The 57,671-nt window shown below is 30.9% G+C and carries 68 protein-coding genes, 2 pseudogenes and 1 riboswitch (2 of these 71 cut by a window edge); of the genes and pseudogenes, 32 read left to right on the forward strand and 38 right to left on the reverse strand.

Annotation, left to right across the window (positions count from 1 at the left end; genetic code table 11):
• The 12 genes from CAB05_RS19395 to fdhF all read right to left on the reverse strand — a co-directional run.
• On the reverse strand, nucleotides 1-377 hold the 5' portion of the coding sequence (locus tag CAB05_RS19395) for a molybdenum cofactor guanylyltransferase (RefSeq protein WP_088003224.1). It extends 205 nt beyond the left edge of the window; 377 of the gene's 582 nt are visible here — the first part of the coding sequence; it begins with the start codon at nucleotides 375-377; its stop codon lies off the left edge, out of view.
• On the reverse strand, nucleotides 374-868 hold the full coding sequence (locus CAB05_RS19400; RefSeq protein WP_088003227.1) for a MogA/MoaB family molybdenum cofactor biosynthesis protein: 495 nt from the start codon (nucleotides 866-868) through the stop codon (nucleotides 374-376). The genes CAB05_RS19395 and CAB05_RS19400 overlap by 4 nt, the downstream gene beginning before the upstream one ends.
• Nucleotides 869-901: 33 nt before the next feature.
• Nucleotides 902-1,138 carry a molybdopterin converting factor subunit 1 gene (moaD, locus tag CAB05_RS19405; RefSeq protein WP_088003230.1) on the reverse strand — a complete coding sequence of 79 codons (237 nt, stop codon included), beginning with the start codon at nucleotides 1,136-1,138 and terminating at the stop codon, nucleotides 902-904.
• A 1-nt stretch (nucleotide 1,139) separates the two neighbouring features.
• Nucleotides 1,140-1,607: a molybdenum cofactor biosynthesis protein MoaE gene (locus CAB05_RS19410; protein ID WP_088003233.1), complete on the reverse strand. Its 468-nt coding sequence runs from the start codon at nucleotides 1,605-1,607 to the stop codon at nucleotides 1,140-1,142.
• A 63-nt stretch (nucleotides 1,608-1,670) separates the two neighbouring features.
• Complete coding sequence (locus tag CAB05_RS19415; protein ID WP_088003237.1) at nucleotides 1,671-2,960, reverse strand: molybdopterin molybdotransferase MoeA; 1,290 nt, start codon at nucleotides 2,958-2,960, stop codon at nucleotides 1,671-1,673.
• Between the two features lie 17 nt (nucleotides 2,961-2,977).
• Nucleotides 2,978-3,994: a molybdopterin-synthase adenylyltransferase MoeB gene (locus CAB05_RS19420; RefSeq protein ID WP_088003240.1), complete on the reverse strand. Its 1,017-nt coding sequence runs from the start codon at nucleotides 3,992-3,994 to the stop codon at nucleotides 2,978-2,980.
• Between the two features lie 36 nt (nucleotides 3,995-4,030).
• Complete coding sequence (locus CAB05_RS19425) at nucleotides 4,031-4,849, reverse strand: formate channel (RefSeq protein WP_088003243.1); 819 nt, start codon at nucleotides 4,847-4,849, stop codon at nucleotides 4,031-4,033.
• A 213-nt stretch (nucleotides 4,850-5,062) separates the two neighbouring features.
• Entirely contained in the window at nucleotides 5,063-6,082 is a 1,020-nt protein-coding gene (moaA, locus tag CAB05_RS19430; RefSeq protein ID WP_088003246.1) for a GTP 3',8-cyclase MoaA, read from the reverse strand.
• A 56-nt stretch (nucleotides 6,083-6,138) separates the two neighbouring features.
• A complete protein-coding gene (gene fdhD, locus CAB05_RS19435) occupies nucleotides 6,139-6,945 on the reverse strand; it encodes a formate dehydrogenase accessory sulfurtransferase FdhD (RefSeq protein WP_088003249.1) in 807 nt (268 codons plus the stop codon).
• A gap of 16 nt (nucleotides 6,946-6,961) precedes the next feature.
• Complete coding sequence (locus tag CAB05_RS19440; RefSeq protein WP_088003253.1) at nucleotides 6,962-7,306, reverse strand: Na-translocating system protein MpsC family protein; 345 nt, start codon at nucleotides 7,304-7,306, stop codon at nucleotides 6,962-6,964.
• A gap of 150 nt (nucleotides 7,307-7,456) precedes the next feature.
• Nucleotides 7,457-7,939, reverse strand: coding sequence for a helical membrane plugin domain-containing protein (locus CAB05_RS19445; RefSeq protein WP_088003256.1), 483 nt, complete (start codon nucleotides 7,937-7,939; stop codon nucleotides 7,457-7,459).
• A 15-nt stretch (nucleotides 7,940-7,954) separates the two neighbouring features.
• Nucleotides 7,955-10,894, reverse strand: coding sequence for a formate dehydrogenase subunit alpha (gene fdhF / locus CAB05_RS19450; RefSeq protein WP_088003259.1), 2,940 nt, complete (start codon nucleotides 10,892-10,894; stop codon nucleotides 7,955-7,957).
• 495 nt (nucleotides 10,895-11,389) lie between these two features.
• Here fdhF and CAB05_RS19455 point away from each other — a divergent pair, with 495 nt between their 5' ends.
• Complete coding sequence (locus CAB05_RS19455; RefSeq protein WP_088003263.1) at nucleotides 11,390-12,814, forward strand: hypothetical protein; 1,425 nt, start codon at nucleotides 11,390-11,392, stop codon at nucleotides 12,812-12,814.
• Between the two features lie 671 nt (nucleotides 12,815-13,485).
• A complete protein-coding gene (locus tag CAB05_RS19460) occupies nucleotides 13,486-14,979 on the forward strand; it encodes a hypothetical protein (RefSeq protein ID WP_088003266.1) in 1,494 nt (497 codons plus the stop codon).
• A 911-nt stretch (nucleotides 14,980-15,890) separates the two neighbouring features.
• On the opposite strand, the gene CAB05_RS19465 is transcribed toward CAB05_RS19460, so the two are convergent.
• From CAB05_RS19465 to CAB05_RS19545, 17 genes are all read right to left on the reverse strand, one after another.
• Entirely contained in the window at nucleotides 15,891-16,685 is a 795-nt protein-coding gene (locus CAB05_RS19465) for a DUF6612 family protein (RefSeq protein WP_088003269.1), read from the reverse strand.
• Between the two features lie 233 nt (nucleotides 16,686-16,918).
• Entirely contained in the window at nucleotides 16,919-17,743 is an 825-nt protein-coding gene (locus CAB05_RS19470; RefSeq protein WP_088003479.1) for a nucleotidyltransferase domain-containing protein, read from the reverse strand.
• A 160-nt stretch (nucleotides 17,744-17,903) separates the two neighbouring features.
• Complete coding sequence (locus CAB05_RS19475; RefSeq protein WP_088003290.1) at nucleotides 17,904-18,443, reverse strand: hypothetical protein; 540 nt, start codon at nucleotides 18,441-18,443, stop codon at nucleotides 17,904-17,906.
• A 285-nt stretch (nucleotides 18,444-18,728) separates the two neighbouring features.
• Nucleotides 18,729-19,115 carry a hypothetical protein gene (locus tag CAB05_RS19480; RefSeq protein ID WP_088003294.1) on the reverse strand — a complete coding sequence of 129 codons (387 nt, stop codon included), beginning with the start codon at nucleotides 19,113-19,115 and terminating at the stop codon, nucleotides 18,729-18,731.
• 227 nt (nucleotides 19,116-19,342) lie between these two features.
• Nucleotides 19,343-19,537 (reverse strand): hypothetical protein, encoded by a 195-nt coding sequence (locus CAB05_RS19485; protein ID WP_088003297.1) that lies wholly within the window; start codon nucleotides 19,535-19,537, stop codon nucleotides 19,343-19,345.
• A 213-nt stretch (nucleotides 19,538-19,750) separates the two neighbouring features.
• Entirely contained in the window at nucleotides 19,751-20,227 is a 477-nt protein-coding gene (locus tag CAB05_RS19490; RefSeq protein ID WP_088003300.1) for an outer membrane protein assembly factor BamD, read from the reverse strand.
• A 371-nt stretch (nucleotides 20,228-20,598) separates the two neighbouring features.
• On the reverse strand, nucleotides 20,599-20,997 hold the full coding sequence (locus CAB05_RS19495; protein ID WP_088003303.1) for a hypothetical protein: 399 nt from the start codon (nucleotides 20,995-20,997) through the stop codon (nucleotides 20,599-20,601).
• A 109-nt stretch (nucleotides 20,998-21,106) separates the two neighbouring features.
• Nucleotides 21,107-21,625, reverse strand: coding sequence for a hypothetical protein (locus CAB05_RS19500; RefSeq protein ID WP_167374481.1), 519 nt, complete (start codon nucleotides 21,623-21,625; stop codon nucleotides 21,107-21,109).
• A 60-nt stretch (nucleotides 21,626-21,685) separates the two neighbouring features.
• Nucleotides 21,686-22,057 carry a hypothetical protein gene (locus tag CAB05_RS19505; RefSeq protein WP_088003305.1) on the reverse strand — a complete coding sequence of 124 codons (372 nt, stop codon included), beginning with the start codon at nucleotides 22,055-22,057 and terminating at the stop codon, nucleotides 21,686-21,688.
• 138 nt (nucleotides 22,058-22,195) lie between these two features.
• Nucleotides 22,196-22,813, reverse strand: a complete 618-nt coding sequence (locus CAB05_RS19510; RefSeq protein WP_142283136.1) for a hypothetical protein — start codon at nucleotides 22,811-22,813, stop codon at nucleotides 22,196-22,198.
• Nucleotides 22,814-22,987: 174 nt separating this feature from the next.
• Nucleotides 22,988-23,329 (reverse strand): hypothetical protein, encoded by a 342-nt coding sequence (locus CAB05_RS19515; protein WP_088003311.1) that lies wholly within the window; start codon nucleotides 23,327-23,329, stop codon nucleotides 22,988-22,990.
• Nucleotides 23,330-23,593: 264 nt separating this feature from the next.
• Nucleotides 23,594-24,070 (reverse strand): hypothetical protein, encoded by a 477-nt coding sequence (locus tag CAB05_RS19520; protein WP_088003314.1) that lies wholly within the window; start codon nucleotides 24,068-24,070, stop codon nucleotides 23,594-23,596.
• A 139-nt stretch (nucleotides 24,071-24,209) separates the two neighbouring features.
• On the reverse strand, nucleotides 24,210-24,500 hold the full coding sequence (locus tag CAB05_RS19525; protein ID WP_088003317.1) for a DUF5316 domain-containing protein: 291 nt from the start codon (nucleotides 24,498-24,500) through the stop codon (nucleotides 24,210-24,212).
• 149 nt (nucleotides 24,501-24,649) lie between these two features.
• Complete coding sequence (locus CAB05_RS19530) at nucleotides 24,650-25,219, reverse strand: hypothetical protein (RefSeq protein ID WP_088003320.1); 570 nt, start codon at nucleotides 25,217-25,219, stop codon at nucleotides 24,650-24,652.
• A gap of 190 nt (nucleotides 25,220-25,409) precedes the next feature.
• Complete coding sequence (locus tag CAB05_RS19535) at nucleotides 25,410-26,165, reverse strand: GNAT family N-acetyltransferase (RefSeq protein WP_235821566.1); 756 nt, start codon at nucleotides 26,163-26,165, stop codon at nucleotides 25,410-25,412.
• Nucleotides 26,166-26,301: 136 nt separating this feature from the next.
• Entirely contained in the window at nucleotides 26,302-26,619 is a 318-nt protein-coding gene (locus tag CAB05_RS19540; RefSeq protein WP_088003323.1) for a hypothetical protein, read from the reverse strand.
• A 72-nt stretch (nucleotides 26,620-26,691) separates the two neighbouring features.
• Complete coding sequence (locus CAB05_RS19545) at nucleotides 26,692-27,432, reverse strand: class I SAM-dependent methyltransferase (protein ID WP_088003325.1); 741 nt, start codon at nucleotides 27,430-27,432, stop codon at nucleotides 26,692-26,694.
• 218 nt (nucleotides 27,433-27,650) lie between these two features.
• Here CAB05_RS19545 and CAB05_RS19550 point away from each other — a divergent pair, with 218 nt between their 5' ends.
• Nucleotides 27,651-28,490, forward strand: coding sequence for a tyrosine-type recombinase/integrase (locus CAB05_RS19550; RefSeq protein ID WP_088003328.1), 840 nt, complete (start codon nucleotides 27,651-27,653; stop codon nucleotides 28,488-28,490).
• Nucleotides 28,491-28,749: 259 nt separating this feature from the next.
• Here the strand turns inward: CAB05_RS19550 and CAB05_RS22235 are convergent, their stop codons facing one another.
• The gene (locus CAB05_RS22235) at nucleotides 28,750-28,902 is read right to left on the reverse strand and encodes a hypothetical protein (RefSeq protein WP_158093313.1); all 153 of its coding nucleotides are present in this window, start codon (nucleotides 28,900-28,902) and stop codon (nucleotides 28,750-28,752) included.
• 243 nt (nucleotides 28,903-29,145) lie between these two features.
• A pseudogene (locus CAB05_RS19555) lies at nucleotides 29,146-29,469 on the reverse strand (DJ-1/PfpI family protein); the annotation flags it as partial.
• Nucleotides 29,470-29,523: 54 nt separating this feature from the next.
• Here CAB05_RS19555 and CAB05_RS19560 point away from each other — a divergent pair.
• From CAB05_RS19560 to CAB05_RS19565, 3 genes are all read left to right on the forward strand, one after another.
• Nucleotides 29,524-29,901 carry a winged helix-turn-helix transcriptional regulator gene (locus CAB05_RS19560; RefSeq protein ID WP_088003334.1) on the forward strand — a complete coding sequence of 126 codons (378 nt, stop codon included), beginning with the start codon at nucleotides 29,524-29,526 and terminating at the stop codon, nucleotides 29,899-29,901.
• Nucleotides 29,902-30,193: 292 nt separating this feature from the next.
• Nucleotides 30,194-30,370, forward strand: coding sequence for a hypothetical protein (locus tag CAB05_RS22240; RefSeq protein ID WP_158093314.1), 177 nt, complete (start codon nucleotides 30,194-30,196; stop codon nucleotides 30,368-30,370).
• A 1,300-nt stretch (nucleotides 30,371-31,670) separates the two neighbouring features.
• Nucleotides 31,671-32,507, forward strand: coding sequence for a hypothetical protein (locus CAB05_RS19565; protein WP_088003337.1), 837 nt, complete (start codon nucleotides 31,671-31,673; stop codon nucleotides 32,505-32,507).
• Between the two features lie 31 nt (nucleotides 32,508-32,538).
• On the opposite strand, the gene CAB05_RS19570 is transcribed toward CAB05_RS19565, so the two are convergent.
• Both CAB05_RS19570 and CAB05_RS19575 read right to left on the reverse strand, forming a co-directional pair.
• The gene (locus CAB05_RS19570; protein ID WP_088003340.1) at nucleotides 32,539-33,915 is read right to left on the reverse strand and encodes an FtsZ/tubulin family protein; all 1,377 of its coding nucleotides are present in this window, start codon (nucleotides 33,913-33,915) and stop codon (nucleotides 32,539-32,541) included.
• Nucleotides 33,908-34,252, reverse strand: coding sequence for a hypothetical protein (locus CAB05_RS19575; RefSeq protein WP_088003343.1), 345 nt, complete (start codon nucleotides 34,250-34,252; stop codon nucleotides 33,908-33,910). The genes CAB05_RS19570 and CAB05_RS19575 overlap by 8 nt, the downstream gene beginning before the upstream one ends.
• Before the next feature lie 621 nt (nucleotides 34,253-34,873).
• On the opposite strand from CAB05_RS19575, the gene CAB05_RS19580 reads away from it, so the two are divergent.
• Nucleotides 34,874-35,527: an MOSC domain-containing protein gene (locus CAB05_RS19580; RefSeq protein WP_088003346.1), complete on the forward strand. Its 654-nt coding sequence runs from the start codon at nucleotides 34,874-34,876 to the stop codon at nucleotides 35,525-35,527.
• A gap of 87 nt (nucleotides 35,528-35,614) precedes the next feature.
• Here the strand turns inward: CAB05_RS19580 and CAB05_RS19585 are convergent, their stop codons facing one another.
• A complete protein-coding gene (locus CAB05_RS19585) occupies nucleotides 35,615-36,034 on the reverse strand; it encodes an organic hydroperoxide resistance protein (protein WP_088003349.1) in 420 nt (139 codons plus the stop codon).
• An 832-nt stretch (nucleotides 36,035-36,866) separates the two neighbouring features.
• Between CAB05_RS19585 and CAB05_RS19590 the strand changes: the two genes are divergently transcribed.
• The 6 genes from CAB05_RS19590 to CAB05_RS19615 all read left to right on the forward strand — a co-directional run bounded on the left by CAB05_RS19590 (nucleotide 36,867) and on the right by CAB05_RS19615 (nucleotide 40,058).
• The gene (locus CAB05_RS19590) at nucleotides 36,867-37,256 is read left to right on the forward strand and encodes a helix-turn-helix transcriptional regulator (RefSeq protein WP_088003352.1); all 390 of its coding nucleotides are present in this window, start codon (nucleotides 36,867-36,869) and stop codon (nucleotides 37,254-37,256) included.
• 299 nt (nucleotides 37,257-37,555) lie between these two features.
• On the forward strand, nucleotides 37,556-37,921 hold the full coding sequence (locus tag CAB05_RS19595) for a hypothetical protein (protein WP_088003356.1): 366 nt from the start codon (nucleotides 37,556-37,558) through the stop codon (nucleotides 37,919-37,921).
• Nucleotides 37,921-38,502 carry a hypothetical protein gene (locus CAB05_RS19600; protein ID WP_088003359.1) on the forward strand — a complete coding sequence of 194 codons (582 nt, stop codon included), beginning with the start codon at nucleotides 37,921-37,923 and terminating at the stop codon, nucleotides 38,500-38,502. The genes CAB05_RS19595 and CAB05_RS19600 overlap by 1 nt, the downstream gene beginning before the upstream one ends.
• Entirely contained in the window at nucleotides 38,499-39,341 is an 843-nt protein-coding gene (locus CAB05_RS19605) for a ParM/StbA family protein (protein WP_088003362.1), read from the forward strand. Before CAB05_RS19600 ends, CAB05_RS19605 begins: the two co-directional genes overlap by 4 nt.
• Before the next feature lie 3 nt (nucleotides 39,342-39,344).
• A complete protein-coding gene (locus CAB05_RS19610; protein ID WP_088003365.1) occupies nucleotides 39,345-39,626 on the forward strand; it encodes a hypothetical protein in 282 nt (93 codons plus the stop codon).
• 120 nt (nucleotides 39,627-39,746) lie between these two features.
• Nucleotides 39,747-40,058, forward strand: coding sequence for an iron-sulfur cluster biosynthesis family protein (locus CAB05_RS19615; protein ID WP_088003368.1), 312 nt, complete (start codon nucleotides 39,747-39,749; stop codon nucleotides 40,056-40,058).
• Nucleotides 40,059-40,198: 140 nt separating this feature from the next.
• Here the strand turns inward: CAB05_RS19615 and CAB05_RS19620 are convergent, their stop codons facing one another.
• The gene (locus CAB05_RS19620) at nucleotides 40,199-41,056 is read right to left on the reverse strand and encodes a helix-turn-helix transcriptional regulator (RefSeq protein WP_088003372.1); all 858 of its coding nucleotides are present in this window, start codon (nucleotides 41,054-41,056) and stop codon (nucleotides 40,199-40,201) included.
• Nucleotides 41,057-41,349: 293 nt separating this feature from the next.
• On the opposite strand from CAB05_RS19620, the gene spx reads away from it, so the two are divergent.
• From spx to deoC, 7 genes are all read left to right on the forward strand, one after another.
• A complete protein-coding gene (gene spx / locus CAB05_RS19625) occupies nucleotides 41,350-41,751 on the forward strand; it encodes a transcriptional regulator Spx (RefSeq protein ID WP_088003376.1) in 402 nt (133 codons plus the stop codon).
• Between the two features lie 269 nt (nucleotides 41,752-42,020).
• Entirely contained in the window at nucleotides 42,021-44,090 is a 2,070-nt protein-coding gene (locus CAB05_RS19630) for a BglG family transcription antiterminator (RefSeq protein ID WP_088003379.1), read from the forward strand.
• Nucleotides 44,087-44,356, forward strand: a complete 270-nt coding sequence (locus CAB05_RS19635; protein ID WP_088003382.1) for a PTS sugar transporter subunit IIB — start codon at nucleotides 44,087-44,089, stop codon at nucleotides 44,354-44,356. The genes CAB05_RS19630 and CAB05_RS19635 overlap by 4 nt, the downstream gene beginning before the upstream one ends.
• A gap of 32 nt (nucleotides 44,357-44,388) precedes the next feature.
• On the forward strand, nucleotides 44,389-45,657 hold the full coding sequence (ulaA, locus tag CAB05_RS19640; RefSeq protein WP_088003386.1) for a PTS ascorbate transporter subunit IIC: 1,269 nt from the start codon (nucleotides 44,389-44,391) through the stop codon (nucleotides 45,655-45,657).
• 113 nt (nucleotides 45,658-45,770) lie between these two features.
• Nucleotides 45,771-46,058, forward strand: coding sequence for an AbrB/MazE/SpoVT family DNA-binding domain-containing protein (locus CAB05_RS19645; protein WP_088003389.1), 288 nt, complete (start codon nucleotides 45,771-45,773; stop codon nucleotides 46,056-46,058).
• 326 nt (nucleotides 46,059-46,384) lie between these two features.
• Nucleotides 46,385-46,558: a hypothetical protein gene (locus tag CAB05_RS22245; protein WP_158093315.1), complete on the forward strand. Its 174-nt coding sequence runs from the start codon at nucleotides 46,385-46,387 to the stop codon at nucleotides 46,556-46,558.
• A gap of 324 nt (nucleotides 46,559-46,882) precedes the next feature.
• On the forward strand, nucleotides 46,883-47,554 hold the full coding sequence (gene deoC / locus CAB05_RS19650) for a deoxyribose-phosphate aldolase (protein WP_088003392.1): 672 nt from the start codon (nucleotides 46,883-46,885) through the stop codon (nucleotides 47,552-47,554).
• A 221-nt stretch (nucleotides 47,555-47,775) separates the two neighbouring features.
• Here the strand turns inward: deoC and CAB05_RS22710 are convergent, their stop codons facing one another.
• On the reverse strand, nucleotides 47,776-47,883 hold the full coding sequence (locus CAB05_RS22710; RefSeq protein WP_328588944.1) for a putative holin-like toxin: 108 nt from the start codon (nucleotides 47,881-47,883) through the stop codon (nucleotides 47,776-47,778).
• Between the two features lie 203 nt (nucleotides 47,884-48,086).
• Between CAB05_RS22710 and CAB05_RS19655 the strand changes: the two genes are divergently transcribed.
• The 5 genes from CAB05_RS19655 to CAB05_RS19675 all read left to right on the forward strand — a co-directional run bounded on the left by CAB05_RS19655 (nucleotide 48,087) and on the right by CAB05_RS19675 (nucleotide 50,986).
• Entirely contained in the window at nucleotides 48,087-48,650 is a 564-nt protein-coding gene (locus CAB05_RS19655) for a TetR/AcrR family transcriptional regulator (RefSeq protein WP_088003395.1), read from the forward strand.
• A 235-nt stretch (nucleotides 48,651-48,885) separates the two neighbouring features.
• Nucleotides 48,886-49,200, forward strand: coding sequence for an iron-sulfur cluster biosynthesis family protein (locus tag CAB05_RS19660; protein WP_235821567.1), 315 nt, complete (start codon nucleotides 48,886-48,888; stop codon nucleotides 49,198-49,200).
• Between the two features lie 156 nt (nucleotides 49,201-49,356).
• On the forward strand, nucleotides 49,357-50,034 hold the full coding sequence (gene rpiA, locus CAB05_RS19665) for a ribose-5-phosphate isomerase RpiA (protein ID WP_088003401.1): 678 nt from the start codon (nucleotides 49,357-49,359) through the stop codon (nucleotides 50,032-50,034).
• A 138-nt stretch (nucleotides 50,035-50,172) separates the two neighbouring features.
• Nucleotides 50,173-50,430: a hypothetical protein gene (locus tag CAB05_RS19670; protein ID WP_088003404.1), complete on the forward strand. Its 258-nt coding sequence runs from the start codon at nucleotides 50,173-50,175 to the stop codon at nucleotides 50,428-50,430.
• Complete coding sequence (locus tag CAB05_RS19675) at nucleotides 50,420-50,986, forward strand: nucleotidyltransferase family protein (RefSeq protein ID WP_088003407.1); 567 nt, start codon at nucleotides 50,420-50,422, stop codon at nucleotides 50,984-50,986. The genes CAB05_RS19670 and CAB05_RS19675 overlap by 11 nt, the downstream gene beginning before the upstream one ends.
• 138 nt (nucleotides 50,987-51,124) lie before the next feature.
• Here the strand turns inward: CAB05_RS19675 and CAB05_RS19680 are convergent, their stop codons facing one another.
• The gene (locus CAB05_RS19680; RefSeq protein WP_088003411.1) at nucleotides 51,125-51,826 is read right to left on the reverse strand and encodes a hypothetical protein; all 702 of its coding nucleotides are present in this window, start codon (nucleotides 51,824-51,826) and stop codon (nucleotides 51,125-51,127) included.
• Nucleotides 51,827-52,402: 576 nt separating this feature from the next.
• Nucleotides 52,403-52,870 (reverse strand): annotated as a pseudogene (locus CAB05_RS19685) (tyrosine-type recombinase/integrase); the annotation flags it as partial.
• A 124-nt stretch (nucleotides 52,871-52,994) separates the two neighbouring features.
• A riboswitch (cyclic di-GMP riboswitch) is annotated at nucleotides 52,995-53,082 on the forward strand.
• A gap of 423 nt (nucleotides 53,083-53,505) precedes the next feature.
• On the opposite strand from CAB05_RS19685, the gene CAB05_RS19690 reads away from it, so the two are divergent.
• The 7 genes from CAB05_RS19690 to CAB05_RS19720 form a co-directional block, all read left to right on the forward strand.
• The gene (locus tag CAB05_RS19690; RefSeq protein WP_088003414.1) at nucleotides 53,506-54,054 is read left to right on the forward strand and encodes a hypothetical protein; all 549 of its coding nucleotides are present in this window, start codon (nucleotides 53,506-53,508) and stop codon (nucleotides 54,052-54,054) included.
• Nucleotides 54,055-54,375: 321 nt separating this feature from the next.
• Nucleotides 54,376-54,957: a YcxB family protein gene (locus CAB05_RS19695; RefSeq protein ID WP_158093316.1), complete on the forward strand. Its 582-nt coding sequence runs from the start codon at nucleotides 54,376-54,378 to the stop codon at nucleotides 54,955-54,957.
• A gap of 240 nt (nucleotides 54,958-55,197) precedes the next feature.
• On the forward strand, nucleotides 55,198-55,755 hold the full coding sequence (locus CAB05_RS19700; protein ID WP_088003420.1) for a hypothetical protein: 558 nt from the start codon (nucleotides 55,198-55,200) through the stop codon (nucleotides 55,753-55,755).
• 225 nt (nucleotides 55,756-55,980) lie between these two features.
• Nucleotides 55,981-56,391, forward strand: a complete 411-nt coding sequence (locus tag CAB05_RS19705; protein WP_328588945.1) for an NUDIX domain-containing protein — start codon at nucleotides 55,981-55,983, stop codon at nucleotides 56,389-56,391.
• 163 nt (nucleotides 56,392-56,554) lie between these two features.
• The gene (locus tag CAB05_RS19710) at nucleotides 56,555-56,770 is read left to right on the forward strand and encodes a hypothetical protein (RefSeq protein WP_142283137.1); all 216 of its coding nucleotides are present in this window, start codon (nucleotides 56,555-56,557) and stop codon (nucleotides 56,768-56,770) included.
• A gap of 241 nt (nucleotides 56,771-57,011) precedes the next feature.
• On the forward strand, nucleotides 57,012-57,329 hold the full coding sequence (locus CAB05_RS19715; protein WP_142283138.1) for a hypothetical protein: 318 nt from the start codon (nucleotides 57,012-57,014) through the stop codon (nucleotides 57,327-57,329).
• Between the two features lie 73 nt (nucleotides 57,330-57,402).
• Nucleotides 57,403-57,671 carry the 5' portion of a hypothetical protein gene (locus CAB05_RS19720; protein ID WP_088003429.1) on the forward strand. The gene runs 34 nt beyond the window's last position, so 269 of the gene's 303 nt are visible here — the first part of the coding sequence; the start codon lies at nucleotides 57,403-57,405; its stop codon lies off the right edge, out of view.

Raw genomic sequence — 57,671 nt, forward strand, 5'->3', positions numbered from 1 at the left:
GGAACAATAGCATCGGAATGACTTCTCTCAGCTTTATCAATCATCTTTTTTACAAATTCAGTTGAAACAAAAGGAATATCACTAGCTAAAACGAAAAACCATTCAGCATCAGTAATTTTTGAAAATGCATTATACATTGCAAATAATGGCCCCTGATATTCATCCGATTCTTCTTCAATAATGAATTCAACATTACCTTGCTCAAAATATTGAATCAATTTTTCATTGGTCGCGATCACTATGGGACTGATTGAATTTTGCTTCAATGCTTCTACGCTATATTGATAAAAATATTTATCTTCATAAGTTTCAAACATTTTCGGCTTTCCATAACGAGAAGATCTACCACCTGCCAAAACTACTCCAGCTATGTTCATTGTCTATTTAGCTCTTCTACAAAATGTTGGCAAGTTGGTAAGATTAGTTTAGACATAGCCAAATTTACAGCATTCTTTGAACCCGGGATTACATATATTGCTTTATCATTAAAACTACCTGCAATGGCTCTACTAAACATTGATTTAGGACCAATTTCCGCATAACTTAACGAACGAAACAACTCACCAAATCCTTGCATTTCTTTATCTAACAGTTGAGTAATTGCTTCATACGTTACGTCTCTTTTCGTGAAACCCGTTCCACCAGTTACAATAATGACCTGAATGTCTGGAACTTTACACCATGATTTCACAGTTGAAACGATCGCTGAGATTTCATCTTTTACGATTTTATAATCCTGAACTATATGGTTTTGTTCTGTTAACATCGTATTAATTAACTTTCCACTTTCATCAGTCTCAACATTTCTAGTATCACTAACTGTTAAAACTGCAGCGAAAACAGTAGCTAATTCATTATGTTTATGCAAATCACGTACCCCCTAAAATGTGAAACTATATCCTTAACCACCGCTTACAGGCGGTATGAAAGCAACAATATCTCCGGCATTTACAATATCTTCATCCGTTACAAATTCTTCATTAACAGCAGTCATAACTTGATTAAGAGATTGTAAATCATAATTTTTAGTAAGCCACGACTTTAAGTCTTTGACCTTTATTCCTTCATTTTCAATTAAGGTCAATTCTTCTACTCCAACTTTCTCTCGTAAATGAGCAAATAAAAGTACTTTTATCATCCTAACATTTCTCCTTATTTGGTTTACCATCCGGGTATGGCGTATTTTCTAGCTGATCACCAATCCACATTGTTCCATCTTCCCAAAATTCTTTTTTCCAAATAGGAACGATTTGTTTAATACGTTCGATTGCATATTCATTTGCTTCATATGCAGCTTTACGGTGAGGAGATGACACTGCAATTACAACAGCTATATCACTAATCTCCAATTTGCCTATTCTATGAGTAATCGCCGTTTTAGCATTTGGCCATTTTTGCTCAATTTCTTCACCAATTTGCGATAGCATTTTTACAGCCATTGGCACATATGCTTGGTACTCCAAATATAAAGTTCTCTTTTCTTTTGTTAGTTCTCTGACTGTACCGATAAAAATTGTAATCGCACCAGCATTTCTACTTTTTACTTTATCCGACACTTCTTCAACTACTATAGGAGTATCCACAACATTGAATAATGATTGTCCCAAAAGAAGCCACCTCACTTTTCACTTTAGAATGAATCTTTTATTTTTGTTATTTTTACTAATATGTCATCTATACGAAGGGACAAAATCGTACCACGGCCATTGACTTCCTTCTCTATCTTCTAATAGTAGTACGTCTACAGTCATACCTTTTTCATATCCTCTTGTCCCACCTGGAAGTACAATTAGGGCATCTGTACTAGCTAAAGACGATACTGCGCTTGACTTATCAAATCCTGAAGGCGTCGCAATTAAATTCTCTTCTTCATAGAGAAGCTTACCTCTTATAAATCTTGTAAATGGATTAGGCTTTGGGAAATTCTCTCCTAATCGTGCTCTTACTCGTTTTAAATGAGGCGTTTCATTAAATAGATAGGTCTTAATACAAGGTCTAACAAATAATTCAAAACCAACATAGCAAGCTGATGGATTTCCTGATAGACCAAATAACAATTTATGATTTAGTTGGGCAACAGTTGTTACACTGCCTGGTCGCATCGCAATCTTGTTAAATAAAACTGATGCGCCTAATTTTTGATAGATTGCTGGTAAATAATCATAATCACCAACAGAAACTCCTCCAGTAGTGATCAATATATCAACCTGTTCTAACGCTTTTTTAACTTCAGTATAACAAGTCTCAAAATCATCACTAAACTTCCCTAAATATTTTGGGATTCCCCCTGCTTTTTGGATTTGAGCAAGGACCATATATGAATTACTATTTCGAATTTTCCCAGGCTCTAGTGCTTCATTTACCTCAAGAAGCTCACTTCCAGTAGCGATTACGCCGACTATTGGTTTTTTGGCTACCGGAACTTGGCTATAACCAAATGTAGCAAGAAGTGCTACGATTCCTGGATTGATATACATACCCTTTTTGGCAAGTACCATCCCTTTATGTGTTTCCTCTGCACGAAAGGAAATATTTTCACCATCTTTATAAGAACGTTTTATTTCTATATAGTTTTTACCCTCATTCTGAAATTCTTTTGCTAATTCCAACATAATAACTGCTGAACACTTTTCTGGAATTTGAGCCCCTGTCATAATACGAACAGCTTGAAATGGCTCTACTTCCTTTGGATATACTGAACCAGCACCTATTTCACCAACAACTTCAAAGATAGTCGGATTTTCAGTGCTCGTATGAATGGAATCCTCCGATCTAATTGCAAAACCGTCATAAGGAGATCGGTCAAATGCTGGAACATCTTGATCAGCAACTATATCTTCTGCTAGCATTCTTCCATACGCTAATTCTATTGGTACCATCTCTTTTAAACCATTTTTAGCAAAATTCATGACTTTTCGAACTGCTTCTTCGATTGCGAGTGGGGTTCGTTTTTCTACCATCGTTTTCATCCTTTCTACTAACCTAACAAACTGTAAAATAGTTTTTTTGCAATTTGAATATCATTTGTACCATGGATGAATACTCTTCCATCTAGAAACATTACAAATCTATATTCTTGTAATTGGCAAGATAGCAAATATGGATTACGTTCTACTTTTCCATGTTGCATCAATTGCTTCTCAAGTGTGTCAAAATCGTAATTATTAGCTTTAGATGGTCTTATTTGAACAGTATTTCTCCCGCAAAGAGTTTCTGTTTTTGTCTGGTTTTCATAAGATAAATAAGGATAAGTCTTATTTGTTCCACATGAAGGACATTCTTCTGATTTAAGTCTATCAACTTTTATTGAAAGATGTTGATTATTCCATAAGTCAAACGTTACAAAGTTTTTATTAATAGATGAATAATCTTCTACTAAAATTTTCATTGCTTCAACAACTTGGTGAGCTGCTACTAACTGTACAGTTGGACTAATGATTCCGACCGTATCACATGTTGCTCCAGAAATTGGGACACTTTTTAAAATACAATTTAAACAAGGTGTATCTTCAGGCAAAATTGTACAACACATACCATAACTACCTACACAAGAACCATATATCCAAGGAATATTATATTTTTGGGATAAATCATTTATAATAAATCGAATATCAAAATTATCTGTGGCGTCAATAATGACGTCTATTCCATCTAAAAGAATATCCATATTTTCTGCTCTAGCATCCATCACCAAGGCATCAATCATCACATCAGCATTAATGCTTTTAAGGCGTTGCTTGGCAGCAATCGCTTTTGGTAATTTTTTTGAAGCATCCTCTTCAGTGTAGAGTTGTTGTCTCTGCAAATTACTCCATTCAACATAGTCTCGATCTATTAAAGTTAACTTACCAATTCCTGCGCGTACTAGCGATTCTGCACTTGAGCTCCCTAATGCTCCCGCTCCTATGATTAATACATGTTTCTTTCCAATCTTCTCTTGACCATTTTCACCTATTGGTGCGAACAGCTGTTGACGTGAATAACGATCTAACAAAGTACATCCTCCTCTCTAACTTTTTATAAAAATACTTCACTTTAAAAACTCTGTTTTATATAAGGAGACCTTATTTATATCCTCACTATTTTGTTTTTTGTAGCAAGTAAAATAAGTAAAACCAACGAATCCTGACCCACCAATTACATTACCAATAAAAACTGGAATAATATTTGATGAGAAATCGATCCACGAAAGTTCTCCTGCAAATATACCTGCTGAAATGATGAACATGTTTGCTACTACTTGCTGAAATCCCATTATCACTATAGCCATAATTGGAAACCAGATGCCCAAAACTTTCCCGATAAAATCCTCTACTCCATATGCTAGCCAAATCGCAAGGCATACTAACCAGTTACAACCAATTGCGGAAATTAATGATTGAATAAATGAATCATGTAATTTTTCTTGAGCGATCCATATCGTTTTCGTTAAATATGGTCCACTTTCAGTTAATCCTACAATATGTCCGAAGAAATATGCTACAAAAAGTGCACCACCAAAATTGGCTAACGTTATCCAAAACCAATTACTGGCAACATGTTTCAACGATATTTTTTTTGCATAAAGTGCCATAGATACAGATAACATATTCCCTGTAACTAATTCTCCACCTGCTAAAACAACTAAAATAAGTCCAATTGGAAAAACTGAACCACCTATTATGCTGACAAGACTTCCCCAATTTTGCGGTAAATTTCCTATCACCCTAATATATAATAAAAATCCTAAGGATATAAATGCTCCTCCCAAAAAGCCAAGCATTAGCATCTTAGATAAAGGGAGTCTTACTTTTTGAATGCCATCCTCCACCACAAGTCTAGCAATTTTTTCTGGCTTATGAAACGCCATATTAACTCCTCCATTTTTCAAATAAAAAAGCAGCATTAAGAATTCCTTACGTAACAAAGGAATTTTTAATGCTGCTTAATTTCTCTGCAAATCTTACAGAGATATCAATCATCACTTTTGTTTATCATATGAAAAGATACACAGAACTTGTATATCCTCCATTTAGCATATAAATTTATTTCGTCACTACACTTTGGTGGACTCTATTATATTTTAACCGCCAATATGGGACATTTCAATTTTTTGAGTTAATTTATGATTTTTTGTATGACTTAATCGCTCGTCTGAATATCGATCTGTACGATTACTCCATATAGATTGTATATATGTTTCAATTTCTTTATCTGTCTGATCTGAACGAATCAATTCTCTAAGATCATATCCTTTTGTCGCAAATAAACATGTATATAAACTTCCTTCAGCAGAAATACGTGCTCTAGTACAAGTTGAGCAAAATGAATCTGTCACAGAAGAGATTATTCCAACTTCATCATCACTATCTTTATAACTATATCGAGTTGCTACTTCTCCAAGATAATTAGCTTCTTTAGATTCCAAGGGCATAATTTCATTAATCATATCTATAATAGTTTGTTTTGAAATTACCTCGTCTAGTCTCCAACCATTGTAGTTTCCTACATCCATAAATTCAATAAATCGAAGGATATGCTTTTTCTCTTTAAAATATTGAGCCATCGGAATAATATCTTGTTCATTCTTGCCTTTTTGAACGACCATGTTTATTTTTACCTTGAGCCCAACATCTGCAGCAGCTTGTATTCCTTCTAGTACAGTTTTCACATTACTTCTATTTCCATTTAAATAAGCAAATCTTTCTTCTTCTAATGAATCTAAACTAACTGTTACTCGTGTTAGACCAGCTTTATATAAATCTTTTGCAAACTTCTTGAGTAAAGAACCATTAGTAGTTAAACCAATATCCTCTACACCTTCAATTTTGTTAAGTCTTTCGATCAGTACAGGAAGATCTCGACGTAATAATGGTTCACCACCAGTAATACGTAATTTTCTTACTCCTAATGATACAAAAATTCTTGTTAGTCTTTCAATTTCTTCAAAAGATAAGATTTTATCTTTTGGTAAAAATGTGTAATCAGGACCGAATACTTCTTCCGGCATACAATAACGGCAACGAAAATTGCAGCGATCGGTAACAGAAATACGTAAATCCTGTAATGGCCGTTGATGTTTGTCCAATGCAACATTTTTCATATTCATTGCCTCACTTTTTTATTTTGTTATTCAAGAAAGAAAGTAAATCCACATTATCATTTTTTATTCTCAATATCTAGTATTCTATTCGGATGGGTATAAACATTTAACGATTGATTTCTAATAAAACCAACAGTTGTAATGCCCAATTCTTCTGCTAATTGTAGAGCCAGTTCAGTAGGAGCTGACTTTGTTAATATTACTTCACAGCCAATTTTGGCAACCTTTAGTAATATTTCAGAAGATAAACGGCCACTAAACACAATGATTTTATCTGATATACGAATATTATGTTTCAAACAATGTCCATAAATTTTATCCAATGCATTGTGTCTGCCTATATCCATTCTATTCAGTACGATTCCATTTACATCACATAGTGCTGCATTGTGGACACCGCCAGTATGATGAAAAGTAACTGCAGACTGTTGCATCTCGCTCATCAATCGAAAACAATCGTCAAAAGTGAGTTGAACATTCACTTCATTCATTTTTTTTGCATTCATCGCATCATTTACAAAAACAAAACCTTGTCTACTCATCCCACAACATGATGTAATGTATCTTTTACTTTGAAAATCCTTATAGAATGGATTTATTTTCTCTGTCTTAACGTGTACAAAACCTTCTTTTTCTTGTACCCATATACTTTCTAAATCCGCATACTTTCGTATGACACCCTCAGATGCCAAAAATCCAACAACCATATCTTCAATGTACTCTGGAGTACATACCATCGTAACAAATTCCTGTCCATTAATTTTAACAGTTACTGGATATTCGGTTACAATGCTGTCATCTGTATACTTTACCTTACCATTTTCATAACGGAGAATCTCTCTTCTTAACTCTATAGGTAGCACCGGACTGATTCCCCTTTCATGTGATATTTTTATCAAAAACAAAAACTGAAATGGCTATATTCTCTTCTATTTTCATATCTGAAAACAAATGCACCAGTTTTGCCCCAACAAGTTCTTCTAAACCCTCGGGAGGATTGGTTGAATATACTTCTTGAATCATTCTTGTACGTGCAGTGTGGACCATTTCCGCCCCGTCCAATGTTCCCGCAATAAATTTTTCAGTTGGCGTTAAATTCCCATACAAAGTAGAAATAGCCATATTTTCAATAAACACCGTATTGATTCGTTCTGGTCCTTTACCAAACAAATCTTTACGAAGTTTTCTCATCATGTCATTGAACTCATGTACCATTTTCGACATCTTGTTTCCACCTCAAATTCAAAAAATAATGCTTCTAAATTATATAAAAAAGAAGAACCTTTCAGTTAATCAATTGTTTTAATCAAATGAAAGGCTCACCTTGAATCATATTTTCTAACTTGTAATACAAAAATGAGACAGTAGTAAGCTTTACTCTTCTTTTAATCCTTTTCCCATACCCTTTAAAAAGTGAAGACCAAATCCGATCGCACGATTGATGTCTGGATCTTTTAAAACTTTTACTAAATCCAGTACTCCAACTTTCTCATCTTTTTCTAAGTGCTTACTTCCCTCATCCATTCCTATTGTTACACTATTTAATAGCTTTTTAGTCAACTCTGGGTCGATACTAGTTAAAGCTCCCGCAGCACCCATCAAATTATTTATTAAATTTGTTACTGGTTCACGTGTTACTTGTCCTAATGCAATTTTCGCAATCTTTTCTTTTGCCTGAAGCATTGAATTTGCTGCCTCAAGTACACCGATGTCATTTAAATCCGAAATTAGATTAAATATTTGATTTAGTGCTTCTTCGTTATCTGTTAATAGTAGCTTTAAATCTTTTAGCTTTTGTTCATTTTGTTCTTCTTTAGTTGGTATATTCTTTTGAATAGTAGAGATAGGTTGTGCCATATATTTATCCCCCTTCTAGTTATTAGTTAAGTGGACATAACCTGGACGATCCCACTTACGCTGTACCTCAACACCATTTTGAGGATGGCGTTTTTTGTTGCGCGGGTTCGACTTAGGCATTGGACTCTCACCATCTACTCGAATTACTTCCATTCTTACCCGTGTTTGTTTGTATGCAGGTGTATTTGTACGACGGTCTACTGCTGGACCTGTTAAGAAATTTATTGCCGAATCTTTGCTTGTTGAGTTCATTGGTAAAAAGAGCTCATTCGCTTTTACTCTATCAGTTACGAGTGCAGGTAATTTTAATGCTCCAAATGGTGAAACTAAACGAACAAGTGAGCCGTCTTTAATTCCACGTTCCCTCGCAAGCTCAGGCGAAACTTCTACAAATATTTCAGGTACTTTTAATTGAATACCAGTTGATTTATTTGTCATGTTTCCTTCATGGAAATGTTCTAGTAGACGACCATTATTTATATAAAGATCATATTCTTCAGGGAATTCAGCAGGTAACACCCAGTCTGATAAAGCAAAACGAGCTTTTTTATCTGGAAAATTAAATCCATCCACAAAAAGAAGTGGTGTATTTGCTCCATCTAAACTTCCCCAATGAAAACTGTTCCAATCTTCAATTACGTCATAACTTGCTTGAGCGAAGATAGGTGACAGACTTGCCATTTCTGTAAAAATATCACTTGGGTGACTATAGTTCCAATTAGCGCCTAAACGATTTGCAATTTCTTGAACAATCCACCAGTCAGGTTTAGATTCACCAAGTGTTGGAAGAGCTTGATACAATCTTTGTACACGACGTTCTGTATTAGTAAATGTACCTTCTTTTTCAAGTGATGGTGCTGCAGGCAAGATGACATCTGCATATTGCGCCGTCTTAGAAAGGAATATATCTTGAACTACGAAGAAATCTAAGCTAGATAAAACCTCATGCACGTGGTTTGCGTTCGAATCTACAAGTGCCATATCTTCACCAACTAGATACATAGCCTTCATGTCACCTTTTTCTATCGCATGAAGCATTTGTATATTATCAAGACCAGGCTTTCCTTCGATTTCCACCCCATATGCATTTTCAAATTTTTTACGGGCTGCGTCATCAGTGACGTGTTGATATCCTGGAAGCCATCCTGGAAGAGACCCCATATCACATGCACCTTGAACATTATTATGACCTCTTAGTGGATATGCACCTGCACCTGGACGTCGATAATTTCCTGTTGCAAGTAATAAGTTCGAAATGGCTGCAGAAGTGTCCGAACCACCAGTATTTTGTGTAACTCCCATCCCCCACAAAATACAAGTACCGTCTGCTTCATGAATCATTTCAGCTATTTGAATTAACGTATCTTTAGAAATGTTAGTTACATTTTCAGCATATTCGAGAGTATATTTCTCAAGGACTTCTCTAAAATCGTTAAAGAAGTTAACATTTTCGTCAATGAAGTCTTGATCATGCCAACCTTTGTCGATCATATATTTCGTGACTGCCATCAGCCAAACTTGGTCAGTTCCTTGCTTCGGACTAATAAATATATCTGAGCGCTCTGCCATTTCGTTTTTACGAAGATCTGCAACCACAAGTTTTTGTCCATGAAGTTTGTGTGCTCTCTTAACACGTGTAGCTAATACGGGATGTCCCTCTGCCGGATTCGCTCCGACGATAATAACTAGACCAGCTTTGGCAATATCTTTAATTGTACCTGCATCACCGCCCATACCAACTGTTCGGAATAATCCATCAGTTGCAGGTGATTGGCAATAACGTGAACAATTATCAACATTATTAGTTTCAAATACTTGTCTTGCTAACTTCTGTATTACATAGTTTTCTTCATTTGTAATTTTAGATGATGAGATAAACCCTACAGAACCTTTACCATATTGCTCTTTAATAGATCCCAATTTACTTGCGACTAAATCTAGTGCTTCATCCCAGCTTGATTCAACGAAGATACCATCTTTTCGAATTAAAGGTTTTGTTATACGTTCTTCAGAATTTACGAAATCCCAACCAAACTTTCCTTTTACACAGGTTGAAATAGCATTTACTGGAGCATCAGAACTTGGTTGTACTTTAAGAATTTTACGATCTTTTGTCCAAACTTCGAAAGTACATCCAACACCACAAAAAGTACAAACTGTTTTTGTCTTTTTCGTTCTAGTTTCACGCATAGCTGCTTCTACTTCTGAAACTGCAAAAATGCCACTATACCCTGGTTCTACTTCCTTCACTAAATCAATCATTGGATTTAGTACATCTTCTTTCAATCCAGTCATAAATCCAGCTTCACCCAGCATTGATTTTTCCATTAATGCGTTACACGGACAGATTGTTACACACTGACCACAGCTTACACATGAGGAATCATTTATTGAAGTGCGGTCGTCCCAAATTACACGTGGACGTTCAGCCTCCCAATCAATTGATAATGTTTCATTTACTTGGAGATTTTGACATACTTCTACGCACTGACCGCATGCGATACATTGATTTGGATCATAACGGTAGAATGGATGAGACATATCCACTTCACTCGCATCAACTTTCGGTTCATATGGATATTTTTGATGTTCAATTCCCATTTGCTCGACTGTATTATGCAATTTACAATTTCCATTGTTGTTGTCACATACTGTGCAATAAAGCAAATGATTTTCCAATAAGCGGTCCATCGCTTCGGTTTGAGCTTCCCTTGCTTTAGGTGATGCCAATTGAATGTTCATTCCACTAGTAGCTATTGTGGAACAAGAACGAGTTAGTTTTCCATCAATCTCAACAATACAAGTATCACAAGTTTGAATTGGATCCACTTCAGGAACATAACAAATTTGAGGATGCTCAATGCTATTTTTATTAATAATTTGCAAGATCGTTGAACCTTGCTCGGCAATGTACTCTTTGCCATCGATTGTAATATTAACCATGTTTTCGTTCATGGTTCTCCCCCTTTTTGGACATAAAAAAATCCACCATGACGACATTTACCTAGCAAATAGGTATTTTGTCTTCATGGTGGAATAGTTCATTAGCACATCTTACTAATATACCAATCCAATTATAAGTTAATTAATATGGATAGAGTCATAACAATCGTATTATGATTCCATCTAAATCATTTATATTATAACTATAATTGTGAAAGTATACAATAAAAACTAGTTTTTTAACAAAGTAAAAAATTATGGAAACCATGAAGAATAAACAACTTTAGTGAATTAAAACTTCATTTTAATCAATCATAAAAGTAAATCTTTTTAAATGTATATGTTGTCTTATTAATTTATTTACTTTTTTCTTTCAACATCAATATCGTCATAAAATTGCGGATCAAAATTCTACTAGTTTAATAGTAAATTTTTTTTGTATCAAATTCTTCCAACCATTGATTTGCTATGTACTAATGGTAAAATTAATGAAACGGGGTGAAAATAATGAATAAAGAGTTAGTTTCTAATGAATTTATCAAAAAAGTTGTAGAGCGCCTTCCGGATAATGCTAAAAGGTACATTATCGAAAACTCTTATACAATTGAAGACTATATAAATGATGTCTATTATGAAAAATATAAAAAAGCCGTTAAGATGAACGAACAATTACGGTATGAGAAAAAACGTTTACGACAAACTAAAAATAGTTGGGCAAATGGCTCGTTAAAAGAGATAAAAAATTATGCGATGAAAAAATCAAAAAGAGGTATTTGCTCAATTATACAAGCAGCTGAATTATTATTTTTAAGCGAACCTAAAGAGTTTCATAAAGTATTTGGTTGTGATTCAATAGTTGATTATGGTGTTAAACTTGAATTGAGTATAAATGATTGGTGTGAAGAGGAAAGTCTCATGCTTACAGATTTCCCTTACTTTAATACAAGAACCAAATTGCAGCAACAAAAAGCATTAGAAATTGATGTTGCAGTTATTGTAGGTACAATTGCTTTAAATGACTCTAGTTTATTAGATGAAAAATTTAGCATGAAGTTAGACTATTTAATTGATAACCCGTATGTTTCCGATGGAATAGGAAGCTTTAAAAATCTTAAAGGTCAAACTGAATTACCATATTATGTACACACATATAAAATGGAAAATAAAGAGATTGTTACTTACATTGATAAAGCATATGTGGACGATCTTAAATTAAATAATAAACGTGTCCCCCTATATGATACTAAGGATGACCATATAATCGCTACTGCTCTCATGAAAAGAGATATTATGTTTTATACACATAAAAGGTTAACTGTAAATATAGGTGAAGTTACGAAAGCCATATATAAATCTGATAATGCCAAAAACTATAAAGCTATTGTAGATCGATTGATTAAAATGGCAGCTTTAAAATTTAGTTTTATAGAAGACGGAAAAGGACTAGAAATCCGATCCCTATTCGATATCAAGTTTCCTGATGACGATGATATCGTGAACCAAGGGAATGTATTCCTATATTTCTCAGAAAAATTTTATGAGAAAATCGTATCTGAACAAGTGACACATATCTATACAAAAGAACTTCAAAAACTAGAATCACCTGATGCTGTTAGTCTCGCATTCATGTTACAGAAAGAAAGATTAGGAATTACAAACGATACTGGCACTGTAATGTATTCTTACTCCTATTTTTCTGAAAAGATCTCATTCAGAAAGGGAACCATAAAAGAAAATTGTAAATTTATTGAACGTGCCCTAGAAGAACTTAAAGATAAAAATACTATTGTAAAGTCTTTTGAACGTGTAGGCGTTAATTTCTATATTACTTTTTATCCTGTTAGCCAACAAGAATTACAAGCCTTACTAAAATATAAAGAGGAAACAAAAAAACTATTATCAGATATTCAACCACAAGGACTTCTAAATTAGAAGTTCTTTTTTTGTGCACAAAAAAATTATGGATAAATCATTTTTTGTGTCCATATTTCCGCTCTACTTGTGCTGAATGACTAATTTGTTAAAAAAACATCACATTTTCATGCGATTTTCCTGCAAAATCTTTTTATCTATTAGTATATAAGTAACATTTGTGTCCACTTTTCCGCTCTACTTATATTTTGTGTCCATTTTTCCGCTCTATTTTATCTGTTTTTCTTAAAATCCATAGAATATTTGAATTTTTTATGTACTGCATTAGTATTTGAAGAGATTATCTGAAAAATTAGCTATTTTTAAACACGATTTTATGTCCATTTTTCCGCTCTACTTTATATTTTGAGAACCTTTTTTTAGATTTTATGTCCACTTTTCCGCTCTAAATGCGTTTTGTGTCCATTTTTCCGCTCTACTTTAGAAAATTTTTTACCTTATTTTAGTAATTTTCTATGTAAATCCTGTATCAGATAAAGGTTTAAGTAATTTTATGTCCATTTTTCCGCTCTACTTATTGCTATTTACATGAATTATTTACAAATTATATACTTACGTTGATAATTCGATAAATATTGACAGAATCATCAAATCTAGAAAAATATCAAGCAATAATAGTTATATTAGAAGACTTATTATCACGTCATAAACGAAAGGAGATAAAGATTAATATGTTGAAAGTTTCTAGTTTTAAATCAAATACATATACAAATTTAAGTACTAAGGCAAAACGTCTTATGCTATTTTTGTATCCTTATTTCGATCTTGATCATAGTTTAACTATTTCAAAGGAACAATTGAAACTAGAGTTTCAGCAATCTAATTCTTTGTTTACTTTCAGTTTATTTGATGCCGCTTGGGACGAGTTAATGAATAACTCTTATCTACGCGTACAGGATGGCACAATTTATTCTACATATATATATTCTGGTAATAAAATGCCATCTTCTTATGAATATATCCCCCAACTACAACTATTCCAAGATGAAACGTTTTGTAAAGAATCAAAGCGTAATTTAAACCTGTTCTTTTACTTAACTAGCTCAAGATTACCTGGTCAAGAACATATTATTAATATTGAACGTTTATATTATAATCGTATGTTTGCAAATAAAAAAAATAAAAATGAGAAGATCCTTTTTGAAAATTATAAAGGCTACTATGATATTAAAAAACATTTATTACATATGGTTAAGCAAGGTTATATTGAGATTAGTTTGATCAGTGAGACATCAAAGAATATTAAGCGCTCAATCATTTTAAATAAACATAGAGAAGATGCTGAACAATTATTAGACGCACATTGTGAAAAATTTGATACACGTAAACGTCGTTTTTCAAATAAACGTACACATACAATAAGTTTACGCTTAGCGCCAGAAGTAGTTGCTGCTAAGTTTACTAAGTATGAAATCGATGCTTCTATTCTTGATCTACGCCAAATTGCTAGTGAATATGGATGGAGATTACCATTTTTATACAAAGGTGAAGATGAAAAAAATAAAGCTGTTGAACAAATCTATATGTTTAAAAAGCAACTGATTGATCAGTTTGGGCCAGCAGGAATAAAATACTATCGCAAGGCATTACATAACTATTTTAAGGATAAGTCTGCAGATTTTGAGAAACACTTTAATGAACTTTACGAAAGAAATGAAACAAAAGAATGGACAAACTATATTACAAACTACTACGTTATCCCCCTTTTAAAGAAGGATGTATTAACGTTTACTTCGTCATGGGAAAAAATCTTGGATGAGAAGGCTCGTTTAGACTCATTGGAGTTTCATCTTGATTCAAGTTTAACAAAAGAATACATGATACATAGAGATGCAGAATTAACTAAGTATGAAGAAGAGGTTAATGTAATTAATGAATCTTTAAAACCATATATTGAATATTACTCAAACCACTCTACCGATGTAGCTAAGTTTGATTTATTACGAGAATTTAATCAATCCCTGCAAAACGAAATTGATCAGCGACCAGAGTGGAAAGAAATCTTTATAGGTGCCAGAAAACATTATCGTGAGCTTCTAAGTGAGCAGAAATTAGAAGATATGTATCGTCATAAAGTACCTTTTGTTGCCAAAGATATTGATAAAACTGAACATACAAATAAGGAAACATTCGATATACCATTCTATAACTGGCTAGAAAAATAAAAACTTTACTGAAAATACATAAAAAAACAGCTCTTTTTAAAGCCTGGGCTACTGTACCCACTCTAAAAAGGGCTATTTGTCATGCAGTTTTATTTTATTGATATATTTAATAGAAAACATACGTTGATAATAAAGGCAGCAACCTAATATTCCACTCTAAATTCACCTATATTTTATAAGAAATCATCCATTTTCTTATAAAAAAAATCGGCTATCGTTATTAATTAATAGATTAATTACTAATAAAAACTTTTATATAGTTTAATAAATCGGTTAATTTTGCAAAAAAGTGATTAATAGATATTTTGTTAGTGAATAAAGTAATTTTTAATATCAAGCTTTTGCCTACTAACCTTTCAAACTACTTGCTAGATATAGCTTTTTTGGGCGTTTAAAAAAACAATCTATTAGACTATATGTTCTTTATTATTATGTTTATTACTTTATTTGTTATTACCTTTGTAATAAACATTATTAATATATTTTAAGATCCAATAAAAACTAACTTGTAAATATTTTTATAATTAAAAATAAACGCACTTCAAAACCAATAATAATAAATTGATATAATACAATATTTTACTTAGGTAAGAAAACTCAAGTTTTTTTAAAAATAATATATTACTGATGAGTCATATATTAATAATCGTAAAATCAGATCCAATTGTTCCTTTACATCATAGGAATGTTAGAATCCTGTACTTAGTTCCCTGGCTTTTTCTTTATAAAATTTAGCTCTTTTTGAAACAAGTGGATTAAGAGGTTATACAATCCCATCCCCTTTTTTATAGGTTGTAGTTTACTCAATAACAGCATCCGTTACTGCCACTTATTGCAATAAAAAAGAACAGCCAAAGGCTGCTCACACTCTTCAATTAACGCGCCAGTTAGTTCATTAACTACTTCAGAATTTATTGAATATCTGGTACTTTAATCTTATTTACATTGTTATATTCAAAATCTGTTGATTTTTCAACAAGTTTAATCTTAACTTCTTCACTACCTTTCTTAGCGACAAGATTCATTGATGAATTAATTCCGAGGATATGATATGACTTTTTATCAATAATGACTTTGTATTTTAATTTGGACACATCATATTCGTACTCTTCTGATTTATTTAGAAGTAATTGTGTCCCAATGGTATCTTCTATTACATCTATTAACTCCTTATTGTCCTTTTCCATACGGATAATATATGATTCATCATTTTCCATTACAATCGCATCATTTAGATACTGCTTATCAATAAGCCTCAGAAATCTTTTTTCCTCAACCATCTCATGCAATTGATTGATTGCGTCAATACCAGAAATGTCAGTATTCCATTCTCCGTCTACATTAAAAAAAAATTGATCATCTACAATCGTTTTTTCTATTATTGTTTCACATGTTTCATCACATGAGATATCCGAAAATAAAAACGTTTCATATAGCGCTACTTCAGGAGATATCGTCATTTGTGAATTCAATTCAGTTACTTGTATCAAACCACCATTATTGTTTTCTTCAGTAATCTTTTTAAACGAAACGCTCGTTATTTTCTTCATTGTCTCTGTTGTTTGATCATAAATCTGTTCGACCGAGAATTTACTTTTCGTTTCTTTATTATTTTTCTGATGTTGAATCGGTTTTCCGCAAGCTACAGTTGATAATGTCAGAATCGAAGTTAATGCGATTAAGATAAAAATCTTCAATTTTTTCATTTTTTCTCCTTTAATTCAATAAGTAAAAAGTTTTTCAGTGGAACAAGTGAAATGTTTGTGAAAATAATAAACCTCAGTTTTTACCACCTATTACTCTATCGGTTTTTTGTTGTTTTTTTGAATATAACTTTTTATTTACTATAAAAGTTATATTCAAAAAAAATAGACTGCCATTGCAGCCTATTTTTTTTCAACTAACGCGCCAGTTAGTTGAATATGGAAATATTTATAAATTAAACCATATTAAGTATTGTATCTACCCATTCAGGGTCCTCTTCTAAACCTAGTTTATTACATAAACTTTTATGAACTCTTTTAAATTCTGGAAGCATTCTTTTGATTGCACTCATTATTTCAACCGGTTCCCTGTTACTAGACCATTGTTCTAGTAGTGCTAATTGCCAATCGCTTAGTTTACTTCTTTTACCTTCTAATTTAGCCCAGTCTCCGAAAGTATTAGGGTGAATTCCTGCTTCCATATACCAGGCTGTTGTCATTGATAAACGAAGGTTATCTAAACAATGGAGTGCGTAATATGTTTCTTTTCTCATTATTCTTCTATATGCTTCGTGAACGTAAGCAAAGAATTTTGCTCTCCATATTTCTACTTCTTCGATAGTTGGCTTATAAGATAAACTCATTGATTTTTCTAATACTGTTTTCATCAATCCAGTAATATCGTGCACAATTTTTATATTTTGAAGCCATACTGATGGTTGAATATGTTTTGTTTTATAGTAAAAGCTATCAACTTTTATAAATGAATCATAGTGAGCAATACTGTAAGTTGCCCATGGAAAGTCTTCAAAAAACAGAACATTTCCCCATTTTTTTGCTCTCTGTTTTTTATTTAATCTATATTCTTCAAACAATTCATCTTTAACCACTATACGAAGATCTATATCCGAATATAAATCAGTGTTTTGGTTTGCTATTGACCCTCCGTAAAAAACAGCTAATACATTATTATCATTTATCAAATCTAGTTCAAGTTCCTTTATTATGTTTTGACGATGTTTTGGAATATCTAGATCTCTTTGTTTAGTTTCTAATCCCACACACAATTAACCACTCCTTAATTTAAAAATGCCTTCAAATATTAAAATTCGTAAAAAAAGAACAATTTCCTTCTTCACCTATACTGCCAGTACCCCAATAAAAAAGAACAGCCAAAGGCTGCTCACACTATACAACTAACGCGCCAGTTAGTTGCATAAGTTAAGGAAGAACATTGCCTTTTTTATCATATAAAATTAAATCCGCAGGAAATGTATCTTTTAATTTTCGGGGTAATTTTTTATATTTAATAAAGTATTCTTCGTTTGAAACATTTACATTATATGTATATTTTTCATACATTAACTTTGTAGTAATATGATCTATATTTAACCCTTTATTAATACCGATAATAGCAATATATTTACCATTGTTTGTTTTTATATCAGAATAAGAAACTTTATTATCGTCGCCATAAGTAGTTGTTAATATCTTCATTTTATTATTTAACCCTTTTTCAAGATGAGCAAATCCCATACTACTATTATTTAATTGAAATAAGGCGATGAAAGAATTAGATTCTCCAATTTGTTCAATATCTATTATATGAGGATTCAGTTTTCGCACTTCACCTCTATTTATAAACATTTTTACATTAGTTTGAATTGAACTTTTATTATTTTCGACAGTAAATTGGCTAATGTTGTAAATCCCGTAACCTACCAAAATTATAAATATAAAAAAAATTATAGTTTTTTTCATCTATTTTGACCTCAATTTAAAGTTGGCTTAATTACAAGCCACTTTTATTTTTAAAACACTCCATTTTGTTTTATTTAAACTGCTATTCATGTTCAACTAACGCGCCAGTTAGTTGAATAAGAATAAAATTTTATTTATTTATTTATTTATTTATTTATTTATTTATTTATTTAAATCCACATCTAAATTACCAATGTTACCTATAATCGTAGGGTTAGCTTTAAATGCTCCCCTCCATGATAAAAGGTTAGTCCCTTGTCTGAATTTACAATCAACTATTTCTGATTATCCATTGAAAAAAGTATCGAAAAAATCAACATATTGATTAAAGGTTGTTTTTAATAAAGTAAACGAGGAATAGATCTCACCACAACTAAAATCTGTTTCTTTTTCAAAAATACAGTTTTCGATAATTAAATCACCTTTAAAATGCACTGAATGAAAAAATCCATTTTTAATCACACAATGCTTAAATGTTAGGCTATTTTCGAAGGTCACAAATCCTAAATCAAGATAATCAAATCGACAATTTTCAAATATAATTCTATTTAATATCCTTTCTTCATTTGAAAATCCATTTTTTCGAAAATCTATTGTTTTAAATTTTTTATCAAATATCGGAAGTTCTTTGTCAATTAATGCAAACAATATTTCCTCTGACAGAAATTCCATACAAATCACCCTTTAAATCTAATTATTTAGACCAAAGCTAACCCTTTATTAAGTTATATTTTATATCAATTATTCGGTTAGTAGAGACTATAATCCTTCTTCAATTATGCTGTCATTAAATACAACAAAAAAAGACCACCGAAGTAGTCTATCTTTGTTCGACTAAAGCGGTCGTTAGTTTAACAACCTTTAATAAATACTTTCATCTAATCTCCCTTATGAGAGTATTAGATTTTATCCGTTGTATCTTGCTTAAATAAATTTAATTGTATCAGTGTTATGGTAATTAAAATAACAGTTATTAGTGAGGCAATCCAAAAATTTAGCTTCCAATAAAAAACTCCAATACCAAGAATGTACAATGGCCAAATTTTTTTTACTCTATTATATTTTTCTTTTTTAGATAATTTATGAAAAAGCAAAGGCTCCCCCCCATAATTACTTCTAATACTATAAGTTATTCATTTTCAATTTGTGTATTACTTTTATTCTTTAAAGCCGTCTATTCGTCAGGTAGTGCAAAAAAATAGACTACCGAAGTAGTCAATTAATGTTCAACTAACGCGCCAGTTAGTTGTTCAAGGTATTGTAATAGTGTTATAACTTTCATTGTTTTAATTTTATATTTTTGGTGACTAATGAATTTCTACAACAAATGTATAGGAAATTGTTCCGTTAGTCCATTCTGCTAAGACTTCATAGATGTACTTTCCTTTACTTGATGGAACGATTATTTGATTAGCATCTTGTTTGATTTCTTTTTCTCTTCCTTTTTCATTCCATAAATAAACTTTAAAATTTGGATTTTCTTCAATCTTAATTTCAACTTTTTGATTTGGATTTACAATAATTGAGTCTATATTCTCTGCCATTTGAAACGGAGATGCGTGATCTGTAAGCACAACTTCAGTCCCCAAACCTTTTTTTCTTTCCCATTTATAATTGCCATCTTCCATTTGATGCTCAATCCCGTTAATAAGAATTAGTCCTGTCATAGATGGAGGAAATTCACTGTCTTTGTTTTTAGTTTCTTTAGCTACTTTATTTGAACAACCTGTTATTAAAAGGATAGAGAATGCTAATATCACTATAAAAAACGGTTTTAGTCTCAAAATATCCCTCCTTTTTTGATTTTACGATAGATATCTTTTATATCTAATAAAATAACATTTTGCACCAGTCATAATTAGGAGAACTTTTCTTAAATCCATAATATAATTCATAAATTATCTTCTAAAAATGATATTATTAATTAATTCTAAGGATTACTTACGTTTTCCTTCTTATTGAAGACAACTGTAATCTACTTAAATAAAAAAGAGTCGCTAATGCGACTCTCGCTATGCAACTAACGTGCTCTTTACTGCCATAAAAAAACGAGCTGCAAGCAACTCGTTTTGTTGAACTAACGCGCCAGTTAGTTCAATAAAGAATACGTTTCATTTCACTTTAAGGCTATATACTAAAAATTCCATAATTACTTTTAAACGAATCTTCCAATGCTTGAGAATTTTTGAATCCAACCATCCTCATCATCAAACGCAATTTCACTACCCATTTTTTCACTAATTTTACATAAATCATGATCAATTCCATCTATACACACCAGAAGTTTCATTTTTTCATTATTTACTTCAATCATGTCCAGAAAATTAAAAATTGTGGATGTAATTGTTTCCGATAAAAGGTCACAAACTGCTTCCTTTTGTTCTTCATTCAAAGTTGACAATGCCTTGTATTGTTCTTTCTTTATTGGATTAACAGTTGTTCCGTTCGCGATTTCCATTGAAATACTTAAATCTCTATCTCTAACATTTTCAATAACTAATTTGCCGAAAAAATCCAAAATCGCCTCTTTTTCCTCATAATTTAAATTCCCCATAATTATTCCCCCTTTAATTCTTTCCCAAATGAAACCTACTACTTAATCCTTAGTTTTATTAAGCTAACGCGCCAGTTAGTTGTAGAAGATTACGATTAGCGAGTGCGAATCAATTATAGATTCCCCACTCAAACAAAAAGTAATGGTTTTCGGATTGTCCGAATATGTAATCATAAATATACCCTTTTTTCACTTGTATTGTTTCAAAATGTTCTAATCTTTTTAAAAGTTCTCTTATAGCTGTTTTTGGGGCATTAACCGCAACTAAATCATTTTTAAACCTACGTATAAAATCATCTTTCTTTATTGTCTCTATGCAAATACTTGCACTCGGATAATATGTATTAATCCATACATTTTTAAGTGCCGTTTTCCATTCTTCATCTGAAGGCCTTGGCTCATCATTAATATCCCATTCCTCTACATCGAACAATTCCTTTTTAAATAATGCAGAAAATGCCGTTTGAACATTATCAAATTTACCTTTTTCTGTGAAAATCAAGTTTACTTGCATTGCGTTTTCTTTAAATTCATATACATCAAACAATAAATTTGTCATGCTTACATTTGCGATTTGTTCTGCAAATAAATTGAGATCATCAAACAATTCATGAATTTCTTTTTTCATAATTTCCAACCTCTTACTATTTGGTCATTTCTCGAATAAGCTAAAGTAGATTAAATTCCTTCACTCATCCATTACATCTAACTCTGGAATTTGTTTTAATATGAATTTCATATGTTCTCTAAAGCCATTATTAATAAAATCATAGTTTAAAATATCTTTACCTACCATTCTTGGACTGGATAGATAAAGGGAAAAATCTAAACAATAGTGTTCTTCTCGAAATCCATACAAAATGACTTGGAATCCCAGTATAGATTCATCTATATAAATTGCAGGTATCTCTTCACAAATGTGATCGTCTAATCCACCAAAATGAAGCCCACCAAAGATCCTATTTGATATTAATTCTCCCAATTCCAAAAGTTCTAATTCAGATTTAAAACAAACTGCAGTACCCAAAAGAATATTATTAATTTCCCTCTCTTGATCCAACATTTCCACACCTGTTTCTTCAATTTTTTTAAAATTCTTAAGTAGTATATATTCTAACTTTGAAAAGCCTACTGGGCTTCAACTCTATATCCAGAAAAAAAATTATTCAACTAACGCGCCAGTTAGTTGAATAAGCTATTATTTTAATCCTTCTTTAAAGAGAATCTCATCACCTGACATATCTACGGTAAACCATGTAGAGACATCGTTTTCGTCAATAGTATTATTCCAGGCAACTACAAAATGTATTTGAGATATTTCATTTTTATCAAGCTCATCAAGTGACACAGAAAGTCCTGTGTATCCATCTATATATTCAATAATGCCATCTGGAAATTCATGATTAAATGAACTAAATTGATTTGCCATTAAATCCTTCTTTTTTGATCGATTTATTAATGTTAATCCATCTTCAGTACCTAATGTCATTCGAATTTCTTCATATTCAAAGGTTATAGCATCAAGTCCTTCGCCACTATTAGGTCCACTAACTAAACCATTTGTATACTTTGGTGTTAATTTAGTTTCAAAAATACATTTTAAATTGTTAATTAAAGGTTTGATTCTCCAAACTCCAGCGTAAACTTTATCAACAGCCATGTGATTAGGAATATTATAGGCAGGTTCACAAATAACTAATTCAGCAATAAATTTATTATGACAATAACTAAGTAAAGTGCCACCTTTAGACAACCTTAAGCATTCTGGTTTTGTATTAGTATTAGCAAAATTGTAGTCACCGACATGTAATTCCATCAAAATATTACCAAAAGGGGTATCTATAATTGGGCTACTTTTGTGTGTCGGAAAATAGTTATGACTACTCTTAAAAAGTTTCATAGTTTGACTACCTTTCTTTCAGCTATTCTAGTGTTCAACTAACGTGCATGTTAGTTGATCAATACTTGAAGTAAATTTATGTTTATGTAATTAATCACCAACTGCTATTATTAATAAATTTTGTTCTAGGGCTTCTAAGCATAATTTTTTAAATTCCATAGTAAACTCTCTTATTCTTATTTCCATACTGTCATTTTCATTTTTGTACACATTCAAAATACCTTCACATATATTTACTAATTCTTTAATTTCTTTTTCTGAAAAAAGTTTATCAGCGTACTGGTCTAAATCAATAAGTAAACTGAATCTTTTACTATTCCTTTCCTTATTAACTAAATACCCTTGTATATTTTCATCAAATTTCACATGTTTACTTGTTATAACATCTATAGATCTTTTGCTTTTAGTAATAAAAAAATCAATACCTACCATTTTACGTTCTCCTTTGTAAGCGGTGTATGTAACAATTTAACTATAGCATAGGTGTTTCCTGTAGTAGCCATAAAAAAAGAAGTTACCTAATCACTGGTGACTTCTCTTTTTTGTGATTCTTTTGAATATTAGCAGTATCGCTTATTCAACTAACGCGCCAGTTAGTTCAATAAGAATAACAAAGTAATTATTTTTCAACTCATAATTTTCTGTACAACTACAAACTCAAACTCATCATTGTTATTTTATTAATTTGAGAAGAATCTATTTTATTGATAGCTTTTTTTCAATGTATGGATAATCAAGCAATTTTATAAGGTTTTTAGAAAGGTATTTACTCTGATATTCATTCAGTTCAGAATTAATTACCAAAATATCTTTTTCCTTTCTAATTAATTGATCCGATCCATTTTCTAATAAAAGTAAGTTTCCTTTCACAACTTTTATTAATTTTCCAATCACTTCAAACAAGTAATTTAATCCCAATTTAAATGAATTACCAAATACTAATATTCTAATCGTCTTATTTACATATAATTCATAATGACTTCCTACAAAGCTTAAGTCTGAAATATCTTCGATTTCAATATCCATAGAGAAATATTTACAAGCTATATGTATCTCATCTACATTATCTGTTACGAAAATTTCTTCGTTTAGCATAGACTTCACAATACTTTCTAACACTTCCCCTAAAGCTTTATGACTTAATTTAGATGAAAGAAATAATTCACATTCCATAATTTCCTCTCCGATTACTCTAGTAATAACTCCATCTCTTATTATGAGTAATTCTTTTGCAACTTCTAGATTCTGGACATTAAATAAGAAATCAGGTCTGAACGACCGGTTCCCAAGAGTTGTATAACTAACGCGCCAGTTAGTTGTATAGCCAGTAAAATAACAATGAAACAATTATATTTGGTAATCCAATTAAAGCTAACCGTTTAGTTGAAACTAAGCGTTCACGTCTATCTTCTTTTGATTCAGTTGAAAAATTTGCCCGCATTTGGTCACCACTCACCATAGAACCTGAGAATAGCATTGATAATCCAATAAAAACAACTCCGATCACTCCAGTAATTAGAGAAGCATTATTAATTCCTACTATGAATAAAGAGATCAGGACACCAATTATTGAAAGTATAATTCCCAAATAGAAATATTTCATAAATTTCTCCACTTCTAATTAAATTTTTACTTATTTTATTCAATTTATTATTAATAAAGTCCTTTTCTTGTTCAACTATTTTGCCAGTAGACACAATAAAAAATGGACTACCAAGTAGCCCATCGTTGCTGAACTAACGCTCTCGTTAGTTATTTAATTAGTTTTCCATTTTTATCAAAATATTTATATTCCAAACTAAATGCTTCAGATGCTTTATACATTGTAAGAATACTTGCACTTGGTGTACTCACATTAATTTCACTCTTCTCTGTGCTACCAGTAGCATTCACAACACGTACACCCAATTTAGCGACGGTATTTTCGTAATTTGTTATTACAAGTAGATTCAAAGGCAAAGGCTTTCCATCTTTATATCCCCTAAATAAAGGGAAAACTTGAAGGTTTTCTTCTGTTTTATTTTCGAGGCCAGTGTATCCATAATCAGCATCTATAAATTTATAATTTCCAACAGTGTTTTTTTCAAAGTGTATATATGCAGGAATATTATCATGCAAATACGCTACATATCGATCTTTTTTAAAATCATATATTTTTACTATTTCAATTGATTGGTTAGCATCGTTTAATGATTGAATAGTTTCTACTATATTTTTTTTATTATTTCCATTCATTAGAAAAGTAGGTTTATAGAATATGTACCAGATAATAGCTACACACAACAAAAACATACCGACGATCCTTTTTTTATGATGTATCATTGATTTACCTCCCATGATGAGCACTTCTAAGTATGTTAATTCTAGGATTTATCAAAATTACCTTCAAAATAGTTCTGATTTATTTCCATACAATTAGTAAATAACATCTTACTTATTTAATCTAATTTCAGTTTTTGCACAATTAAAAATCGACTAAAAAGTGGAGCATGATGTACAACTATCGCGCCAGTTAGAAATATTTATAATATGATTCAGTATGTGACTTAATTGAACAATTGTTTTTATAAAACACATTTTGCATTTTTATATTTGTCTCATGAGTACTTCCTTTATAAAAAGTCGCTCCCATTTGTTTTAAAATACACAATGCTTGATAGTGTAATTGAGCACTTCTACCTTTACCACGCTCATCAGGTAATAGTCCAAAAAAGAATAGCCTTCCTTCCTCTTTTGTTCCAGGCTCTAAATGAGGAATAGTGATTCCAATTGGTTTGCACCCTTCATATATGACTATACAAGATTTGTACCAGTTTGATCCCAATAGAGTTTTCACAGAATTTAGTTGTTCCTCTATCGAAAGAGATGACTTTCTATTTAGAGAACCTTCCATACATCGTTTCCAAAGCACTTTGAATTCAACTTCTGAAAGAAGTTTATCTCCAATAGAATGCCACTCATAATCAACACATGTACCACAGATATCATTTAATGATCTATACACTTCAACTTTGGATGTATATAAATCAAATCCAAGTTCAATTAACATTCTTGAACAACTTAAATATTGATTTGAAGCTTTGTTAATGAATACACCGATTCGTTTAACTTGAGTATTAATACTTTGATTAATTAAAGTTTTCAATTCATTTACCAAGTTTTCTTCATTAATTGAATCTTTCTCTTCAATATTTACATATTCAGTTGCACATTTTACTATCTTAAACGAGTGACTATTTAGTATATCTACTTTTAATAATTCATCCATATGTTCAACTCCATATAATCTCAAATTAATTCCATAGCTTTTTTCTTATTCTACTATCCCACAAATTGGCATTTAAAAAAGGCTGAAATACAGCCTTTTTTGATGTTCACATAATTTGAATTAAAATATTATTTAATTAGTCACTTAGGAGTACTACTAGAATAATAGCTATATTTACAAAGATTAAAATAAGATGAAATAATATTCCTACTTCTAATAATCTTAATTTTCCTTTTCTCTTAAATGTCATTAATAGTAAATACGTTATTATTGCTAGAAATATAGCAATAAATGGTCCAAATACAATGGCAGTCATTGATGCTGGACCGCCGGCTAACTGTTCGTTTACATCATATAAAATGGCAATTAAAATAATCATAAAATAATAATTAATAAAGGATATAATGGAGTAAAAACTAATTTGCAATTCAGTATATACTTCTTTTTCTTTCAATCTAATCATCCTATCTCAGGAGATATTACTTTTTGCAATAAACAAACTAAGTTAGTATTTCGTGCTGTTTAATTAGATGCTGCACTCATAAACGTTAAAGGAAGTTCCTGTTCCATATCCATTTGCGACCTCATGGATAACAATCTTTTGAAGTCCATTAATTTTTAATGTACTTTCAAATTCACCTTTTTCATACAGACGCATTGGAAAATCCATTATTTCAGTCTTAATAACTAAATCTTTTTGTATCAGTTCATATTTCAGCTTCGTATGTAACATTTTTTTTACTGGATCATACTGGACTTTTTTATATTCAACGATTGTTTCTTCATGAAACTTTACACAATTCGTTTGAATCCAATTAAGAATTTCTTCAGGTTCACTCTTCTTGGTTATTATTGTTAAAAGTAATTTTCCATCATTCTTTAACATCGACTTCATATTATCTAAACTCTGATCTACCAAGATATCTGGCAGTAGAGAAAATGAGCCGAATGGAATCATGATTAAGTCATATTTTCTATTGCTTTTGTATTCCTCTATTTTTTTATTAGAAATAACGGGGATAAGATCTAATTCCCTACATTTTTCCTTACATAATTTCAGCATATCCTCTGAGATATCAAATCCTTCAATATCTATCCCCTCTTGCATAAATGGAATCAACATTCGTCCATTTCCACACATTGGTTCTAACACTTTCATGTTTTTGTCTTTTACAAAAGAAAGGAAAAAATCGAGTTCCTTCCCCTCAGCAATTGACTTATTACTTTCATATACTCTTGTACATAGTTCCCCGTAGTATTCAACCATTCTTTTATCACCTTTTGCCCTTACTTATAAACTAATAATTCTTAATTATCTTACCATTCAATGAAATATTTTCCAATTCATCTTTTTAATTCCTCTTATTCAATTAAGCCCCCATATACTTAAATAAAAAAAGTAACCTTTGGCTGTTGATACATGCTTTTAATCAAGATTTTCGTCAATAATATTAGTAAGAATGAATTATTGGAGGGAATTTCCAAATGCTATTATCCACTACTTGGCAAAGTTACTATAATGATAAATTAATTGAAGGATATTCATTAATTACACTACAAGCATATCAGCTACAGTCGAATCTATTAATTAAACATTTTGGTGATATCACAATTGACCAAATTACTACTGATGGATTGAAACAGTATCTAGCAAAGGTCGGTGCAACCTTAAAGCCTGCAAGTCTGGCACATCGCGTGCGCTTTATTAAATCTTTTTTCCGTTGGGCGCATGAAGAAGGTAAAATCCAAAGAAATCCTACTTCAAAACTAAAAGAACCGAAATCAGGAACTCGTATCCCTAAATTTTTAACTGAAAAAGAAATTGAACATCTTCGTGAAGCATGTCAAACTGCAAAAGAACATGCATTAATTGAATTTATGTATTCATCGGGATGTAGGATTGGTGAAATTGTATTAATTAATAGAAGAGATATAAATTGGTCTAACAACTCGGTTGTTGTACGAGGAAAAGGTGATAAGGAAAGAGAAGTTTACTTCAATATTCGATCTGAAATTTGGTTAAATAGATATTTAAATGAGCGAAAAGACAAAGATGCCGCATTATTTGTAACAGATAGAGCCCCACATAGATTAAGTATCGCCCAAACACGATATATCATAAAAAATGTTTCATTACGTTCAGAATTCAATAAGGAAATTTCACCACATCAACTTAGACATAGTTATGCAACTCATTTAATGGATAATGGTGCTCCTCTTGAAGTAATCCAAAGTTTATTAGGTCATGAAAAAAGTGAAACAACACGTATTTATGCTGAACTAAGTGGAAAACAACGTCATGAGCATTATAGTAAATTCTTTTAAAATAGGACCTAAAATTCTTTTATAAATTACTCCCCTTCTTTATAATCGCAAAAAACGTGGATGAATTTAGGATTTGCAATATTAAACTATACACTTATTTGTGAATCTTTTCACTTAAACTATACTGCCATTTAGTTTAATAGGAAACCTCGTTTTCTATGCTAAATTAATTCTTTTGTAATGTTGCGTAAAAAATTCAATTGATTCATTTTAATAAAAGCAACCTTATTCGTAAACCAAATAATAAAGCTGTAAGAGTCTACATTCTCTCTGGGAATCCTGAAAGATAGTTATACCCTACCCAAATTTCTCGTGATGGCTTGTTATTTATCATTTTAGTATATTGAAATCCCCCTAAAAATAATGCAAGAACTGAAATAACAATTAATAATAAATAATATGGTTTTTTCAAACTAATTACCCCCGAGTCCAAATAAATCTAAATGCATACCATGTTTTTCAATTGATTATTAAAAGTTCCCCTTATCTGTTTTTCTCAATATAATCCGAATCTTATAGTATTTGATATTTTGAGATATGCCGAGATGCATTTTTTTTTATACGTTTAATACTTACTAGTGCTTGTTGAACACATTTCCAAAAAAACAAAAAAAATAAGCCAAGATTCATCGCTTGGCTTATTTTTTTGTTTAAGTTAACTTAAAGCTCTTACTAAACTTTTACCAAAAGCTCTTGCACCTTCTGGTCCATTACTTGTAATTATATCTTTATGCTCAACCACGTCGGTTACTACATATTCAACATTATTTGCTTTTAATTGGTCTATCATAGTATCTACTGGATAGCAGGTTGCTTTTCTACCTTCAAGTAAACCAGTTTCTACTACAGAAACTGATCCTGCGCAGATTCCAGTAACTAAAACTTTATTTTTATAAGCATCTTTTAGAAAAGTTTGTAACGATTCGTTTCCCCAAAGGTGATCAATCGTTCCTGATCCACCTATTACTGCAATTACGTCATTTGTGCGGTAGTTACCATTTGGTTACTTTTATAAATAAAAGGAGAAAAAACAATGCCCGATTCACTAAGAGAAGAAATTAAAAATAAAATACAGAATGGTGATTATCATTGCGAAAAAGAACTAACTTTATCGATAATAAGTGGAAAATGGAAAGTTGTCATATTGTGGCATTTAGGAGTTGAAGGTCCTCATCGCTTTAGTGATTTACAAAGGCTTTTTCCAAAAATTTCTCATAAAATATTAACCAGCCAATTACGCGAGTTAATTGAAGATGGGATTGTAAATAGAAAGGTTTACCCAGAAGTACCACCAAAAGTGGAATACTCAATGACGGAACTTGGAATGACTCTATTACCAATTGTTCAGATGATGTATGAATGGGGTAAAAAAAGAATTGAAGATTTAAAATTTGTAGATTCTGACAGCTAAATTCAGGATTTGGTTTATTTGAGTTGAAGAATGAATAGATGAACGATATTGAAAAAGTAGAGCTAATTAGCTCTACTTTTTGTATCATTAATGCATAATGGTTCTATGTTTAACTAAGATTTAATTTTTGATATATATGAATATTAGCCTATTCTTATTTTTACAGCACTTAGGAATAGGTTAATAATGATTATATTCTAAACTCAAAATACTCCGATAATATATTAAATACTTTTATTCTTCATTAAACATTGGAATAATGCATGTTTAATATTTATAAGGAGGAACCGTGATGATCTCTATTGATTATCAAGATTTACTAAATGAAATGAATTATGAATTTCTTATGAAAGAAAAAGATTCAATCCTAGATCAGTTAGCAATGACAAGCACGATGGATCCAGAATTTTATACTTTAATAAAAAAATTAGAATTAATTTTCATGATTAAAGTAAGCCGAAAAATATAATTGCATTGACTTGATTACTAAATAACAAAAGAGCCTTACCATTTGTATTTATACAATTTGATAAGACTCTTTTTATTTTTTTAAGATGGTTATTAATGTTATATAAATAATTTGCTTATCTTAAAGATTAATTTCTTTCAGCTTATTCTTCACTGACCTAGATAAATTTTTATTTTAATCTATTTACTATATATGTAACCCATATTTGTCCCCTGTTGTGCTTAACATTGTCTTTCGAAACATATATGCAGCACAATTGTGTATCCTCTCTCCCCTTATGTTAAGAGAATTACTTTTTAACTCTATATTGAAGGTTACAGTTTTGGCATTTAATAGATAATTTAAGAACAAGATTAATCAAAGGAAAGCAACACAAGTAAGTTGTAGTGCTCTACACATAGAGTTTTGCGCACATGTGAAGCCGAAAGTGTATAGTTGGTGCTAATTAAATAAATGTTGAGTGATTTAAGTAGAGCACATGTGAAGCATATATCTTATTTAAACTTATATATAAATGCATTTTGTATATTACAAATTAATTTTAACCTAATAGATCAGTATTAATAATTAATCCCTTTTCCTATGTTCCTCTGTTGTGCTTTCCTATGAATTTTAGAGGATCATTTACAGCACAAAAGCTCATCTCATTAAATTAATATTTTTTCTACAAGTTGCAATTGAAGTAATAATCCGAATTGTAATGAAGCTAGCAAATGTTCACTAATTAACAGTAGTGCTTTACAAATAGTTTTGTGATCACAAGTGCAGCCGGTTATTAATTATCCAGACTGACATCAAATGTATTTATTCTTTTTAATAAAACATGTAAAGCACTACTTGTTGATTCGCAATCCCTTGTAAGACACAAAGAAATTTATATACATAAATGTAAAGCTTAACAAGTGCTACACTGGTTAATCCTTGCGCACAAGTGCGGCCGAAGACTTTCTGAATACTATATTTAATCAATAATATCAATAGTTCTATTATCACACATGTAAAGCACTATTGCTCAACACATGAACACTTGTAAATCACTTGTTTTTATCGAATTGTGCTTTGATAGTGCTTAATAGTTACTACACTAGTGGTGTTGCGGATACATGTGCAACACATGTTGAAAATATATTCTTTGTGTAGCCTAATATGTATTTAATTTTATTAATTATTCTAGTAGTTAGATAAGATAACTAGTATAATAGAATTATACAAGAAATCAGTCATATCAAGTGTTCTGGCTGCATATGTGCAGTGTGATGAATATGTGAGGCACAACAATGTACAGAGAGGAGAGAATAAAATGGAAAAAGTTGATGAGAGACAAGAAGAAAACATAATTGAACAGACATTTTGGAGATTAACGGAGTTTTCTGAAAAGGTCGGTGGGAAGCACAGGAATACAATTGATACTTGGTTTAATCAATTAGAATCAAGAGGGATCCACTATGTGAATAGAACACAAAGTGGTGAAAGAGTATTTGATGATTTAGATTTAAAAATCGCTAAATTTATCGCGCAAAAGCGAGATGAAAAATGGAGCTTGGAAGGGATTTATGATAATCTTCCAACTCAATATCCACTAAGAGAATTTCCTGCAGATGATAGTAATACAAAAAGCGAAATGATAGACACTGTAGCAGTATACAAAAAGATCAATGCAGAAGTAAGTAAACAATTAGAAGAGATGTTAGAACCATATAAAAAACAAATAGAGCTTCTAGTTAAAGATAATGCTTCATTAAGAAACTTAGTCATAGATCAAACTGAAAAAATAGATACATTACAAAAAGGTTTATTAGCATTACCTAATCCTGTTGAGCAAGATAATAGTGCTATTAATGAAGATCTTGAGAAATTATCATTAACAATAAAACATTTAGAAGAAGAACTAACTGAAAGCAAACTTAACGGAAAAAGACAGCGAATGTTAGAACAAAGAGTTAAAAGAGAACTAAGGTTGGAAGCACTATCTAAGTGGAATGAGAAACCAGAATCCGAAAGATTTGATACAGTTGGTTTTATTAGCAAAAAGAAGATAGAAAAAGCTGATGCTAAACGAGTTTTTATTGAAGAATATGAACTAGAAAACTTTGAGAACAGGCTAAGAAAGATTGAAGATGAAGAGAGAATAAAGTAAAAAGGTAAGCATAATTGCTTACCTTTTTTTATTAAAAGTCTAATTCATCAAAATTTACAGAAGGAGCTTTTGGTTTTTTTTCATTTTCATTCTCGCCGAAAATGTCATCAAAGTTTAGATTGTTTAAATCAACAGTTTGTTTAGGAGTAGTATCGACTTTAAAGAAATCGTCAAATTCACTCAATTCTGCTGAAGATGCAGCTTGTTTTCTTGCTTCTTCTTGTTGCTTTTCTAACTCTCTCCATTGATCCAATTCTTCCCTTAATTGTTGAATTCTTAACGGAGGGTGTGGTAAAACGGCCATTCCATAGATCGTTAAGTTCTTAATATTACTAATTTCAGAAACTGCATTATGAATCTTAGTATTTAGTAATTCAGAAGCTTTTTCGAATACTTCATCTGCAATCTTTGGAGAAAGCTTTTTCTCTTTAGGGTAAATGATAGAAGTACCACCGATGATAGCATTACTTAATTTGTTTGTATCGTATGAAGCAAGTATTTCGTTTTGTTCAAACAATTGTTTTACGATGTATGAATAGTTTACATCATTAGAATTTTCAGCTTGTTCATTGAATCTAGTAACATTCAAGTATCCTGGTGTAGATAGGATGTCCAATAATTCGGCTTTATCAATTACACTTCGTCCTGGTAATAAAGGCACTGTGAAGATATCTAACAATGAACTTGCCACAAATATGTTTGAATACGTTCTAGCATCTATAAGAGTGCGACTATTTTTATCATAGATAGTTTCATAGTATCTATTAATTTTTTCGTTATCAATCACCAGAACTGAACCGATTTTACTTTCAGCTATTGCGCTTTGAATCATCGCCATTCCAGCGAGTGCGTTTTGTCTGAAGGCAGAACCTTTTTCGCTAGTAGAAGGTAAAGAACAGATGATACCTAAAGGCACTTTATTATTAAGTAAAGGTTTTACTTTCTTTAGAACTAGTGAGAAAGTGTCGATTGCAACTTTCAAAGCGCCATTTCCAGTGCCACCACCTAAGGAAACCGTTAACCAAACAAAGTCAGATTCTAATATTTCTTTATTTAGTGCAACTTCCTGATAAGCTTTTTTATTGCTTACGGCGATTTCGTAACCTAATTTTGCATCTTTAGCCGTGCCTTCTATGTTTATATGTACGTTATTAGGCGTGAAAATACGCTTTTCATCCGGAATTAACCCTTTATGTTCATCAAGATCTGATTTAGACGAATTGAAAAGGAACGTTGGGAAATCAAAGCGAGAAAGCTCAGCTGCGATACGTCCGCCACCTTGTCCAAGACCAATAATTGCATGCTTAGGTAATCGATCAATTTCAGATTCAACCTCAGTAGATAATACATGAGAAGATAGATATTTTTTTAAAGCACCTAGCTTTTTTTCATCGAACATTTTACTCATTTGTATATCCCTCCATTTTTTTCTCGTTAGATAGTAATTGAGCTAACTGAATTCCTCTGACAGTTAAAAAGTATGGTGTCCTTGCACCATCTTCATTTTTTTCTATGAAGCCAATTGCTTCTAAAGTCAAAAAAGCAGCATCATAACTTTTACGACGTGATAAATAATTTGGTAGTCGGGTCTTTATTAGACCTAAGTCATTTTTATTTTCATGAAATACTTGTCTAAATATATTAATCGAAAAATCATCCAGACGATCTCTAAAGAATCTCAAAGTTGTTTCATCAAAGGTTAGTGGATTGCTATTATGATTAGCAAATTCATCGATTGTTTTCAATATACCACCTCCAAAATAAGGTTGTTAATAGATTTTAAGATTCCTATTTTATATGGTACATTAGTGTGTACCATAATGGTATTATATTCCTTAATTTAGAAAAAAACAACATTTATTTTTATGTTTAAATACGTTGATAAATAGGGTTTTATATTGTGGTACACATATATGGTACATAAATGTGGTACACATGTATGGAACGTATTTCCTGTGACATTTAGGTTGACTTCAAATGTGTTAGTACAAAATACCAATATATAATATTGTATAATTTCACGTACCGTATAAATGTAAAAAATATAAAAGTTGTCTTCTAAGCTATTTAATGACTTGAAGAAACTTTTCAATTGAGTCTAATTCAAATAAACAAATTAATTTCGCGATTAGAAAAAACAATAGCCAAATATTTCCTTTCTTTTTATTGATATGATAAGTTTAACTTAATAAATTTTGATATTAAATTTATAACTACATATTGGTAATGTATTAGTATTATTTTGAATAATCGTTGCTTATTATTAGAATTGGATACACTAAACCGGTATAAATAATTAACTTTTATGCTATTAATAGAAACAAAATTCCCAAGTTTATTAACCCATAAAAGGAGAGTGTGAAGAGATGGTACAAAAACAAATTGAATTAATTAACTTTGCAGTTGGATTACCTAGCAAGATGCATTTTGGCGAAGATAAGGAAATGGTTACAGCTATTTGTAAAGAAAAGGTTGAAGAATGTTATTTATCAAAGGAAGGTTTTAGAGGTGATGGAGTAGCAAATTTAAAGTATCATGGGGGTCCAGATCGAGCTGTTTGTGTATATCCCTATGAACACTATTCACTCTGGGAAAAAGAGTTTCAAGTTTCATTACCACCAGCTGCTTTTGGTGAAAACATCACTGTTACGAATATGTTAGAGCAAGACGTTTGCATTGGAGATGTTTATCAAATAGGTGATGCTATTGTTCAAGTAACGCAGGGAAGAATACCTTGTAGTACAATTACGAATAGAACGAATGTAGAACTAAAAAGAATCGTGGAAACTGGATTTACTGGTTATTTTTGTCGCGTAATAAAAGAAGGTATCATCAGAAAAGATTCAAAAGTTGAATTGCTTGAACAGCAAAAAAACAGGGTATCGATCCTTTATACGAATGAGGTTTATTTTCATAATCCTATGGACGTAGAAGGAATCAAAAAAATATTAGAGGTACCAGAGTTGGCAGAAGATTGGCGAAGCAGATTAACAGCACGATTAGAGAAAAATGCAATGTAGTCTTTGAAAAATTATATATGGATCTAAATAAAAGGCAGATACTTTAAGTATCTGCCTTTTAAAAACTATATAAATGAAAAATACGATTTATCCTATTACTCGTAATTGAACATCAATATTGCCTTGTGTAGCTTTTGAATATGGACAAACTCCATGTGCAGCCTTAACTAATTCAACTGCTAAATCAGTTGGAACACCTTCAGCTTTAACATTAAGTTGAACTGCTAATTTAAATCCGCCATCTACTGGATCTTTACCAATCGTAACGTTAGCAGTTACAGAAGTTGATTGTAATTTAACTTTCTTTTCACGTGCGACTAAGTTTAGTGCACTTTCAAAACATGCTGAATATCCAGCTGCAAATAATTGTTCAGGATTTGTAGCTCCTCCTGGTCCACCTAATTCAACTGGCATTTTTAGTGCTAAATCAATAAATTCATCTGATGATACGACTCTTCCTTCACGTCCACCTGTAGCAGTTGCTGTTGCAGTATATAAATGTTCCATAATAAAACACTCCCTTTGATTTAATAATTTTTTAATAGTGATTACGTTTGATATAAAAATTTAAATTGTGCACAATTCAATATGACACAATCATAATTCAGGTTGAAATTTTTTTCAAGTATTTTGACTCATTGTTTTGATAAGTAAAGGATATAGTTTAATCAAAAGTATTAATAGTTGATAATAAGTAATGTAAATAAAGAATATAGGAGTACGAAGAATCATGATCTGTCAGGAGGAAATACTAAAAAGAACCTTCACAGAGGAAGGTTCTTTTTAGTTAGTATTAGATTGGTAGAATGATATCTTATAAATATTTTTTCTTTGCTATTTTAATTTTTACACCACATGAACAAATAATGGTATGCTTCAGAATTTTTAACTCTTTGTTACAAACAGAGCATTCAGTACTTTTTGTCATATGCCTTCACCTCTTTTTTACTAATTTTCTTTCAATATAGTTCTGCTGGATCTTATCTATTTCTATTTGATAAATATATATGATTTAAACTGCAAATTAATGATAATTAATATTAATTAATAATTATTGTAATCTATTAATTGTAAAATATCTAATGGAAAATATTGAATAGAAAATTAATCTAAAAAAATCAAAAAGCTAGTATTCCTTTAAAGGACATACTAGCTTTTTAGTTAAATGACTAGGCATTTTATCGTATTCAGATTATAATTTTACTTAATAATTATAGATCTTTACCTCTTTCAATATCTTGTTCAATTTTTTTATCAAAAGAATCTTCTTTCATCTTTAGATTCACCTCAACGTGATTGTTTTGCTACTATTTTCGCCAAACTAAGGGTGGTGTATACAATGAAAGTAGAAATTGAGTTAAAAGAAGAAACAATTAGACGTATTCAAGATTATGTGGATTATTACAATACAAAAAAGAGGTTGAATAATAAACCCGCAAATACAACTGTTGAGGATATTATTAAGGCATCAATCGCAATATATTTGGACTGGAGAATTAATGAACCACCTCAAGTTATTAAACAAGGGAACTTTAAGGTAAATTCCAAGATTAGGGAAGTCTTTGAACAAAGAGATAAAACTCAATCTGAATCTGCTCAATTATGTAATATTTCTAAATCAACTATGAACTCGATTTGGAATGGAAATTTACCCAATTTAGAAAATTTCATTAAAATTTGGCTGGCATTAGGGAAGCCAGATATAGAGCAATTAATTAAATATGAATAACTATAGTATGAAGAATAGATCATTCATTTCAAGATGAATGAGACTATTCTTTTTTATTTTTAGTACAGTTCGGTTTTCCGAACTTTTTTTTTTCGGTTTTTGGTACTAACTAAAAAAATAAGGACATAGAATTCTATCAAGTAGAAAGTAATCACCAGTGAGTAGTAGTTACTAATTAGTATTCACTACTAATCAGTAGTGAGTAACTGAACAAGGAAAAAATAGATGGTTACGACCTACTGACCAACTGACCGTAGCGTTAGTGCGATTTTTCATCCAGAAAGGAGAGTGGGGGAAGAGTGGCTATAAATTCAATTTTACAATCAAAGAAACAAACTGATGGAAAGAAACGTAAAACTAGAAAAGATAAAAAATGGAATATCAAAGTATACGTTACAGAAGAACAAGATTACTATTTGCGTCTGAAATCTAGTATGCAGAGAGTATCTCTTACTGAATATTCAACGGTGGGTTTTTGCAGGTTATTCGAGAGAACATATGAATTTCCACCTAAAGAATATCTAATTACTCCTTATATGGTGCATTTGAATTTAGAGGAAAGATATTACGAAGAAGTTACATCAAATGCAGTTAAATGGCGCTGTAGTATTCGTGAGGCAGCTTATCGCATGTTTCAATTTGGGTTAATTTTGGGGGTTTTATAATGAAAACATATAGCCAAGCAGACGTAATGCAGTTAGGAACAGTTGATATATCCAATCGATGGGCTAAAGCCTTTCTAAAAATAGTAAATTCGTATCCATATGTAGCATTGAAAGTGAGAATTCCTTATGGTGTAGTGCGCAGAACTAAAATTATATGTAGCGATATTTTGAGAATCAGTGATTGGAAAGTAGATATTGATGAAATTGTAAAGCTCTTACTAGAAGAATTTGTGAACTATGTAAGTAAAACGAATGATCCTAGAGATGCTTACAGCAGACTTAAAAGTATTACTTCTAATATTCAAATTTATATCGACAATAAAATGACCGAACATAAACAGTTACCAGGTTATTATAATGAAGATTTTAAAGTGGTAACCATTTCATTAGAGCGTGATGTTGTTTTACGCGTTGAATACTTATTAGCTGATATGGAATGTATCTATCCAAACCATCCGTATACAGTAGAAATTGTACTAACTCATTTACTTTGTGATTTTGTGAAACAAGTCCAGACACAAGGAAAAAATGTTTTGCGTGAATTAATAAGTTTACTAAACGAGGAGGCTGATGATGAATGATTATGGCCGTTGATGCTGGTAACTTCGAAACAAAAGTTTGCACGCCAAGAGGTTTAGATAAATTTTGTAGTGCGATTGGAGATTTTCGAGTAAGAGTAAAAGAAGAAAAGCATGGAAATGATGATATGGTTTGGGAATACGATCTTTTGAAAGGATTTGCCGGTACATTAGCAAAAGTTGAATCAGAGTTTGGAGGAACGATGTACGGAAACACCAAAAATCATCTTGATGCAACGTTAAGAGTATTACTAGCCATTCATAGAAACTGTTATGAGTCAGATATTCATCTTGCAATTGGGAATCCATATCAATCTCTTACAAAAGACGAAACTGATGAAATGAAAGTAGCTTTAGAAAGAGAACACACCCTTACAATTAATGGAATCGTAAAAACTTTTACAATTCGAAAAGTCATCGTTATGGCAGAAGGTGCTGCAGCTTATTGGTCAAATCCCGTAGAAGGTCTTGCACGTATTATTGATATTGGTAGTGGCACCGTTAATCTTGTAACAATTTTAAATAGAAAGATAGTAGATAAAGAAAGTTTCACTGCACCATACGGTATGTTGACGAGTAAAGATGGTGAAGCCGACCCAGCTTCTATCGCTAGAGCAATAATAAATGATACGTCTAAAAAATGGAAAAGAGCAGACCGTGTATTTGTAGTTGGTGGAGCATCAGAACGTTTATTTCCATTTATAAACACTTATTATTCTAATTCAACTGTTTTGAAACCAAGAATATATCGAGAGAAAGGTATAGAAATAGCAAATGAAGTCTTCGCAAATGTCGTTGGCATGTATGAAATGGCTCAAAAATTATTCTTAAAGGTGGTGTAAGAATTGGCTAAGGAAATTAAACGGATTCAAGTAATATTCAACTTAGTAGATCCTCATCAAAAGGAAATCTACGATTATATCATGAAGTCCACAAATTACAGTGGAACGGCTAAAAGTTTAATTGATGTAGGCTATATTATGAAGAATGAAAAAAACTTGAAAGTATCTATTAAATCAGAAAATCAAGAAGTGGAACTACCTAATTTTCAACATTATGAATCAGAAAAAGTAGATAAAAAATTTTCGACTGAGGATACTTTTGATTTCTCTGGGTATGCTATGTGAGTTTAGAGAACTGTGGAGAAATCCAAATCAAAAATTTGGATAATACAATTTAAATTGATTATATTAGAGTGGTAAATGATAAATATTGATCAATAAAAAACTGATTGGAGTAATACTAAAATGGATTTTACAATTACAGAAGCAGCAAAAGTAGAACTAAACAAAATAGGGGAACACAAAATCATTCAATTGTCATTTGACCGTGGTAGCTGTGATATCGTTAATAATATATATGAAATGAAAGTGGTCGATAAAAGACCAACTAACGAATACGAAAAAGTGCTAGCATATGAAAATATTGAGTTTATCGTGAACAATGATTTTGATGATGTGTATGATAATCAGTTAGTAGTAGATTATGCAAATGGGTCATTTATCTTTAAAAATAGAAACCAAATATTTAATAATAAGATTGGACTTAGATACGTTTAATTAAAAGTAATTCCGTATCAACTTAAAATAATAAAAAAACTGACTTCATATATAATTTTGAGTCAGTTTTTTTGTAAATACAAATATGATTTTAGTCATTTCCAACACACACAATAGTTACTATTTCCGACTTTAGTTTTCTATTTTAATACGATAAGATCATAAAACATTTGTTTGATTTTATCTTTCGTATCATTACTTTCTTTAGGGATACTGATGATGATTTGTAAATTAGGATCTTCTGAAGAATAAAATGATATATTTTCAAATACTAACTCACCTACAACAGGATGATAGATCACTTTTTCTTTGTCTGGTGTATCTTGAACATCATGAATTTCCCACCAATTTTTAAAGATTTTGCTCGCTTTTTTCAATTTTTGGATTTGTTCCTCCCACCAGGCATGTCCAACATATCTTCCATACTCTGCCCGGAATTGTGCCAACCTCATTCTGGCATGGTCTTCCCATTGTGATCCTAATAAGTGTTTGAAAGAATCAGATGTAAATGCACGCCAAACAGAATTTCGCTCTTGTTCTGACATTATTTCATAGTCACCAAAAACTAGATTACAAGCTTGATTCCAGGCTATTATATTAAAACGCGCATCCATGACACAACCTGGTGTTGTATCAAGTGAATCTAAAAAATTCTGTAATGATGAACTTATTTTTGGTTCTTGATATTCACATGTCTCTGGCGGTTCTTGAGCGTGTGCAAGAAGAAATAAATGCCTTCTTTCATTCGAGTTTAAAAGTAGTACCTTTGACAAACTTTCTAAAACTTGAGTAGATACTTGGATATCTTTTCCTTGCTCTAGACGTGTATACCAATCTACACTAACACCCGCAAATGTTGCTACTTCGCTTCTTCTTAATCCAGGAGTTCTTCTTCGACCTCCTGATTGAATGCCGTATTCCTCAGGCAAAATCCTTGAACGACGATTTAGTAAAAATTGAGCTAACTCTCTTAGACGTTCCTTCCTAGATGATTTCATTTTATTTATATCTCCATTCAAGTATTAAGTTTAGGATGATTAGTTATCATATTATAAACCAGTTAATATCACTTATCTAATCTTTAATCTTAAAAAACTTATTTAAATAAATTACTTGTTAAGTAATTTATCCTATGACTATTTGTACTATCATAATCAATCATCTCCTATCCGAATTTTATATGTTATATACTTTTATGAAGTTATTAGAGGTTTGTTTTATTTGAAAAATTTTAATTAAAGATACATCTTAGTATCTATCTCTAGAATTAAAAAGGAAGGAATTATTAACCTTGATTATCTTGTATCATACAAATACTAGATCTTGTAAAAAAGCAAAAAAGTGGCTAGAGATGCATAATATTTCTTATGTTGATCGGAATATTCACGTTAAACATTTAAGTGTTGAGGAAATTATCTCTATACTACGAACAAATGATACTGGAACAGAAGGACTTATATCTACTAGATCAGCTGTTTTTCAAAAACTAAAGATTGATTTAAATACAATACCGCTTAAAGAATTAATCGGTTTAATACATGAGCATTCGGATTTAATAAGAACACCGATTATTTTGGACCATAAAAGGATTAACGTAGGCTTCAAAGAAGATGATATCAGGTGCTTCTTGCCGCGAAATTTACGGATGATTGAGTTTGAAAAACAAATCAAAAATCTATTGCAACTGAATTGATAATGTCTAAACAGATTCTTATTTGGTGAGTAGAAATTGAGATTAAAATTGTTTTTTTGAAGAAACTCAATAGAGTTTCTTTTTTTATAGTTAATTTATCTTCAAAAATTAAAGAGTTTAATTGATTCGTATTTTAATAGTCTTACTGATTCTTTGATTCTTAGACAATGAGTCTATTTTTGTGCAGTTTTCAAAACAATAAACGGTTTCAAAAACGATACTGTATTAAATATAAATAATGTACTGTATGGATAAGGAGGAAAAAAGGGATGTTCCTAGATGAACGAAGCGCAAGCCTACTACAATTATTAATTCAAAACTCTTCTACTCATACAATGTCCGAACTTGAGATGCAAACAGGTTTAACTAGAAGACAGTTACAGTATGGGATTAGCAAAGTTAATAATTGGCTTACATCTAATGGTTATAGGCCCGTAGCTTTTGAAAGAAAGGTTGGCTATTTTCTGCCAGATCCTATTCGGGAAGAGGATATACCGTCAAAACTTACTAAAAAAACATATGTATTTTCTGAATCCGAACGAGAAAAAGTTTTTTTACTAATGATTTTATTAAACAGTGAGACACTATCTATTTTCCACTTTCAAAGTATTACTGGCGTATCTCGTACTACTGTATTGAAAGATCTAAGTCAAATTAAGGGAAAGATAGAATTATTACAACTCCAAATACAATACTCTAAGCAAAATGGTTATGAAATAAAAGGTGACAATAGTATAAAAAGATTTTTAGTTGAACAACTAATTTACGATGTGCTGCATAGTGATAACGCTAATCTGATTATTGAATGTATCTGGGGATTTCATTCAGAACAAATTAGAAACGTAGAAGTTCTATTAGAAGAGATAGAGAAACATTTAGATATAACATTCACTGATGAACGTTTACAGGAGTTAGTTTTCTTAATTCTTTGTACCGACCAGTTACTTGTAAAAGGTGAAACAATCGAAAATAATCATAGTTGGAACCAGCTAAATTCAACCATCGAATTTAAAATGGTTAAGAAAATGACACAGTCTGAAGTATTCGAGGGCTCGTGGAATCAAACTGAACAATTATATGTGACCTTACATTTATTAAGTAAAAACCGGACAAAAGATATATCTCCTTTTAAAGAAGATAGAGTCATAGAAGATGTATTAAGAGAGATTATTGAAGAGTTTGAAAGATTGGCATTTGTCCATTTAAAAGATAAAGAATTGTTGTTTCAACAGCTATATATACATTTCAGGCCAGCATATTATCGAATCATGTATAGCATTTCATCAAATAATCCATTAACTAAAAAAGTAAAAAAAATATATCCAGAATTGTTTCATCTTACCAAAAAATCCTTGAGACCGATAGAGAAGTTATTAGGATTTTCTATGTTAGAAGACGAAGTGGCATATTTTACAATCCATTTCGGTGGCTGGCTTCGTAGACAGGGAACAAGATTAGACGAGCGAAAAAGAGCAATTGTAGTTTGCCCAAATGGAATTGGAATAAGCAATATTTTAGTAAGCACTTTAAGGGAACTATTCCCGGATATTTTATTCTTAGATGTATTATCAATTAGAGATATGGCCAATTACTCAATTCAATATGATTTAGTTTTCTCAACAGTACATCTTAGAACAAAATTACCTTTATATGTGATTCCACCTATTTTAGATATTCAAGAAAAGCAAAAGTTACGCCAAAAAGTAATGCATGAGTTATATGGTTTCATGCCACATCAAATGGAGATATCGGCGTTACTGCAAATAATATCTCAATTCGCAACAATTCGAGAACCGATTAAGCTTGAGAAATCATTACAATCTTACATTAACAATCAAACACAAAATATTAATAAGTTTTCGATGGAGGAGGCAGAAAAACCCGTGTTAAAAGAATTGCTTACATTAGAAACAATCCAACTAAAACCAAGAGTTTCTGACTGGAGGGAAAGTATTAGTTTAGCAGCTAAGCCTCTAGTTGAATTAGGTACGATTGAGGAGAGATATGTGGATGCTATGATTGAATCCATTGAAATCAATGGGCCATACGTAGTCATTACACCAGGAGTAGCAATCCCACATTCAAGACCTGAAAAAGGAGTACGTTCTCTATCAATGAGTCTATTAAAGTTGGATGAAGAAGTTGAATTTTCTCCTGATAAAAAAGTTCGACTTATCATTGTACTTGCTGCTGCAGATAGTGAATCACATTTACGTGCATTAGTACAACTAACAGGATTACTAAATGAACCATCAAATATTGAAGATATTTTAAATAGTGAAGATCCCTCAACAATTGTAAATTATATAAATAAATATTCGGAGGAAGAAACAATATGAAAAAAATTATGGTAGTGTGTGGTAACGGATTAGGTAGTAGTTTCATCATGGAAATCAATGTGAAAAAAGCTTTGACAGAAATGGGTAAAACTGCGGAAGTAGATCATACAGATTTAGCTTCTGCAAGAACTGTTCAAGCAGATATTTTTATTGGCGCTGCAGATATAGTTGGCCAGTTAGCTGATGGGAAGCGTACCATTGTCACTTTAGAAAATATGATGAGCATTCCTGAAATAAAGTCAAAAATAGAAAATCTAATCAATTAACATACGATTACAGACAAAGGGGGTAAAAATCTATGTTAGAAATAATCATGAAGGATATCTTAGGTGTTCCTTCCATACTAGTGGGTTTATTTGCTTTTATTGGATTATTGTTACAACGCAAGTCATCAGCTGATATCGTATCTGGTACTTTAAAAACTGTAATGGGATTTATCATTATTGGTGCTGGTGCTGGAGTTCTGATCGGAGCTCTTGATATTTTTAGTAAAATGTTCAATCACGCTTTTCATGTTCAAGGTGTTATTCCTAATAATGAGGCAATCGTGGCTGCAGCACAAAGTAAGTTTGGTACTTCAACTGCACTAATTATGGTATTTGGGATGATTGTTAATATTATTTTGGCTCGTTTTACTCGTTTCAAATATATCTTTTTAACGGGTCATCATACTTTATTTATGGCATGTTTAATTGCTGTTACATTATCAGTAGGCGGATTACATGGGGTTACTTTAATTATTGTAGGTGCTATTATTTTAGGATTATGTATGGTTATCTTCCCTGCTATTTTACAACCTTATGTAAAACAAATCACTGGAAGTGATGATTTTGCAATTGGACATTTTGGAACAATTGGCTACTTTGTTTCAGCAAACATTGGAAAATGGTTTGGCAATAAAAATAAAACAACTGAGGAAATTAAAGTTCCTAAATCACTAGGATTCTTAAGAGATACATCCGTAGCTGTCTCTCTGACAATGACTTTATTTTTTATCATAGTTGCACTATTTACTGGTCAAAAATATATTGAATCTACATTATCTGGCGGTTCAAATTATATTGTATTCTCATTTATGCAAGCGATTACTTTCGCTGCAGGTGTCTATATCATTCTAGCTGGTGTACGTATGTTAATTGCGGAAATCGTACCAGCATTTAAAGGAATTGCGGAGAAAATTGCTCCAGATACAAAACCAGCTTTAGATTGTCCGACAGTATTTCCATTTGCACCAAACGCTGTAATAATTGGATTTCTTTTCAGTTTCATTGCGGGTCTAATTTCAATGTTTTTATTACCAGTATTGGGATTGAAAGTAATCGTTCCAGGTCTTGTGCCACATTTCTTTACAGGAGCTGCAGCTGGCGTTTTTGGAAATGTTACCGGAGGACGTCGTGGTGCAATTTTAGGATCATTTGCAAATGGGTTAATTATTAGCTTCTTACCAGCAATTTTATTAGTACTATTAGGAAATGTCGGCTTCGAAGGTACAACTTTTGGTGATGCTGATTTCGGTGTAGTTGGTATATTAATCTTAAGTATTATGAAACTATTTGGCTTGGCATAACAGCTAGATTCATAAGTATAGATCGAATTCTTAAAAGATAGTGTCCATCTCAGATGGACACTATTTTAATGAGTAAGTTTTGACAAAATTTAATTAAATAGAAAGGAGTAAAAATGAATAAAAGTAACTATTTAAGAAAAGTTGATGAATTAGGGCGTATTGTTATACCAAAAGAAATAAGAAAAAGGTTTAATATTTTAGAAAGAGATCAATTGGAAATTAAAGTTTCTAATAAGAAAATTATTATTGAGAAGTACGAATTCCCAATTAGCGCTTGTATGATTACAAATCAGGAATCGAAAGAAAACTTAACATTAGCTGATGGGAAAATCATTTTAAGTAAATTAGGTGCAGAAATACTAAGAAATGAATTAGAAGTACTCTTAAGCTCTAAAAAATAAGTAAATCGTTGCCAAACATTTACTTTTATCTTTATAGGTATTCTCCTCTTAGAAAAATTTATAACTATATATATAAATCTTTCAACATACCATCTTCCTTAGACTAGACATCCCTGTATTTTTGATTTCGTTAGTAGTAAAAAATGAATATAAACAGTACTTCACTTGTTTTAACATAGAAAGCCATATATTGGTATTAATTAATAATTGAATTAATACAGACTAGTCTGTATACTACAAATATAGGATAGCAATTTCCTATTAATGTGTAGAATGATTAGCTTTTTTTATAAATTTAATCCTGAAAAAAGGGAGGGCTTATTCTTATGAAAGATCAAAAAGTAAACAAAAATCAAATTGATTATCAACGTGAGGTAATAAAAGATGAATTAATTCAAAATGAAACAAGTTATATGAAGCCATCTAATGTACGGTTAAATACAAGAAAAGCAATTAGATTTGACATAAAAATGAATAGTAGACTTTTAAATAAAAGATAAATGATTAGTTTAATGAAGCAGATTTAAAGGATAAAAATGATTACTGTTTGAACAACAGTAATCATTTTTAAATTTATTTAGAAAGATATCCATTTAAAAATACAACAATGGATGGGCAAAAAAGTATAGTATTGGATGGTTTAAAGTTTCTTGTATTTCTTATAATGAAGTTGTGGAAACAATCCATGGATTCATAAAGTAAAATAATATATTTTAAGTGATTCGTGATTTACTTTACTTTTTTGTATAATTTCTTGCTATGAAATATAGATTTGAACTGTGGAATAAAGTGAAAAATAAACTAAATGTAAGGTGGTAAATAAATTGGAATTTGCAAACATAATTGATCATACATTACTAGCACCAGAAACAGATGAAGTAGGAATCATAGACTTATGCTATGAGGCAATGGAATATGAATTTGCTTCTGTGTGTGTAAATCCTTCTTGGGTAAAATTATCTGCAAAACTTTTAAGTAAATCGAATGTAAATGTGTGTACTGTAATAGGATTTCCTTTAGGATCAAATACAACTGAATCAAAAGTATTTGAAACAAAGAATGCTATTGAAAATGGGGCCGATGAGATCGATATGGTTCTTAACATAGGCGCATTGAAAGGTGAAAATTATGAATTAGTAGAAAAAGATATTCATTCTGTAGTGGAAGCCGCAAAAGGAAAGGCATTAGTGAAAGTGATCATTGAAGCATGTCTCTTAACTGATGAAGAAATAAAAATTGCTTGCGAATTATCAGTAAAAGCAGGAGCTGACTATGTAAAGACATCAACTGGCTTCTCCTTACATGGAGCAACTCTAAAAGATGTTGCGCTAATGAGAGAAACAGTAGGAAAATCTATCGGAGTAAAGGCCTCTGGTGGTGTTCGAAGCATTGATGATATTAAAGCTATGGTTGAAGCAGGTGCAACACGAATAGGTACTAGTTCAGCTATTAATATTTTGAACGGAAAATTGAATTTAAATTCAATTAAATATTAACGCGAAGAAAACTCTGACAAGAAAATCAATCAATTCAAGTTAAATTTTGTCTAAGAATAAACCTTTTTGTATTAATTTCAATCAAATTGATGAATAAATCTTTTTATAATTATGATATACTAAGTTTATAATAAAAAAGAGCTTGGTGCGCTAACACCAAACTCAGTACTACACCCGTAGCGATACGGCTGACAAATTAATGTCCTTTGGGCAAAGGACGGTTACTTCTTCTTAGAAGTAAGACTGATGATGGCAACGATTAAGCTAATAAGCGAGATCGTTGCCATTACGCATTCTAGCATTAAACTTAAAGCATCATGCACCGTCATAGGCTTCACCCCCTTTCAACGAAGGGTAGGTCAGCCGCATTCCCAATTATGTAGTAACTAAATTATACCATTTTTCGACGAATTTTTTCTAAGAAATTTAAGAAAAATTCGTTTCCTGTTCAATTAAATGCAAGTTTATAACACTATGCGACTTGAAGTTATACAAACCTGTATGTATAATTAGTGGAAAAAGGAGTGAAAATATGAGAAAAACCCTTCGTACACACATCTTAAAAGTAGCTTCGGAACTATTTAATAATAATGGGATACAAGCAACAGGTGTTGATAAAATAGTAGCTGAAGCTGATGTAGCAAAAATGACTTTATATAAACATTTTCCATCTAAGGATGATTTAGTAATCGCTTATCTAAATAAAAAAGATGAAGAGTGGAGATCAGCTTTAGAACAAACTGTAAATGAAAATGGTAATACCCCAGTAGAAAAAATACTGGCAATATTTGACTACTTAGATACTTGGTTTAAAGGTTCAGATTTTCAAGGATGTACATTTATTAATACGGCTGCAGAATTTAGTGGTATTACACATCCATTCCATGAACAATCAGCAGAACATAAAAAACTTTTACTTCAATATTTAGTTAATTTAGTTAAGGATACAGGTATCAAAGAATACGAGGAAGCATCTGACATATTATACTTCATCATTGAAGGTGCAATCGTAACCGAGCTGATTCATCGTAAAGGAGATTCAGCTATAAAAGCACGTGAAGGTGCAAAGAGATTTATTAACAGTTATATCAATTAACAAAGAAGCATGCTTAAATAGTATGCTTCTTATTTTTTTGCTCTTTGCGAATTTCAATCCTAATAAAATGTAAAAGCGAATAAATAACTTGAAAATATACAGACTTGTATGTATACTGATGTTGTGGTTGTAAAGTACATCGTATAAAATTAAGGACAAAATTGATAAATACATTTTAGGTCATCGTTTAAATAAATATTATTTTTGATTAAGGATAAAAAGGGGGAAACTGAAAATGAATATTACAATAACTGAACATGCTAAAAATCAATTAGATCAACTTGTTGGTAAAAGTCCTAATCATAAAGTTTTTTTACATTATGAAATGGGGGGCTGCGGAAGCCCATTAGATGGTGTTTTAAGGATTAAATTAATAAAATCAATTGATGGTTTACATCAGATTCAGTCAAATGGGATGACTATTTATATAAATAAGAACACTATAAACTTTTTGGATGATGATTTAGTAATAGATTATACAGATGGTTTTCATATTAAAAGCTCAAATCAAATTTATAGTTATAAAATAGGGATAGAAATCGAAGCTTAACGCTTCTTAAATAAATAACAATTTATGAGTTTAACTGGATGTAAAAAGAGATGTTATTAATTCAACATCTCTCTTTTTATTTAAGTAAAACAACTATTATAGATTAAATTGATGATCTAAAGAACGGAAAACAAATTAACTAAATGAGGTGTAGGAATGGAAAGTAAAAAATTGGCTGGTGAGAAGGCAGTTGAGTACATTAAAGATGGAATGATCGTCGGGCTAGGAACTGGTTCAACTGTTTATTGGACCATTTTAAAAATTGGCGAATTAATAAAACAAGGTTTAAAAATACATGGTGTACCCACTTCAAAAGATACTGAACAACTAGCTGTTAAAATGGGAATTCCTTTATTAAATCTTTCAGAATTAAGCAAGATTGATCTTACAATTGATGGAGCAGATGAGGTAAACCCGAGATTTGATCTAATTAAAGGCGGTGGAGGGGCGTTATTACGTGAAAAAATGATTGCGTCCATATCCGAGCGATTTGTTGTAGTAGCTGATGAGACAAAGTATGTTACGACACTTGGTAAATTCCCCTTACCAGTCGAGGTCACTCAGTTTGGATGGGAAATCACAAAAAAACAGATCGAAAGAATGGGTCAAATCAATCCGCAATTACGTCTAAAAGACAATGCACCTTATATAACTGATAACGGTAATTTTATTCTAGATTGTTATATGAATACGATTGAAAAGCCAGAAGTATTGTCTGTTCAATTAAATATGATCCCAGGGGTTGTCGAGAATGGGCTTTTTGTTAATATGGCTGATACTGTTATTATAGGTGGGAGTAATGGTGAGATTGAGATTAAGCATAATACTATTTAGTAGTGAAGGACGTAAACTTGTTTAATAGTAAATGGTAATATAAAATATGCAAAGAGTATGATGCTCCTTGTATATTTTTTATTTTTTTAAAAGGATTGGCAATTCAATTGTAGAATATCAAATAATGAGGTGAGTGCTATGAGAAACTTTTCTTATGAAGAATTACAAAAAAGACTACAAAATATAAGTAGTGAAGTTGATAATCAGGTCCGAGACTTTTCGAATCTAACTGTAGATGAAGAATGGTCAAGAAAACGTACTCGTGCACGAACTTTAGATGAACAAAAAGCCTTGGATTTTGCATGCCGTGGTTATATCCGAAACTTAATGAAAGAAGGAAAGATTATTTATATAAATACTCCAGGCGAACGGAGGATGAAGATTGATGGATTATAATCAATATATAAATGAATTAAATGCGTTGATTACAAAGTCAAAACCAGAGCGAATGATTCAATTTTCAGCAATCTTCACAGAAATCCTTGAGAAAAATGGAGTAACAAAGCCAATCGTCGTTGGTGGTCTGTCACTTGAAATTTATACTAGCAATAATTACACAACTTATGATATTGATTTTGTTTTATCAGGCAGAGATAAAGCTGGGGAAATTTTAACGAACCTAGGTTTTAATCAATCAGGTAAGGATTGGTATCATCCTAAACTTGGAATATCAGTAGAGATTCCCGATAACTCACTTGATGGTGATGAAAGCAAAGTAACAAAACTTGATGTTGGTAATCGATATATCTACCTAATAAGTATTGAAGATATACTCATACATAGACTACAGTCGGCAGTAGCTACTAATAATCAAGTGGATCGTGAATGGGGATTTCGTCTACTAGTAATCTATCACGAAGATCTAGATATCCCTTATATTGAAAGTCAATTATCTTATTATAAAGAACAAGAAGAGTTTCAAACATGGAAAAATAATCTTAAATTAGAATAGTGATACTTGTTATATGACCGAATTTGTTGAATCACAAAACAGATACAGCCGATTTCCATTTTTAAAGGAAATCGGCTATTATTTTTTGATATAATTATAATATAGGGTTAGAAATAGTTTATTTATTCATTTTGCAATTTACTTAAAGTATAATTTGGCTTTTAATTGTTTAATTTTATTTTGTTTTACTTGTAATTTTTCTTCAGATGTCTTTTTAATTTTTTCAATTTCATGTTTTACATCGAAATATATATCAACCTGATCATCATATTTTTTTTGAGCATCATTTAAGTATCCCATGTTTTCATTCCATTTGAAAATATCATCTTCTTTCATATATCTCAGTAGCTCTTTTGAATAACCAGAAAGGTCAGATGCTGCATCAACTCTTCGCTCAGATTCTAATTTAATATCCTCAAATAAATTTTTAATGGAATCATTGTTTGTATCAGGTTCAAATGATGTAATAAATTCATTTGAAGCTTCCTCGTATTTAAAAGCATATAGGTAAAGTTTATTCAATTCTTGGGCATATTTGATGCCAATTCCATTAGTTTTTTCCTCTGTAGCCAGTGTCTCTCTTGCAGAATCGCTAATCTTTGCATAGTCTTTAATATTTTGTAAGGTATTTACTTCCTCAAAACTGTTAATTGCATTTATATCTTTTTTAAGCGTTTTTACATCACTACTCAAATTTTCCACTTGATTCTTAATTTTATTTTGATTCATAAAGAGTATTATTCCTACCACTAACACTATCAATGCTACGCTAGAAATAATATAAATACCAATATTATTCTTGTTATTGGTGGGGTTTGGTTTGATGATTTCTTGTTCCAATTAAATCACTCCTTTAAATTTAATGTAAAAATTATCCAATTGTGTATATACTTTTTATCGGTAACAATACCTATATTTTGAAATGAAATTAATTGGTTAATTTGACATAATAATACATCAGTTAATTTTATTTGATATAACAATATACCTAGTAGGTGATTATTTTTTTATAGAACGGATGATTTTTATAAAATTCAAGTCTGTAAAAAGTCCATACGAGTATGATTTGCAGATTAAATATACATTTTCAAAGCAAGTAGCTTGCCCTAAAATAGTCCCTCATTGAAGTGCTAAGATTAACAACATAGAACTATAGTAATTAGAAGATAGTGTATGTGATTTTATTAGAGCTTAAATAATATATGAAAACATTCTGTTTTATAAAAACAGATGCCATAGATCGTTATATTTGTGAATCTATTCACTTAAACAAAATGGCAGTATAGTTTAAATGTAAAGTTTCTCAAATGGGTGCGTATTTTAATATTGCAAAACCTAATTTCATCCGCGGTTTTTACGAATAAACAAATTTTTTAAAGAAACGGAGAAATTTATTAGACCATTTTAATCCCTATATTAAAAGAATTTACTATAATGCTCATGACGTTGTTTTCCACTTAGTTCGGCATAAATACGTGTTGTTTCACTTTTTTCATGACCTAATAAACTTTGGATTACTTCAAGAGGAGCACCATTATCCATTTAATGAGTTGCATAACTGTGTCTAAGTTGGTGTGGTGAAATTTCTTTATTAAACTCGGAACGTAAAGAAACATTTTTAATGATATATCGTGTTTGTGCGATGCTTAATCTATGTGGGGCTCTATCTGTTACAAATAATGCGGCATCTTCGTCTTTTTGCTCATTTAAATATCTATTTAACCAAATTTCAGATCGAACATTGAAGTAAACTTCTCTTTCTTTATAACCTTTCCCTCGTACAATAACTGAGTTATTAGACCAATTTGTATCACTTCTATTAATTAATACAATTTCACCGATCCTACATCCTGATGAATACATAAATTCAATTAATACATGTTGCTATTACTAACGTTTTTTATAAATAAATTTGAAAACATAGTAATATAGTTGGGTTTTGTGGAAAAATGTTAATTTTTGTAAAAATATGTTATATAGTATAAAAGTAGTGAAAATTTTTAATATTTCCGTAAAAAGGCAAACTTTCTGAAAGGGAAGGACGCAAAGTCACAGGTCTAAATCAGTATTGCTGATATGATGGCTGGGTTACCGTAGAACTATACGACAACACGAACACTCCTTTTGAACCGTTCTATTCACCTAGCTTTGCATGGTTATTTTACGGTTTGAAAGGAGTTTTTTGCGGTAAATACTAAATGATTTTAGAATGCTGTTTTAGAAATTTGTATAAGGAGATAATCATGAGTGGTTCTCAAATTTTTACTTAGTGACGTTTTTTGTTAAAGAGATAAGTCCTTCATTTTCTTTCAATTCATAACCTTTAGCAATTTGTTCGTAGTTAAATTGAGTATGATTAAATATGAAGTAGCAGAGTATAATTCTTGTTTTAGATAAACTGGAACATTTGGCACTCAAAAATGAAGAGAAGTATTCCCCTTGTTATAAAATTTGGCGTAAATAATTTATCTATTTAATGTAAATTTAAAGGAATTTATATAATTTTAGGAGCGATTAATATGAAAAAGAAACTTGCTTTCCTTATGTCATTAATGACTACAATTTTAATATTTGGCTTGTTCCCTTCTATGACTTCACAAGCAAAGCAGCCAAGTTATTTAATGGATGTGAAAAAAGATTACTTATATGGTGGACCTGGTGAAACCTCGGTTTACCATACATATTCGTTTGTTGGTAAAGACACAACTGGTAAATTTAAAGGATTCAATAATTGGAAACAAACATTTGTTTACCCAGATCAAACTATTGAATATACACATTATGAAAAAGAAACAAACAAAGGTTTATTTTATGATAATAATATTGCTCTTCCATACCCGATAAAAAAAGGAGCAAGATGGACTGTAAATGGGAAAAAGTATTCGATTTCATCAATTAATAAGACGATAAAAGTACCTGCTGGGACATTTAAAAATGTAATTGAAGTAAAAATTGTTACTGATCTTGGTTCTGCATATCGTTACTACGCACAAAATGTAGGTTTAATTATGACTTTTGCTGAAGGTAGAATAATGAGTGAATTAAAAGAAGTTAAGGCTAAAAAATAATCTTAAAACAATGGTACAAATGATAAACATATTAACCTTAGGTATTTTATTAGGCGGTAAACATATACCTTTTTTCTATCTAAAACTGAATACTAGAACAGCAAGTATGAACTAGATTCTATGGCATAAGAGGACTTTATTTTGAATCTAGAATTTTAAATAATTCTACTAACCTTAATTAAATTTAAAAATTGTAAAAATATGGTATTGTTAAAAGGAGAACTCATAAGGCTTTTCAAAAAAAATAACTTAATAAAATTCATACTATAGTAGTTGAACGTCATGTTCGATTTTTTCTGTAACGCAAAGGAGATTAATTATATGGATGATATGTTTAATGAAAAGTCGGGGAATACCATAATAAGTGTCGAACTAGAACCAAAAGATTACTTTTGGTTTGCTCTACATTATCTAAAAAGGATGTACAGATTTATTTTATTTAGTATATTTCTATTTTTATTAGGAATTTATACCATTATCGAAAAAGGACTTTCACTAAAATTGATCATACTTTTTTTACCTTTCATTTTCATTATCTTAATTTTGTTAAGTCCTCTATACACAGGAAAACATAATGCAGCAAAACATGGCAAGAGAACGTATACTATTCATGAAAATGGTCTTTCTTTTATATCAGAAGAAATCGAAGGTTCTTTCAAATGGTCAGCGATTGTTAAGGTTTTGAAAACTAAACGATACATATACCTTTTTTTATCTTCTAATTCAGCACTGATTTTTCCTACCCGAATATTTAGTGGAGAACAATTAACTGTATTTGAGGGATTTATTCCATCCAATAGCAAGGGGAAACAGAAATCAAAAATAAGTACGCTAAACAAAATTCGACTTGTAGTATTTTTATTTTTTATTTCCCTAATGGTATTGGGAGTCTTTTTAAATTAAAAATTTTAAAAAATGTCGGAAAATTATGGGAAGATTATTGGGTTATCAATAGGACTATTTAAAGTACTATATAAAATCGTAGAGTGTGATGGTTATGGTACAACTGCCTCAACATGCAACTAATTGGCGCGTTAGTTGAGGATCAAGAGTTGCCTCGGTCGGCGACTCTTTTTTCTTGTTAACTTTTAGTACTACTTAGTCAATGAATAATAAGAATAATGTTTTTGGGAGGTTTAAATATTGGGATATGCTTTTATGAAGGTAATATTAGCACTATTACCAACGCTATTTATGTTTTACATCTTAATAGTACTGTTTCCATACACAGGACTAGGTAGAATTGTTGCTTTACCTATTATATTTATTTTAAATACCATCATTATTATTTTAGGAATCTATGTAAAACATAAATATAATCATCAACGTAACATTTTGGCTTGGTCTACAATTGTACTTTTGACGATTATAAATAGTGTTTTATTTTACCCTCAAGAGTCTGGCCCAAGCGTTACTAAACAAGTTTGGTATAGTGTTTATGCTATAAATAACTTTGACAATTCGACGATATCTGATTTAGATTTACCACTTTCAGATAAAAGTGACTTAAATGGAAAACCTGAAAGATATGTTGTAGCCTTATACAAATACAGACAACATATTCCCTTAGATGGATCATTTCAAATCTATCGAGAGGATTATGATGATACTTCAATAAGTAGTATAGAGGAAATTCCTAAAAAACTGGTGGGGCATCATAAGATTATTTGGTGGTATCTTCATACATTTAGGATTAGTTAGACTAATTACTAAACAAATAGTTAGTTAGATGGAAAAAATGAAATTCCTTTTAAACTAACTGGCGCGTTAGTTCAACAACGATCGACGACTTCGTCGGTCTTTTTTAATTTCTAACTGGAAGAATAGTTCAACAAGGAAAATAGGTATTGTAAGAAGAAGATAATTGTATAATTTAATTTAGGAGGTTGTTCTAACAATAAGCCTTTACTCAGAGTAGAAGGAATAATTTCAAATAGAGATAAAACAAAATTTCTTGTTCAGTGCGATTTAGAAGAAACTTTTTATCGTCTACCTGTAGGAAGTATTGAATTTGGTGAACAAGCTTCTGATGCAATTATTAGGGAGTTAATTGAGGAATTTAATTTACAGGTATATGTAGATGAACTTGTTTGTGTTAATGAGAATATTATTGAATATGAAGGTAGGAAAAGACACAATTGTACGTTAATTCATTGGTGCTCAATAAATAATCAATTTAATTCTGCTATAATTCATAAGGAACTTCATGACGTAAAACTAATTTGGCGTACATTAGACCAATTAAAATTAAAACAAATTTATCCTGAGGGTATTCTTGATGTTATTGCTTCAAATAAAAATCATATTACTCACATAGTAATCGAAAAGGGATATTAATAACTTTCTTATTCAACAATTGCGCGTTAGTTTAACAACTATAGACTACTTAGGTAAGTCTATTTTTTATTGTACTAATTGGAAGTTTAGTTAATAAGGTTGGAGGAATAATCATTTCGTTAATGAATATAAATAGTAGGTTTAAAGTCCTTTATAAAAAAAGTTGGAGGAGATTAATATAAAACAATTAATAACTGTTTTGTATATTGCGTTTGGACTATTAATTGTTACTTTAACGTACTTTACCAATTTTTCTGGTCCTGTACTACTTAGAAATATAGGGTGGCTACTGGTAATAGTTGGTATGATTTATCCATTTTTTACACAGAGTATTAAATATTTTAAGGAAGAATTTGAAGAAGAGAAAAAAGAAATTTAATTTCTTATAATGAACTAACGGATGCATTAGTTGAACAACTATAGGCTACTTCGGTAGTCCATTTTTTAATTGTGCTAAATGGCAAATTTGTTTAATGAGAATTTACTTAAATTGTATTTAAAATACATGTAGAAATTATAAACCCAAATCCTACGCTACAATTTCTAGATAGTAGGAATTGGGTTTATGTTATTTTTCAAAGGACTTATTAACTACGTATAGAATTATTTGGAGTAAGGAGATGAAATACATGACGATTTTTAATAATTACTATACATGGTTCTTCAAGAGAAAAGTTAAGAATGATCTAAGTGAATTAATAACAACATCAATAGTTATTTCTCTAGTAATAGGAACAGGTTTCTTTAATTTTTCATTGAAAAATTATGTAATTCCGCTAACATTAACTTTTATAGCAATGAATGTTAATTTTATTTTTGATGATTTTCTTCGGAATTTATTAGGTAGAAAAAATAAAGAAATTCCCAAATGGATATTTGGAATAGTATTCGGTGTAATAGTCGTTTTAACTTCAGTAATGAGTTCGTTATTAAACTAACTGGCGCTTTAGTTGTATAAGAAAGCTTTTGTTCACAAACGTGAAAATATAAAATGAAATCAAGGTGGAAAAAATGCTAGATGCAAACCAAGTAAGGAAGCTCATAGAAGAACGTTCAAACCTTCATATGAATGACCCTAAAATGTACGAATATTGGGATTGGCTAACAGAATTACTTAGTATTAACGTAAGTGATACAATCAAATTTCTTAATAGTTGTTCTGAAAGAGAAATATATTGGATTAGTGAAATTTTTGAAGACATTTCAGCAAAAGTAAGTAGCATTGATTATATCGAATGTTTAAAAGAATTAGATAAGAAATTTCCAAATCTAATGTTAAG

This window comes from Gottfriedia solisilvae (assembly GCF_002128405.1).
GTDB classification, from domain to species: Bacteria; Bacillota; Bacilli; order Bacillales; family Bacillaceae_G; genus Gottfriedia; species Gottfriedia solisilvae.

Coding starts and splice junctions, on each gene's coding strand:
- ulaA (WP_088003386.1), top strand. CDS start 44,389: ATGTTAGAAATAATCATGAAGGATATCTTAGGTGTTCCTTCCATACTA.
- CAB05_RS19535 (WP_235821566.1), bottom strand. CDS start 26,165: ATGGATGAATTATTAAAAGTAGATATACTAAATAGTCACTCGTTTAAG.
- CAB05_RS19580 (WP_088003346.1), top strand. CDS start 34,874: ATGGTACAAAAACAAATTGAATTAATTAACTTTGCAGTTGGATTACCT.
- CAB05_RS19480 (WP_088003294.1), bottom strand. CDS start 19,115: ATGGAATTTCTGTCAGAGGAAATATTGTTTGCATTAATTGACAAAGAA.
- CAB05_RS19475 (WP_088003290.1), bottom strand. CDS start 18,443: ATGAAAAAAACTATAATTTTTTTTATATTTATAATTTTGGTAGGTTAC.
- CAB05_RS19440 (WP_088003253.1), bottom strand. CDS start 7,306: ATGTCGAAAATGGTACATGAGTTCAATGACATGATGAGAAAACTTCGT.
- CAB05_RS19515 (WP_088003311.1), bottom strand. CDS start 23,329: ATGGTAGGTATTGATTTTTTTATTACTAAAAGCAAAAGATCTATAGAT.
- CAB05_RS19600 (WP_088003359.1), top strand. CDS start 37,921: ATGAAAACATATAGCCAAGCAGACGTAATGCAGTTAGGAACAGTTGAT.
- CAB05_RS19615 (WP_088003368.1), top strand. CDS start 39,747: ATGGATTTTACAATTACAGAAGCAGCAAAAGTAGAACTAAACAAAATA.
- moaD (WP_088003230.1), bottom strand. CDS start 1,138: ATGATAAAAGTACTTTTATTTGCTCATTTACGAGAGAAAGTTGGAGTA.
- rpiA (WP_088003401.1), top strand. CDS start 49,357: ATGGAAAGTAAAAAATTGGCTGGTGAGAAGGCAGTTGAGTACATTAAA.
- CAB05_RS19570 (WP_088003340.1), bottom strand. CDS start 33,915: ATGAGTAAAATGTTCGATGAAAAAAAGCTAGGTGCTTTAAAAAAATAT.
- CAB05_RS19465 (WP_088003269.1), bottom strand. CDS start 16,685: ATGAAAAAATTGAAGATTTTTATCTTAATCGCATTAACTTCGATTCTG.
- CAB05_RS22710 (WP_328588944.1), bottom strand. CDS start 47,883: ATGACGGTGCATGATGCTTTAAGTTTAATGCTAGAATGCGTAATGGCA.
- CAB05_RS19550 (WP_088003328.1), top strand. CDS start 27,651: ATGCTATTATCCACTACTTGGCAAAGTTACTATAATGATAAATTAATT.
- CAB05_RS19525 (WP_088003317.1), bottom strand. CDS start 24,500: ATGAAATATTTCTATTTGGGAATTATACTTTCAATAATTGGTGTCCTG.
- CAB05_RS19560 (WP_088003334.1), top strand. CDS start 29,524: ATGCCCGATTCACTAAGAGAAGAAATTAAAAATAAAATACAGAATGGT.
- CAB05_RS19510 (WP_142283136.1), bottom strand. CDS start 22,813: ATGGAATTACATGTCGGTGACTACAATTTTGCTAATACTAATACAAAA.
- CAB05_RS19630 (WP_088003379.1), top strand. CDS start 42,021: ATGTTCCTAGATGAACGAAGCGCAAGCCTACTACAATTATTAATTCAA.
- CAB05_RS22240 (WP_158093314.1), top strand. CDS start 30,194: ATGATCTCTATTGATTATCAAGATTTACTAAATGAAATGAATTATGAA.
- CAB05_RS19645 (WP_088003389.1), top strand. CDS start 45,771: ATGAATAAAAGTAACTATTTAAGAAAAGTTGATGAATTAGGGCGTATT.
- CAB05_RS19445 (WP_088003256.1), bottom strand. CDS start 7,939: ATGGCACAACCTATCTCTACTATTCAAAAGAATATACCAACTAAAGAA.
- moaA (WP_088003246.1), bottom strand. CDS start 6,082: ATGAAAAATGTTGCATTGGACAAACATCAACGGCCATTACAGGATTTA.
- CAB05_RS19415 (WP_088003237.1), bottom strand. CDS start 2,960: ATGGTAGAAAAACGAACCCCACTCGCAATCGAAGAAGCAGTTCGAAAA.
- CAB05_RS19635 (WP_088003382.1), top strand. CDS start 44,087: ATGAAAAAAATTATGGTAGTGTGTGGTAACGGATTAGGTAGTAGTTTC.
- CAB05_RS19605 (WP_088003362.1), top strand. CDS start 38,499: ATGATTATGGCCGTTGATGCTGGTAACTTCGAAACAAAAGTTTGCACG.
- CAB05_RS19565 (WP_088003337.1), top strand. CDS start 31,671: ATGGAAAAAGTTGATGAGAGACAAGAAGAAAACATAATTGAACAGACA.
- CAB05_RS19690 (WP_088003414.1), top strand. CDS start 53,506: ATGAAAAAGAAACTTGCTTTCCTTATGTCATTAATGACTACAATTTTA.
- CAB05_RS19545 (WP_088003325.1), bottom strand. CDS start 27,432: ATGGTTGAATACTACGGGGAACTATGTACAAGAGTATATGAAAGTAAT.
- CAB05_RS19455 (WP_088003263.1), top strand. CDS start 11,390: ATGAATAAAGAGTTAGTTTCTAATGAATTTATCAAAAAAGTTGTAGAG.
- CAB05_RS22245 (WP_158093315.1), top strand. CDS start 46,385: ATGAAAGATCAAAAAGTAAACAAAAATCAAATTGATTATCAACGTGAG.
- CAB05_RS19530 (WP_088003320.1), bottom strand. CDS start 25,219: ATGATACATCATAAAAAAAGGATCGTCGGTATGTTTTTGTTGTGTGTA.
- CAB05_RS19425 (WP_088003243.1), bottom strand. CDS start 4,849: ATGGCGTTTCATAAGCCAGAAAAAATTGCTAGACTTGTGGTGGAGGAT.
- CAB05_RS19520 (WP_088003314.1), bottom strand. CDS start 24,070: ATGGAATGTGAATTATTTCTTTCATCTAAATTAAGTCATAAAGCTTTA.
- CAB05_RS19460 (WP_088003266.1), top strand. CDS start 13,486: ATGTTGAAAGTTTCTAGTTTTAAATCAAATACATATACAAATTTAAGT.
- fdhF (WP_088003259.1), bottom strand. CDS start 10,894: ATGAACGAAAACATGGTTAATATTACAATCGATGGCAAAGAGTACATT.
- CAB05_RS19675 (WP_088003407.1), top strand. CDS start 50,420: ATGGATTATAATCAATATATAAATGAATTAAATGCGTTGATTACAAAG.
- CAB05_RS19715 (WP_142283138.1), top strand. CDS start 57,012: ATGAAATACATGACGATTTTTAATAATTACTATACATGGTTCTTCAAG.
- CAB05_RS19655 (WP_088003395.1), top strand. CDS start 48,087: ATGAGAAAAACCCTTCGTACACACATCTTAAAAGTAGCTTCGGAACTA.
- CAB05_RS19695 (WP_158093316.1), top strand. CDS start 54,376: ATGGATGATATGTTTAATGAAAAGTCGGGGAATACCATAATAAGTGTC.
- CAB05_RS19660 (WP_235821567.1), top strand. CDS start 48,886: ATGAATATTACAATAACTGAACATGCTAAAAATCAATTAGATCAACTT.
- CAB05_RS19495 (WP_088003303.1), bottom strand. CDS start 20,997: ATGGGGAATTTAAATTATGAGGAAAAAGAGGCGATTTTGGATTTTTTC.
- CAB05_RS19620 (WP_088003372.1), bottom strand. CDS start 41,056: ATGAAATCATCTAGGAAGGAACGTCTAAGAGAGTTAGCTCAATTTTTA.
- CAB05_RS19585 (WP_088003349.1), bottom strand. CDS start 36,034: ATGGAACATTTATATACTGCAACAGCAACTGCTACAGGTGGACGTGAA.
- CAB05_RS19500 (WP_167374481.1), bottom strand. CDS start 21,625: ATGAAAAAAGAAATTCATGAATTGTTTGATGATCTCAATTTATTTGCA.
- CAB05_RS19590 (WP_088003352.1), top strand. CDS start 36,867: ATGAAAGTAGAAATTGAGTTAAAAGAAGAAACAATTAGACGTATTCAA.
- CAB05_RS19670 (WP_088003404.1), top strand. CDS start 50,173: ATGAGAAACTTTTCTTATGAAGAATTACAAAAAAGACTACAAAATATA.